We start from the raw sequence: 57,671 nt of genomic DNA on the forward strand, positions 1-57,671 counted from the left end.
ATTTGTTTTTGGGTTAATCTGGACTATCTCTTTAAGCTTACGCTGTTCCCAAAAGGAAGCATAAAAGTTGTTAAAATTTTAAATTCATTTTTTGTGTTTTATGAGTTACGTTTGGGAACAGCGTAAGTTAGGCGACATTGCCACGTTTATTAATGGCAGGACGTATAAACAAAAGGAATTGTTAGATTCCGGAAAATATCCAGTTCTTCGGGTTGGTAATTTTAATACGAACAATAAATGGTACTATTCCAATCTTGATCTGCCAGCTAAAAACTATGCTGATAAAGGTGATCTACTTTATACATGGGCTACTGCATTTGGACCACATATCTGGGAAGGGCCACGTGTTGTTTTTCATTACCATATATGGAAAGTTGAGTTATCAGCAGTACTAACAAAAGGTTTCACCTTTCAACTCTTACAAGCTGAACAATCCAGAATGACTGATAGTTTGAATGGGTCCACTATGGTTCATATTACTAAGGAAACCATGGAAGGTAAGATAGTTTCGATTCCAACCTTAAATGAGCAGCAAGATATCTCTAATATTTTAAATGCGCTAGATAACCTTATCGTTCATCATCAACAATAGCAAAATTAAAGTGGAAAAATTTATTTACTGTGTTTTTAGGAATAGCTTATAGTTAATTTTGAAAAACTAGATTATAACTACGAATTTAATACAGTCCATGTGATAAAGTGTATATTAAAATAAGAAGATAGGGTTGAAAAAAATATGACTAGTATAGATTACCATCAATTAAAAATGGGTAATCATGGATTACCTTCTTGGGACGGTTTAGTAGCCCCTACTATAGAAATTGGTATGCAGAGAGAGCATTGGAACGGTAAACTTTTGAAGAAAGTAGTTGCTGACTCACTAAATTTACCCAGTGAATTAAGAAATTTAACATATGAAAAATATCCAGATGACGAAATTATCACTAATCGTTTAAGTTGGGCTCTTTCAAAGGGTGCAAGTGCGGGTATTTTTGTAAGGCCTCGGCGAGGAATGTATCAGGTTACCGAATTAGGCAAGGAGCTTTTTAATAGATATGGTTATGACTTAAATGCTAAAATCATTCAAGCCCAACCACAATATATTGCTCATCAAGTGGAAATCAAGAAAAGAAAAGAAGAGAAAGGGTCAAGTGCTGGATCTACATTTGATAATTCAGCTCCAGAGTCAGAAGAAATACATGTTAATAGTAAAATTACACTGGTAGTAAAGGAAATTGCCAAACAAATTGAAAACTACAATAGTCAGATAGCTGACGATTTATTAAACAGAATTCGTGAGGCTGAACCTCAATTCTTTGAACATTTAGTGGTGGATTTATTGGTTAAAATGGGTTACCAAGGTGTCAATGGTAATGCTATTGTGACGCCGCAGAGTCATGATGGCGGAATTGATGGTGTTATTAATCAAGATCCACTAGGAACAAGTACAGTTTATTTACAGGCGAAAAGGTATCAAGCAAACAATATCGTGCAACGTCCCAGTATTGAACAGTTCTATGGGGCTCTAAATCGGCTTCATGCTGACCGTGGCGTATTTATTACAACGTCCAGTTTTTCCCAACAAGCTATTCAAACTGCTAAGAGTTTTTCAATTGTTCTGATTGATGGTTTAAAGTTAACAAATCTGATGCTGAAATATCGGGTAGGTGTGGAAGCGAAGCATCAGTTTAATTTGTTTAGCATAGATGAAGATTATTTTGATTATGATGAACTGTAGAGGAGTCATTGACTGAGGTGGCTTTTGGCATACTTAATGAGTAATTGCTCATTCTCTTTAGAAAGTTCGAATGGGAAACACTTGTTGTTAAATGTGATCCACAAAAACAATCTGCTGATTTACGGCAAAAAGGTTATGTAAACTAAATCAAGGATACAGAGCGCACAATTTCTAAATCAGGAATTTAGCGCTCTTTTTAGTATCAACCACCACTACTAAGCGTTCCGCCGACATTTTGACCAACCGCTTTTATCATCAAAATCCCATAAAATTTTAATTTAATCATTGACACGCCCAACATACTGTTTGATAATGACCACTAAAAGTTACAGTTTATCACTGTATAAACGAGGGAAGAGAATATCCTTGGCCGTTCTGTGGATGAACGGGCGAGGATTTTAATTAAATCTTGGGTAGGAGTAGAGACAGCATGACAAAAATTTTAGCTTACTGCGTGCGTGAAGATGAGCAGCCATTTATTGATCAGTGGTCTAAAGAACACGGGGTGCAAGTTGACAGCACGCCAAAAGAATTGCATGACGATACGGTGGAGATGGCCAAGGGCTACGATGGCATCGATTTTAAGCAACGGACAGTGGTGACGCAGAGCCCTGAGTTCTACAAGAAGTTATCGAGTTACGGGATCATTCAGATGTGTGCGCGTTCGGCCGGTATCGATACGGTGAACTTGAAGTGGGCTCAGGAAAACAACATCCGCGTGACTAACGTACCGTCTTATTCGCCAGAGGCCGTGGCTGAATTGGCGTTGACCCAGGCGTTGCAGCTGATTCGCCGGATTCCGCAATTTAATGATCGGCTGAGTCACAATAACTACGTGGTGTTAGGTTTGCGTGCCAGTGAACTGACTGAGTTGACGGTGGGTATCATCGGCGTTGGCCGGATTGGCGGCACGCTGGCACGGATCTTCCACGCGCTGGGCGCCACGGTGATCGGCAATGACTTACGGGCTCCGCGAGAAGACATGCGCGGGATCATGACTTACGTCAGCAAGGAAGAACTTTATCGACGCGCCGACATTATTTCTATGCACGTGTGGGGCGGCGATGACAACTATCATTTGATTGAAACCAGCGCCTTTGCCCAAATGAAACCGACCGCGTACTTCATCAACGATTCCCGCGGTCCGGTAGTGGACACGCAGGCGCTGATAAACGCGCTGAATAACCAGCAGATTGCCGGTGCCGCGCTTGATGTGGTTGAAGACGAAACCCAGATCTTCAATCAGAAGTTTGAGGGCCCGACGCCGGTTGACCATTATAACCAGCTCAAGCAGATGACCAACGTGCTGCTGACACCGCACATCGCGTTTTTTACCGATCATGCGGTGAAGAACATGGTGATGCAGTCGCTGGATGACACGCTGACGATTATTAGCGGCGGCCGAAGTGAGCATGAGTTTTAAAACAACATTTGTGACATTTCTCTTCAGATCAGGAAAAAACAGTCTACCGTAACTTAAATTAACGAAGAAACGCCCACAGCGATATTGCTGTGGGTGTTTTTGTGCTGCAATGGTGACGTTAACAATCGAAGCAGTTAGGCTAGGGCCGAGGAACACGAAAAATTATTTACAAAAACTCATGGTTATTCTATTATAAGACATGTGTCGGCAGTGTGAGACGCACGACTAATAGTTGTTGATCGATGGACAATCTTGATTGGAGAAGATGTTATGAAAATTGGGAAATTAATGACGATTACGTTTTCAGCTGCTTTGTTTACTTTATTAACACCGATATCTGGTAACGCTAAAACTAAGGTTCGGTCGTACGAAAATATTAGCAATGCAACTTATACAGTGACTAATAAAAATGCTAATGTGTATTCGTCTGCTAAACTAACACATAAAAAAGGAAAACTTGGTACATATGGTTCAAAAGTGACGGGCTACTATGCCGCGCACGTTTCAAAAAATGGCAAGGCCAGTATCTATTATAAGTTTAAGGTTGGTAAGAGTACCGGTTGGGTCTGGCATGGTTACTTGAAGAAGGTAAAACCGGCGGAAAAGTTTAATGAAGCAGCAACTGATGCACGGCTATTAACGCTGATCAATCAGCACCGAACTGCGGGTGGTTTAGCGCCAGTGACGTTAGATCCTAACCTGTTTCAAAAAGTAACGATGGTTCGAGCTAACCAAATTACCAAGCATTTTAGTCACACGGATGATGCTGGTAATTTTATTGCATCTGATATGGCGGATGCTGCCGGGTTCAATGCTGGATATTTTAACGAAAATCTTGCATACGATTATTGGCGAGGTTCTAATCAAGCTACAGCAGATGACATCTTTCATATGTACTTCTATGACGATGCCGATTCTGACTGGGGCCACCGGGATAATATCATGAGTGCTCAATCGACTATGGTTGCGGTAGCGTCAGTCTATCACGATGGTGACGTTTATAATGTCATGAATTTTTATAGTCCTTTAAATTAATCGGCTTATTATAAGAAAGCCTGACAAACTTAGCCTAAACAATTATATTGAAAACGAGTTGGTGGTCCGTTACTTTCGTGAAGCAGTTTAAAAAGGAGAAATTAGGATTGTGACGATAATCCTAATTTCTCCTTTTATAATAAACTATTTCTTGTTTAATTCCTTCAGATCTTTCAACGCGATCTGCTTATAAACTTCATCCATGACTAAGAACTGACTCAGCTCAACGTATTCGTTCATCTTGTGAGCGTTCTCCCAGTCACCGGCACCCAAGACCACGATTGGAAATTGGTTTTCGGCCTTGCGGTATTCTGAAGCATCGGTGGCACCGTGGATCACTTTTAACTCAACTTCGCGGTTGAGTTCCTTACTTGATTCAGTCTGTGCCAGTTGAACCAGTGGGTCTTCCTTATCGGTAACGACCGGATCAAAGGACATGTCAACGTTGAAGGACAGGTCGGCACCGGGTGCGGAGCTGAGGCCGCGGGTGATCATGTTCAAACGCTTGATGACTGCGCCGTTCCCAAATTCAGGTGTGGCCCGAATGTTACCTTGTAATTCAGCGTGGCCCGGAATCGTGTTGACTTGGTCGCCACTGTTGAAAATGGTGATGCTGTGAACCAGTGGGCCGACTTCCTTGCTGGGTTTAACATCAGCAAAAAGATCAGCTTCGGCATTCACAAACTTGACCAAGTTAGTCAGGGCGTTGACACCTTGTTCAGGGATCGAACTGTGAACAGGTGTCCCTTCAGAAGTAACGGTGTAATTCAGTGAGCCGTTGTGAGCGTAAACCACGTCGCCGCTAGTCGGTTCACCGATGATCATGCCGTCAACGTCGTCAACTTCGCCCTGTTCCGTTAACTGTTTAGAACCAGCGGCACCGTATTCTTCACCGACCGTTGCTAATAAGCGGATGCGACCGGGAATCTTAGTTTTGCTGTCAGCTAAGTCGATCATGGCAATGACCATGGCAGCAAGACTGCCCTTCATGTCGGCACTGCCACGGCCGTAAAGGCGGTCACCGTGGATTTCAGCTGACAATGGACCGTGAGCCCAGTCATCTAAGTTACCGAAACCGACAGTATCCAAGTGGCCGGCAAAGGCAAAGACAGGCGTTGCGCCTGGTTCGCCAAGTTCGGCAATCAAGTTGTTGCGTCCGGCAGACGTTTCAACTTGCTTAACTGTGATGCCGTGATCCGTAAGTAACTTTTCTAAGTAATCTGCGACCTTTTTTTCATGGTCGTTAGCCGAATCAATTTGCACCAAGTGCGTTAGGATGTCAATTTTATTTTGTTTATCCATGGTGACCTCCACTTTCATTTTTGAACTTATACTTTTATTATAGGCTTTTTTACTTCACTTGTCCCCTTATACACTCAGTTAAGCGCACGTAAAAGTGCCTTGAAAAGCCTTGATGGCGGGGATTAAATTAATTTGCACGGATTCCGATGTCACGGGTCAGTAACCAGCCATTTTTAAAATTTTTTAGCTGAAAACTAAAACGGCGTTACTCAAATTTACTGGGTAACGCCGTGATTGAATGCTTGATTATTTTTGTGATGCGCCGGTAGTGGTATCAATGTTTCCCGGCATCTTGGGTTTCACCGACGCGCTGGTAGTGGTATCAGCTGGGGCAGCGGCCTTATCGGGCTTGGATGAAGCACCGGAAATCGCGTCGAACGCGCCGTTTTCAAACATGGTAATAATTTGGTCGACGTTGGCGGTGCACTCCAGGGTACCCAAGTAAGTCCCTTCAGCGTCACGCAGGGCGTAGTAGGTCGTCATGACTTTGTGGCCGTTTTGGGTACTGGGGATCGTCATGGCGTCGCGCTTGCCGGCTTTAAAACTGCTGATCAAGGATTTGATCGCGGGCAGAATTTTGGCCGGATGGATCTCTGCCAATGTTTTACCGATCTGGTCTTTAGAGCGGACGTGATTCCGGTTGGGCTGATCCGAGTACCAGCCGAAGCGGTCGTTGGCATCGACTAAGTCTAATTCAAACGGAATCGTTTTAAAGATTTGCTGAAGCTCAGTTAGCGTTAAGGTACCGCTGGGAAAAGTGACGTGTGCGTCCTTCATAAATGGCTCATCATCTGACATAAGATCATCCTCCAATATTCGTTGAATACTTCTATTATAGTACAGTCCGGTGGTTCTTTAGAAAATAAGGGCAGAAAATGGGAAATAGGCCTTGCCAAAGTAGAACGTACGTTTGTATAATAGACACAAACATATGTTCGAGGTGAGCGTGATGAATTACCAAAATGAACCCCATGGGGTCTTCTTTTTAATCGATAATAAGTCGTTTTACGCCAGCGTCGAAGCGGTCGCGCGGGGGTGGAACCCGTTAAAAGTGAGCTTGGTTGTGATGAGTGAAGCTGACAACACCAATGGTGGACTGGTCTTGGCGACTTCTCCAGAAGCTAAGAAGCAGTATCACCTGCAGGCAAACGTTTCCCGTGCCCGGGAAGTGCCGCAGGATCCGCAACTGGTGGTGGTACCGCCACGGATGAATTTATATATTAAACGGAACTTGCAGATCAACGATATTTTTCGACGGTTCGTGGCAAATGAAGATTTACTGCCATATTCCATTGATGAATCGATTTTGGATTTGACCCATTCCTGGCGGTTATTTGGTCAAACGCCGCGGGAGGTGGCTGTCAGGATTCAGAAAACCGTTCGGCGGGAGCTGGGACTGTATACCACGGTGGGTATCGGCGACAACCCGCTTCAAGCTAAGCTGGCCCTTGACCTTTACGCCAAGCATGATGCTGATTTGATCGGTGAGATTCACTATGAAACGGTGCCGCAAAAAATTTGGACGGTTGATAAACTGACGGCTATTTGGGGCATCGCTGACCGGACGGCGGCCCATTTAAACCGGTTGGGGATCCACAATATGTACGAATTAGCCCACGTGGATCCGTACCAGCTGAACGGTGAAATGGGGCTGATCGGCCAGCAGCTGTTTGCCATGGCTTGGGGGATCGACCGGGCGCAGCTCAATCAGCGCCGGGGGCCGAAACACGCTAGCCTGGGAAACTCTCAGGTACTGCCGAGAGACTACGTTCAGCAAAAGGAAATCGAAACGGTCATTAAAGAAGTCGGCGAGCAGGTGGCCTCCCGCTTGCGCCACCACCATCAGCAGGCGGCGTGTGTTTCGCTGGGAATCGGCTTTTCTTACGCGGCCAGCGCCGAAGACGGCCGCGGCGGCTTTCACCAGGAGATGCGGATCGCACCAACGGATCAAAATGCTGAAATCGTGGCCGCTATCATCCAACTGTTCAGGCGTAATTGGCAAGGGCAGACTGTCCGCAACATCGCGGTTTATACCAGTCGGCTATGCGCGGCAACGGGGCTGCAGTTAAACTTTTTCGAACCGGCGAAAACCCAGTTGAAGCGGGTGAAAGCCGACCACGTGGTCGACGCGATCCGCGACCGGTTTGGCTTTACGCGGTTAGTTTACGCCAGCAGTTTACAAAGGGGCGGCACAGCAATTAACCGGGCTTCCTTAGTTGGCGGTCATAATGGAGGCAACGCTTATGAATAATGATTTGAAACTGATCACGGAACGTTTGGATGCTGGGTTTAAACGATTACCGCAAACGCGGTATCAGGTGCAAATTACCGATGATCCCTACGATAAAACGTATAATTTCTTTCTTAACTACCAGCACCGCGGGCGGCGATTAAAGTCGCAGCCGCTGCACGCCGTCAGTCAGTACCAGTTAACGTATTTGGAACAGCTGATCAAGGGTTTGCGGGAACACACACAGCTCAGTTTTGAATTCGTGGGTTTTACCGGTCAGCGCTGGCCGTCAAACCAGCGTCTGATTCAAGGGAGACGGTATAAAGATGAGTAAATTACGTCAGATCGATGATGACCAGCTCGTTCAGCGCTTTTTTGACCACGACTACCGGGACCGCGGCGTCATTAAGTGGCAGGGCTTTTACCTGTCGGACCATACGGCAGCCCTAAAGAAGCAGGCCAAGCAAGAAGCCAAAAAGTATCCGGCCAGGGCGCAGCAGTCACTGGAAGACATGTCCCAATCGCTGAGTGAAGCTTTTGCGAATGGGCAAACCGTCAGCATTCAGCTTAATAACCGTGATTTGAACGGCGATTTCTTACCTGATTTGGTGGGTAAAGTGATCGGCTACGAGGATGACATGGTTTATTTGGCGGGGCACGACGGGGTTGGGTTGATGGATATGAGGAATGTAGAGCGTGGATAGAGCGTGGAACAACACGGGTTGATTCCAGAATATAAGGCACCAAAGCGGGTTTCCTGTACTTGGGAAACCTGCTTTGGTGCCTTATATGGCCGGAATCAGTGTTGTGGAACGCGTTTGGGCAAGAGGGGAGTGATGCTTGGAGAGGCATTCAGCTCTCATTTCAAATAGCCCAAACGTGTTCTGGTAAGCAGATAGCTGCATGTAAGGCTGCCCACCACAAACCCCAAGCCCATGGCTTTATGTTGGGCAGCCTTACACTCCGCTATCTAATCGCTTACCTCCACACTCTACTCCAACGACTTACCACTCTTCATCTGCTTAAACGCTGCAAAAGCATCGTCGATCTGTTTGAATTCCTTATCGCTTAATTCAACGTCCAGCGCTTTGGCATTGGCAGCTACTTGTTCCGGCTTCTTGGCACCAGGGATCACCACGCTGATCAGCGGGTTCTTGATATACCATGCCAAAACCGTTTGCGCTACCGTTGCCTCGTGTGCCTCAGCGATTGGCCGAACAGCATCCACTGCGGTGAGAATCTGTCCGTAGCGCGGTTCTTGGAAATCAGCCATCTGACTGCGGATATCTTCTTTCGGGAAGCTGATATCGTGTTGATACTTACCCGTTAACAAACCACTGGCTAACGGGAAGTAAGGCACGAAGCTAATGTTATTTTCCTTTAAATAGGGCAGCATATCTGCGCCGCGGTCCTGGTGCAGCAGACTAAATTCATCTTCTACCACGTCAACGTAGCCGTCCGCGTTGGCTTCTTTGATCTGATCCAAACTGAAGTTGGAAACGCCGATGGCCCGAATTTTGCCTTGTTCCCGCAGCCGCTGCAGTGCGCCGACTGCTTCAGCCTTTGGTGTGTCGTGGTCGGGAAAATGGAGGTAGTAAATATCGATGTAGTCGGTGCCTAAACGTTTCAAACTATTATCGACCTGCTCCGTAATGAACTTCGGGTTGTTATTGATGACTTCTTCTCCCGATGAAAAATCGTGGGCACCCTTGGTAGCAATCACCAGCTGATGACGATCAAAGTCTTTAATAGCCTGTCCCACTAATTCTTCAGAATGACCTAGGCCGTAAACATAGGCGGTATCTAATAGCGTAATGCCATTTTCGATACCGGTTTTAACGATGTTCAAGCCGTCGTCATCGTTTAGATTAGGGAAGAGGTTATAGCCGCCAACCGCGTTAGTACCGAGACCTAATGGTGTGGCAGTTACTTCTGACTTACCAATTTTTACTGTTTGTGTCATTAACAAGTCCTCCTTGCAAACGTTTTATTTACGGCCTCATTATACCCGGTTTGGCCGCCAAAAATAAATGAAAAGAAAGTTAGCACTCTACTTGCACGAGTGCTAAAAAGGTGGTACTATATAATCGTTGGCGGAGATATGAGAACTATATCAGACTTGTGTTTGGTATAATCTGCGTATCCGCCTCGACTGACTAGACTAACCAACTTAATAGCAATCAGCGAGGCACCGTTGACAAGACGGTGCCTTTGCGTTGCGCTTGGGCGTCAAATCACATGGGGGTGCATGAAATATGGCAAATTATTTTAACAATGATCCATTCTTTAATAACAACATGGACGATATGTTTAACAACCTTTTTCGACAGATGGGCAACGGCGAAACCGCACGGTACGAAGTCAACGGCCACGAATTAACACCAGATGAGTTCGCACAGTACCGGGCAACTGGTAAGTTACCAGACCGTGAACACGAAATCCCGGTGAACGATGGCGGTGACCACGCCGTTAAAAAGGGCGGTATTTTGGAGAAGTTAGGCCGCAACTTGACTCAGGAAGCCCGCGATGGCTTGCTGGATCCAGTGATTGGCCGGGATAAAGAAATTCAGGAAACAGCTGAAATTTTAAGTCGTCGGATCAAGAACAACCCAATCCTAGTCGGTGACGCCGGGGTTGGTAAAACCGCGGTCGTTGAAGGCTTAGCACAGGCGATTGCTGACGGCAAAGTGCCCGAAGCCGTTCAAGGCAAGGAAATCTATTCCATTGACCTGTCTTCACTGGAAGCCGGCACGCAGCTGCGGGGTTCATTTGAAGACAATATCAAGAACCTGATTAAAGAAGTGAAGGCTGCCGGCAACGTCATCTTGTTCTTTGATGAAATTCACCAGATCTTAGGCATCGGTTCTACCGGTGGTGAAGAGAATGGTGGTAAAGGATTGGCTGACATCATTAAACCGGCACTTTCTCGTGGTGATATCACCGTTATTGGTGCTACGACGCAGGATGAATACCGGAACACCATTTTAAAGGACACGGCGCTGGCTCGTCGGTTCAACGATGTGACCATCAACGAACCGTCACCAGAAACGACTCTGGCAATTCTCAAAGGGGTCAAAGGCCTTTACGAGAAGCACCATCACGTCAGTCTGCCTGAAAATGTTTTAAAGGCTGCGGTGGATTACTCCGTTCAGTACATGCCGCAACGGATGCTGCCAGATAAGGCCATCGATTTGATCGATATGACCGCGGCGCACTTAGCTGCTGGCAACGCTGGTTCGGATAAGGCCAGTCTGCAAGAACAGCTGAAGACGGCGCAAAAGACCAAGGATGAAGCGGCAAAAGCTGAAGATTACGAAAAGGCCGCTAAAGCTAAGGAACGCGTTGAAAAACTGGAAAAGCAGATCAAGGATGCTGATGACACGAGTGAAAATAACGTCGTGGCTACACCGAATGACGTGGCTGAATCCGTTCAGCGGTTAACTGGGATTCCCGTTGCTAAGATGGGGACCAACGATATCGAACGGTTGAAGGGAATCGCTAGCCGGCTGAAGTCCAAGGTCATTGGCCAAGATGAAGCCGTTGACATGGTGGCGCGTGCCATTCGTCGTAACCGTGCCGGCTTTGACGAAGGCAACCGGCCGATCGGCAGCTTCCTGTTCGTCGGCCCTACCGGTGTTGGTAAGACGGAACTGGCTAAGCAGTTAGCCCTCGACATGTTTGGCAACAAGGACGCCATTATCCGGTTGGACATGAGTGAATACAGCGACCGGACCGCGGTTTCTAAGTTAATTGGGACCAGTGCCGGCTACGTTGGCTACGAAGACAACGGCAACACGCTGACGGAACAAGTTCGTCGTAACCCGTATTCAATCGTTTTGCTGGATGAAATCGAAAAGGCTGATCCGCAAGTTTTGACCCTGTTGCTGCAAGTCATGGATGACGGTCGTTTGACGGATGGTCAGGGTAACGTGGTCAACTTTAAGAACACGATCATCATTGCCACTTCTAACGCCGGCTTTGGTAATGAAGCGCTGACTGGCGACAAGGAAAAGGACATCAGTTTGTCTGAACGCCTGGCACCATACTTCAAGCCAGAATTTTTGAACCGGTTCAACGGGATCGTTCAGTTCAGTCATTTGACTAAGGATGACTTGAGTGAAATCGTTGATCTGATGCTGGACGATGTTAACAGAACGTTAGCTAAGAAGAACATCACTTTGACGGTATCAGACGATGCCAAGAACTGGCTGATGACGGAAGGCTACGATGAAGCCATGGGCGCACGTCCGCTTCGTCGGGTCATTGAACAGCAAATTAGAGACAAGGTCACGGACTTCTACCTGGATCACTTGGATGCTAAGCACTTACAAGCTGATTTGGTAGACGGCACGATTAAAATTAGTGAAAAGGCAGCGGTCACAGCATAATTTCTGACTGCTGATGAGACGCGAAGGGTGCTCACTTATCAGGTGAAACTGGTAAGTGAGCGCCCTTTTTTGTTTAAAAATTGATTGGATGTACAGCTTTTCGATCCAGCTAAGCCTTTTGGCGGGCATAGTACAGCGTTAAAAATAAATAAATGACCGTGAGTCCTAACAGGACTTGGAACATGGCGGCATAACTGGTGAAATCGATAATTTTTCCCAAAAGAAAAGCACCGCTTCCCATACCGAAGTCGTAGCAGTTTAAAAACAGGCCGGTGGCGGATTCCCGCTGGGTGTTGCCGGCTTTTTTTAATACCCACGATTGAACCGTTGGGAAAATGGCACCGTCTGCCGCGCCGAAAAATAAGCCGGCCAGGATCAATTGCCACTGACTGTGCAGCACGCACATGAGTACCAGGCTGATGATCAAACAGATTACGCTGGGGACTAAGACGAAAAACGGGCCGCGCTGGTCGAACAGATTGCCCACCACTGGGCGCAACGCCACACCCACGACCGCTGAGGTAAAGAAGAACCAAGCGGTACCGTGGACCTGACGGATCTCAGCGAAGAGGGCGATGTATGACAGTACCCCGCTCATGATTAAGCCCAAGCAGAAAATCAGTAGGGCCTGCGGGAGAAATCTCTGCCATAAACCGGTCACTTGGGGCTGTTTTTTAACGGCTGCTGGCTGGGGCTTAGGCGTGATAAAGATCAGGAGGCTAAACGCCACTGCCAGAATAAGGATGCAGGTGATAAAAAAGGCGTTAAAGGAGATCTTTTGAGCGATAGGCAACGCAATCAAGGGTGCCAGTGAAGCTGTCAGCATACTGCTGACCCCAAAATAACCCATCCCTTCACCAAGCCGGTCGAAGGGTAATTCGTCGGCTGCCGCGGTAGCGAAGTAGGTGGTCCCCAGACCGTGGCCAATGCCGTTGAGGAGCCGGAACAAAATCAGGACGGCAAAGGCCGTGAACAAGGGGTAGCAAACCGATGCAATTAAGTAGAGCAGGACCGCCGCGATCAGCAGCGTCTTCTTTTGAAAGTATTGCAGCAGCCGGCCGGAAAAGAGCCGAACCACCATTGCCGCGAACATGATGGTCCCCACGAACAGGCCGATCTGAGAGGCACTCATGCCCAGAGACTTCCCGTAAAGCGGCAAAACCGGGACCTGCATGTTGTAGACCATAAACAGCAGGGCGTTGCCGCCGAATAACAGGATAAAGTTTTTGGTCCAAAAAGTACGTGATGACGCCATGAGTAACCTTCTTTCCAAGCAAAAAACCAGCCAAAATTATTGCTAATCTTGTCTGGCTGATGCCGTCCGATTTTCATCTTGTCTCGTCTGATCGACGCTCCGATTTAGTAATTTAAAGGTAACGAAATCCGTCATTTTTGTCAAGCCATTAAGCGGGCTAATCGCTTGCGTATCAGGCGGTTAACCGGTATGCTGTGTTCAATGAAAACGCTTATTTAGAATGGAGGCATTCCCATGAAAGTCATCGTCATCGGCGGTATTGCCGGCGGACCGTCATTTGCTACCCGGTTCCGGCGGTTAAATGAACAAAACGAGATCATTATTTTGGAACGCGGCGAGCAGATCTCCGTGGCCAGCTGCGCGCTGCCCTATTATCTGGGCGGCGTAATTTCTGATCGAAATTCACTGATTGAACGGACACCGGCAGTCTTGAAACAGAAGAATAATATTGACGTGCGGGTCCGCCACGAAGTTACGGCCATTGACCCGCAGCACCACGTGTTAAGTGTCAAAAATTTGGCAAGCGGTGAGCAGTACAGCGAAACATACGACAAGTTAGTGTTAGCGACTGGCGCCCGGCCAGTTCTGCCGCCAATTAAAGGGATTGAAACAGCAGACAACGTGTTTACCCTCCGCAGTTTGACGGATGGCGATCGCATCAAGGACTACCTGCAAACGGCGTCACCGCAGCGGGTCACGATTCTGGGAGCCGGCGCGGCGGGCGTTGAACTGGCAGAAAACTTGCGGCATTTAGGACTGACGGTGACCCTGGTAGATCAAGCAGAGCAAGTTATGCAGCCGTATGATGCCGAAATGACGGGCTTTTTAGAAGATGAACTGGTTAAAAACGGCGTTGAGGTAAAGCTGGGTGAGACGGTTGACGCGGTCACGGATAACGGCCACCAGCTGCACTTATCCGACGGCAGTTCGTTTGCGACGGACATGCTGCTGGTCGTCACCGGTGTCAGACCCAATAATGAAGTCGCCCAAAATGCCGGGATTCAGCTTTCCGCGGATGGTCACATTGTGGTGGATGATCAGTTAGCAACGTCAGTGTCGGATATTTACGCCATTGGTGACGTGATCGAGACGACTAGCCTGATTACCGGGCTGCCGATTCCCAGCGTGCTTTCCAGCGCGGCTAACCGGCAGGGCCATTTGCTGGCGGACATTTTAAACGGCGGGTCGCTGCACTATCCCGGCTTTGTCGGGGTCAGTGTCGCTAAGATCTTCAAACTGACGGCCAGCATGGTGGGCTATTCAGAACAAACCTTAAAAGCAGCCGGCATCACGAATTATGACAGTTTGTTTATTACCCCGTTCGACCACGCGTATTTCTACCCGAATGCCAAACGGTTAAACATTAAACTGCTGTATGAGCCGGATACCGGCAAGATCCTGGGCGGCCAGTTCGTCGGCGAAAACGGGGCGGATAAACGGGCTGGCGAACTGTCGGCAGCCATTGCCGGCGGTCTTACAGTTGATGAGCTGCCTAACATCGAGCTGCCGTACTCACCGCCTTATTCAGCGCCGCGCGACCCGTTAAACATGGCTGGATACGTGGGGATCAATCAGCGTGAACAGGCTAATCAAACGGTAAGCTACGAGCAACTGTCAGCAACCGAACGTACTGATGGTATCTTCCTGGATATTCACGAAGCGGGAAAAGCTGCCAGCAGTAAAATTGATTCTGATTTGGCCATTCCGTTGACGGAACTGCGGGACCGGTTAAGCGAAATTCCAACCGGGCACACTGTCTATATCCTTTACCGCAAGGGATTGGGACCGTATAACGCCACCAGGATATTGGCGGGGAACGGTTTCGACGTTAAAATTGTGACGGAGTAGATTAAAGGGCATCAAGCTAGGTGAGTTTAGCTTGGTGCCCTTTTTGTGAGTTATAGATTATCCAGAAACTGGCGGATGCCCTGCAGCCACTGAGCGACCCAGTCGGAATGCAACGACAGGATGACTAAGAACAGTGAGAACAGCAACATCAGGATCACCATGATCAAATGCAGTTTCCGCTGGTGCATGACGATGGCGATATATTCGCGCATGACCGCGTTGGGCAGGAAGAAGCCCGCCGTTTTAGAACCGATCCCCGTGGCTTTCAGCCCTGCCGACTGCGCGACGATGGCGGCTCTGAACGTATGGTAGTTATTGGTAACGAAAATGGTTTTTGGCATTGCCACCGGTGATTCATCAATGATCTGCTTAGAAAACTGCATGTTTTCGTAGGTGGTCCTGGAGGCCGTTTCGGCGAGGGCATCGTTAGCACCGATCCCGTGAGCGATCGCGTATCGACGCATGGCTTCACCTTCTGGAAGTGTCTCGTCGCCGCCCTGGCCGCCCGAAAAGATCATTTTAGGGGCGTGACCGGTTTTTTGTAATTGACGCTGGTAGAAACGGATGCCCTTGTTGATCCGTTGGGCGAGCAGCGGGGTGACTTGGTCGCCGTTCATTAAGCCGGCGCCCAGGACAATGATGAAATCCTTATTGTGACGCGGCCAGTAGATTTGGTAGAGTATCAAAACGGTGATGTAGTTATAGAACCAGAAGACAACGTACAGAATGCAGAAAACGGGGAAAACGGTGAATAATTCAGCCCAAAATACGGGTAAATGCGAGCGAATCAGATGGATGATGAACGGCAATAAAATGATGAAGATACCCAAATAAAGGGTGAGTGAATTGGCCAGCGAATGACTTTCCCGGCGCCAGACGATGGCCGCGTTCCAGAGCAGTAAGATTGCCTGCAGGGAAAAGGCCAGGCCAATACAGAACAGAATGAAGAGAAATAAGAGTCCTACCGGGTAAATGATGGCGTTGTTATCCGTCCCCAGAATGGTCAGCGCCAGTGACAGCCAAAAACTGTAAAAAAAGAGGTTGAACCAAATGCCATTTCGTAACCAGGTGCGGTTGTATGTATAGTTAACGCCGAAAATCGCCAAGAAAATCATGGTAACCAGCCAGCCCAGTTTAACGTAGAATAAATAATTGCCTTGCACTAAAAATGCCCCCTTAATCGTCCCATTAATTATACGCTACATTTTAATAATGCACCGTTAATAACCCGCTCATTTGGCTTTACGAGACGGGAATAGACTGGATTATGGTGTTATTTGCGTTATCATAGTTAAGTCATCATTTTTAATTCGACATAGAGAGAGGATCCTTACTTTGCAAAATCAAGCCGTTCCAAGGAAGACCATGTTAGCCATTGTGGGTGCTGGTCTGCTGGCTTTTTGCGGTGTTTTAGTTGAAACATCGATGAACGTGACGTTTCCAACACTGATGAAACAGTTCAACCTGTCCATGAGTGTGGTTCAATGGCTGTCGACCGGCTACTTACTGCTGGTTTCGCTGACCATGGCCACTTCGGCGTACATTCAGCGCCGGTATAAAATTCGCAGCATCTTCATTTTTGCCGGGTTGTCATTTATTGTGGGCAGTTTTGTTTGCGGCCTTGCACCAAACTTTATGACGCTGCTCATTGGCCGTCTGATTCAAGCGGTCGCTACTGGGTACGCGATCCCGCTGCTGTTTGCCATTATTCTGCAGCAGATCCCCGTTGCCCGGTTAGGCTTATTTATGGGGATCGGCGGGATGGTCGTCGGTGTGGCACCGTCCATTGGCCCCACCTATGGCGGCATGAACACTTATTTGTTTAGCTGGCGGGAAATCTTTTGGTTTATTTTGCCCGTGGTTGTGATTGCGGTTTTACTGGGCAGCTTCACGATTACACAGAAGATCAAGACCCGTCGCGACACGTTTGATTTATTCGGCCTCATCCTGCTGGGAATTTCCTTCTTCTTGATTGCTGAAGGCTTTACCGAGGCCGGTAATTTTGGCTGGCTGAGTAGTCAGTTCTGGGGGTTCCTGATCGCTGGTCTAGTGGTTATGGCGTTATTTGTTTACCACTCCTTCCACTCCGACCGTGATTTATTGGATCTCTCGATTTTTAAATCGCCGACCTTTGTCTTGAGTATCATGGCTTATTTTTTGATCCAGTTAATGAACATCGGCATCTCGTACTTACTGCCAAATTATAGTCAGCTGGTTTTTGGTGCTAATTCACTGGCTGCCGGTGCCGCTATTCTGTTGGGCAGCCTGGTTTCCGGGATCGTGCAGCCGATAAGCGGCCGGCTGCTGGACTCACACGGCGCGGGTTATCCGATCCGCATCGGCAGTACGCTGATCGTTATTGCAATGCTGTTATTTGCCATTTTTGGCCTGCACTTAACGATTCTGCTGATCGTCTTTTTCTACTTGATCTTCGGCTTGGGCTTCGGCTTTAGTTTTGGTAACGTGATGACTAATGGGATCAAGCAAGTGGATGACAGCTTGCAGCAGGACGCAAACGCTGCGTTTAATACCAGTCAGCAGTATGCCGGTTCAATTGGGACGGCCATTATGGCGGCCATTTTGACCAGCAGCCAGCACAGTGATTCGCATTTGTCACAAGCGGTGCTGTCAGCCCGTGGTGGCCATCATGATTTTATCCTGTTAGCGGTGCTCGCCATGACGGCGTTTGTGCTGATACTGATCAACTTTCAGAAACAGGCTAAAAACGCGAAGGCGTAATTTAAAATTTCAATGAAACAAATGGGGAAGTTGCCGTAAAGCTGCGGTGGCTTCCTTTTAGTTTGTCACAAGTTACAGTATTCTTAAGACTTGTTGAAATAATCGTTTATCATATCGTCAGCATTAGGTGATTGCACGAGGAACTGGTAAAATAGAGACAACTTATAGGTAGCAGTGAAATGGAGGAATAAACATGATTGCAGGGATTATTGCGGCAGTAGTTGTCGTCTTATTAGTTATCGTTTATATTAGCGCGTACAACGGCTTGATTAAGGGCCGGACTTACGTGCAGGAATCATGGAGTCAAATTGACGTTCAATTGAAGCGTCGTAACGATTTGATTCCTAATTTGATTGAAACGGTGAAGGGGTACAGTCATTACGAACAAAGCACCTTGGAAAAAGTGGTTGGCTTAAGAAGTCAGTTAATTAATGGCCCAGCTGATGACCATCAAAAAACAATGGCAGTTTCAGATCAGTTAAGTAATTCATTAAAGAGTATTTTTGCGGTTTCTGAAGCTTATCCTGATTTGAAGGCTGATAAAGAATACGTCAAATTAATGGAAGAACTAACCAACACTGAAAATAAAATTGCTTATTCACGTCAACTGTATAACTCAAGCGTGGCTAGTTTTAACATGAAGATTCAGTCCTTCCCAAGCAACATTGTGGCTTCGATTCACCACTTCAAGATCAGCGAGTACTTACAGGTTCCTGAAGAGGAAAAAGCAACACCAAAAGTTTCTTTTGATAAGTAAGCGGGGATGACAATCGATGTTATACGACCAAATTGCACGGAATAAACGGCGCACGATTTACGTTTTGATTGGTTTCGTCATTTTAGTGCTGGCCATTGGGGCAGCAATCGGGTACGTCTTCTTCGACAGTTACGTTGGTGGTTTAATCTTGGCACTGGTATTTGCGGGTGTCTATGGGGCGATCATGATCGGTAATTCAACCAACATTGTGATGTCGATGAACCACGGCCACGAAATTACTAAAGAAGAGCAGGCCCCGGAGCTGTGGCACATTGTCGAAGATATGGCGCTGGTGGCTCGGGTACCGATGCCGCGGGTGTTCATTATTGATGATCCCAGTCCCAACGCGTTTGCAACGGGAAATAACCCGCAGCACGCGGCGGTGGCTGCTACGTCTGGCATTTTAGAACGACTGAACCGTGAGGAACTGGAAGGCGTCATGGGACACGAAATGACCCACGTGCGCAATTACGACATCCGGCTGCAGACGATTGCGCTGGCGTTAGCTGCAGCGATTACCGGAATGGTTAACTTAGCCGGAAATTTTTTCTGGTGGGGCGGCGGTAGTCGGCGAAGTAGCAACGATAATGATAACGGCGGTGTTCTGCAGATCGTGATGCTGGTGTTGTCGATCGTCCTGGTGATTTTAGGGCCGATAGCGGCTACGATGGCACAGATGGCGTTATCAAGAAACCGGGAATACTTGGCGGATGCCGGCAGCGTGGAGCTGACGCGGAATCCGCAGGGGTTAATTTCCGCACTGCAAAAGATCTCAACCTCGGAACCGATGAAAGAGGCGGATCCAAGTAGCGCAGCGCTGTATATTTCGGATCCGATGAAAAAGAAAAAATCGTTGACCCATCTGTTTGATACTCATCCGCCTTTGGAAGAGAGGGTGGAGAGGTTGGAAAAGATGTAGAGCGCAAAAGGGCTCGGGTAGGTTCCAGAATATAAGCGAATAAGGCAGAGTTCCCTGGGCTTGGGGACTCTGCCTTATTCGCTTATATGGCCGGAACCTGAGCCCCTTTGCGCGTTTCAGCTAGGTAAAAGCTATAGAGGCTTCCCCTGATTTTGGGGGAAGTCCTATTTTATTCGCTTATATGGCAGGAATCAGAGCCTTTTCGCACGTTAAGGCTATGTAAAAGCTATAGGAGCTTCCCCTGAACTTTGGGGAGACCCTTCCGTATTTGCTTACATGGCAGGAACCTGAGCCCTTTTGCGCGTTTCAGCTATGTAAAAGCTATAGGGCTTCCCCTGGTTTGTGGGGGGAGGCCCTATCTTATTCGCTTACATGGCAGGAATCAGAGCTTTTTCGCACGTTAAGGCTATGTAAAAAGATAAAGGGTCTCTGACCTGTTCCCCAAAGTTGAAACAACTTCCCAATTTCCATTCGCCAGCTTCCTAATAAAATGGTAAGATAATAACAATCCAATTAATAAACAATTAAAATTAGAGGTGTTTAACATGACAAGAAAAATTGGTGTAATTGGAATGGGAAACGTTGGCGCAACTGCAGCCCACTATATTGTGGCCAACGGTTTCGCGGATGACTTAGTTTTAATCGATACTCGGGAAGACAAGGTAAAAGCCGATGCGTTGGATTTTGAAGACGCAATGCCGAATTTACCAGTACATACTAATATTACAGTGAACGACTATTCAGCTTTAGAGGACGTGGACGTGATCATTTCCGCAGTCGGCAACATCAAGTTGCAGGATAACCCAAATGACAACCGCTTTGCTGAACTGCCGTTTACTAGGGAAGCCGCTAAGAAAGTGGGTGCTCAGATCAAGGCTTCCGGCTTTCACGGTAAAATGGTGGTGATCACTAATCCAGTGGATGTGATCACATCAATCTATCAGCAAGTAACGGGATTACCTAAGAACCACGTTGTTGGTACGGGAACTTTACTGGACTCGGCGCGAATGAAACGGGCCGTGGCCGCCGAACTCAACATCGATTCGCGGTCAGTCGTTGGCTATAATTTGGGTGAGCACGGGAACTCCCAATTTACAGCATGGTCAACGGTCAGAGTCCTCGGAAAGCCGATTACTGAAATTGCCAAGGAAAGAAACCTTGATCTGGATAAATTAGACCATGATGCAAAAGTTGGCGGTCACGTGGTGTTCCGTGGCAAAAAGTATACGAACTACGGGGTTGCTACGGCAGCGGTTCACTTAGCTAACACGATTTTAAGCGGTGCTGAGACCGAAATGCCGGTTTCTAACTACCGTGAAGAATACGGGACTTATCTGTCGTATCCAGCAATCGTTGGTCGTGACGGTGTCCAAGAACAGCTGCAGCTGGAATTAACGGAAGAAGAGCTTAAAAAACTGCAGGTTTCGGCTGATTATATCAAGACGAAGTTCGCGGAAAGTACGAAATAGGATTTAATGAAGCAAAAGCGGCTGACCCAGTACTGGGCCAACCGCTTTTTGAATTGGCTGAGAACAATTAAATAATATCAGTAGAGATATAGCAGGAAAACTGATATACTAAATCACTTATGACTTAAAACGACGTGGAGGGGTAAAGATGTCAGGGAAAGTAAAACGCGCTATTTTAATTTTAATTTTAAGTGAATTTTTGGTCTGTCTGGGGATTGGCCTGGTTATTCCAGTCATGCCTTTTTTGCGGAACCAGCTTCACTTATCCGCCTTTGACATGGGCGTCATGACGGCACTGTTTTCTTTCGCGCAGTTTATCGCTTCACCAATTATCGGGAAGATTTCTGATCGGGTGGGGCGTAAGCCGATCATTGCGATCGGATTAGCCCTCTACGCGGTTTCAGAAATTCTATTTGCGGTAACTAATCTATTGGGGATGTTTGATTTTGCGCGGGTAATCGGGGGTATTTCAGCTGCCATGGTGTCACCCACTGGGATGGCACTGGCTGCTGACATCACGACTAAACGGCAACGCGCTAAAGTCATCGGCTGGCTGTCAGCTGCCTTTAGCGGCGGCTTGATACTGGGGCCCGGCATCGGCGGCATCCTGGCTGGTATCAGCTACAAGACCCCGTTTTGGTTCGCTGGCGCATTAGGCGCAATCAGTACGATTGCCCTACTGATTTTACTGCCAAAGGATTCTGATATTGAAAAGCCGGCTCAAATTACCGGCCAGAAGGCTAATAACATCATGAACGGTGACTGGCATGATTTACTGATCAAACCAGTTGTCCTACTGTTTATTCTCATTTTAGTGTCGTCATTTGGTCTGCAGGGCTTCGAAAGTATTTACAGTTTGTTTGTAAACGAAGTCTTCCATTTCAGCATTGCAAATATTGCGCTGGTACTGACTTTAAACGGGTTGATTTCACTATTCTTCCAAGTGATGCTCTTCGACCGGCTGGTAGTCCGCTTTAGGGAAACCCGGCTGATCAGGATCTGCTTTTTCTTTGCCCTGATTGGCACCGTGTGGATTATCTTTGCTCATAGCAAGATTGAAGTGGTCATTGCAACGCTGATCGTCTTCACGGCTTTCGACCTGCTGCGGCCGGCCATTACCACATTGCTGACGAAGTTAAGCGCAAAGAATCAAGGCTTGATCAACGGTCTGAACATGTCTTTAACGAGTGTTGGTAACGTGATCGGTCCGTTGATGTCCGGCGCCTTACTGGATATGAATACCCACTATCCGTACGTCGTAGTAGCTGAGTTCCTAGCCGTCTCGTATTTACTAGCGTTTGCTGTTAAAATTAAACCACATCATCTTGCGTAATGGAGGCTCAATGTGAAGAAAGCGGAATTAGCGAGTCAGTTTGTGAGCCAGCATCTGCAGCAGTTTCAATGCCCGGTTTGCGGCGGCGGGATTGCAGCAGTGGCCGATCAAACGGTACAGTGTGAAAATGAACATAGTTTTGATATTTCTAAAAAGGGCACGTTGTTTATGATCAACGCGCCCGTTAAAACGGAGTATACGGATGAGATGCTGCGCTACCGTCAGCAGATGCTTACCGCGGGATTTTTCGAACCGATGCTCCAAGCGGTGTCGGACCGGATCAAACACGGCGGCTTAGTACTGGATGCCGGCTGCGGCGAGGGGACCACTACGAAGTGGCTGGCTCAGCAGAATCAAAATGATGCTTACGTTGGCTTGGACATCTCCAAGCCGGCGATCAACATTGCCGGTTCAGGTACGGTCAGTGCGCCGCAGCCCTTATTTATGGTCGGGGATTTGGCGCAGTTACCGTTTGGTGATCAGCAGCTGACGACCATTGTCAATATCCTATCGCCGGCTAATTATCAGGAATTTGACCGGGTACTGCAGCCCGGCGGCAAGCTGATCAAGGTGATTCCTAATAGTCAGTATTTAAAGGAACTGCGGGCACTTATTTACCCGGCAGGCGAGCACGCTACCTATGATAATTCACCGGTTAAAGACCACTTTATTGCCCACTATGGCCAAGTTGATTTCACGCCGGTTCATTATCAGTTTGACCTCACGCCGGTGCTGTTTAAAGCGCTCTTTGAAATGACGCCGTTAACGTGGCGGGCAGCTGATCGTAAAGCCGCCATTTTAGAGCGGGGATTAACGCATATTACCGCTGATTTTGAAATAGGTGTCGTTACTAATCAATAGGCATCGACAGGCGTCAAAGATTAATAAACGTTAATCTTTGACGCTTTTTTTACACTCTTTTTAAAACTTGTAACGCTAATTGTAAAAACTTTCTGAGAAACGTTGTTTGTTAATGGTATTTTGGACAATTAGTTGCTATACTAAGGGCAAACTTGGGAAAGTTAGACATTATGCTATGACGAAGATTAACTAATGTGCTGAACTTTTCATTGCAGCATCCGTAAAGGGTGGGTGTTGCGGGGTTATTTGAATGCCTTTGGAGGGGGATTATTAGAATGTTAAAGCAAGATATGCAAAAAAAACACGCACGAGTACTCCAAGATAGTGCTCAAGTAAAAGAACATTATAAGATGTATAAGGTTGGGAAAATATGGCTCTTTGCCGGTCTATTCACGGTTTCGATGGGTGCTGGCCTGGCATTTGGTCATCCAGACGCTTCTGCCGATGTGGCAGCGACGACTGAACCAGCGACAAATCAGGTAGCCGCGCAACAAAATAGTTCACAAGCAAAAGAAGCTGTAATCGGGGATAACGCACAGACAGCTAGTTCTAATAGCAGTAACACGCAGGCAGCTACAGGATCGACTGCAACTACACCTGAAAAAAGTCATAATGAAAGCGCTGTTTCGGCAAGTACACAAACATCTGCAGATAATAGCGCACAAGCAAAATCAAGTGCAGCAAGCACAACTGAAGTACAAGCACCAGCGGATAATACCGCGCAAACTAAAGCAAATGTGAATGACACACAAACAGTTGCAAATAGTGATAATCAGGCCAGCTCGAAACAAGTCCAAACGACTAATTTAGGCGATGTGACTGATCAAAGTACGATTAAACAGGCTAAAACTGCCGCAGCTGCAACCTATGCTAAAACAGGAACACCACAGCAGATTACCGCATTATCTGGGATTGAAGAAGATCCTGCGACAACAGCTGATCCGGTACAAGCTGTTAGTGCAATGGTGGAAAATACCACTAAGACGTATGACAATAAAACTAATACACCGGCAACCGTTAACGTTAAATTATCCAGTAATTTAACTGCTCCTACCGGTTGGTTTGTGACAGGCAATCCAGACGAGTATCAGATCGTAATTAATAGTGGTGACCTGGATTTAAGTCAGGTTAATCAAAACGCAGGTACTTATAATATTTCGTTGAGTGCCGATGGTTTAATTCGACTAAATGCGGTCAAAGCTAATCAAGATAAGAATTTGGTTGTGACGACCGCGGATGTCACTGCTGGTAAATTAACAATCAGTAAGGCACCAGTTGCTGCCGGTGCGGTAACCATCATAGATACTTCAAAACTCTATGATAATGATGCGGCCACGGATCCCACTAGTTATAAAGTCAAACTCGCTAGTGGCTTAGTTGCCCCTACTGGCTGGACTGCTAACAGCGATGGTACCTACAACGTCACTGTAGCTTCCGGTGATTTGACTGCTAACATTGGTAGTCAAAAAGTCGGCACATACAAAGTCGCTCTTACAGCAGCAGGACTACAAAAAATAAACGCAGCTAATCCAAATTATGATATTACAGCTGACAAGATTTCAGCTGGCAATTTTAGAATTGCAGATAACACAAAGTTAATTGTTGGTGTCGCTAGAATTTCGACTACAAATCCCACTTTACCTTCAACGCTGACCGTATCTGTTTCTAAGCAAGAAAAGGTACCAGATGACTGGACTATAAATTATAACAATGAAGGTTCAGATAGCATTGTTTACAATGTGCCATTATACAATTTTGATTTTAGTCAAGTTGATACGGGTACAGTAGGACCACATTCAATCAGTTTAACAGACAGCTCTTTAGACACTTTAAATGATCTAAATCAATCGACACCAAATCTGAAAATCTTAAGAACTAATGTACAAGCAGGTGAAGTCCTTGTGACAGCGGATACGGCCAATGCGGCAAAACGTGGTTTATCAACCTTTGGTGCTGGTGGTGCTGCTAATCTGAGCGGAAAAGTTTTGAATGATGGTTCTGGAGTCGATCTGGATCTGACCTTTTTTAGGGGCACACCTGCAACGTTTAATAACTTCACTGATATTGTGATCATTCCAGCTGGTCTGGCTGTTGCTAAAAAGGTTACCTCTACGGTTAATGGCAAAACGGTGACCACCTATACCAAGTCGACTGATCCGACACAAGATATTATCGATCAAGTGAGTGCGGCTATGACTAGTAATGGTGTACCATTCTCAAACTTTACAGTTAAACAGTTAAATAATTATAAGGGTCGTCAGGCATTTGCACTGACATGGGGTACCGTAGATACAAGTGTGAAAAACGATACTGCTTATCCACTTAGCGTTGTGGTAGATCCGGATGTGACGGATGTTACCGCGGGTAAGTGGGGTGACTGGGCTGATGAAAATGATGCCGCCATACTATATGCAACCGACGATAATCAATTTACTCAGGGCAAGTATGTCTTAACCAGTGATGGTTCTTATCCTAATATTCCAGATGTTGCTAATGGATTAGGACTAACAAACGCCAACACACTTGAAGCACCTGGCTATCAAAACCCAATGTGGATTGGTCAATATACAATCAAGCATGTTGATATTGAGGACACTTATAACTTAACCAACGAGGCTGGCCAAACAATTGCGACAGCTGTTACCACTCAGGGTAAGGTTGGTGACACGTATGATCCGTTATTAGTTGTACCAGCTAAATTCACTGCAGCTGATGGCACGCAATATGTTCTGGATCAGTCAAGTATTCCAGCAAGTCAGACATTTAAAGCTACTACTGCAAAATTGGCAGCCGATGCGACTGTTGCACCCGGAATAACTTACACAGCCAAATATAAGCAAGTTGTTGATACAACCGCAACGGCTAATCAAGCTAAAGTCAGCAATCAAACCATCGCCTGGGGTAATCTAGCACCAGCTAGCTATAGAGTTACTTTACCAAGTGGCTTAAAAGCTCCAACTGGCTGGATAAAGACTACCGGTAACACTTATGATATTACTGTAAGTGTCAGTGGTGATCTTGATACTTCATCAATTGATACTGCAGCTGGAACTTATAACATTAAGTTGTCGAAGGAAGGGTTAACTAGGTTAGCTGCGGCAAACCCCGATTACTTGTTCGATAATCAAATCGCCGGAACAGGCACGCTCACCATTGCCGTAGCTCCCGTTAAAGTTACGGTTACAGATACTGCTGGCAATACTTTAAAAACCGTACCAACAATTCAAATTGGCTCGGATACGACAACTAATGGTGATGATGTCACTGTTCCTGGTATTCCAGTTTCACAACTAAACCACATTACCTTTAATTTTGCTGATGATGCAACTAACATTTCACATATCAAAACTATCACTATTAGTGCTGACAAAACCAATAATCAAGCCCTTGGTCATGGCACATTTTATGATGGCCGGCCTGACCAGGATGTTGCTTATACGGCAGAGCAATCCGGTGCCGCAACTCCAGGGGAAGCAGTTGCGAAATTAATTAAGTCTTATAATTACAGTCCAATAATTAGTTTTGATGGAACCACTCCGCAAATCACCAAGGAATTTACTCGGAATTTGAAAACTTTACAAGGCATGACCAGTATCGATGTCGTCTATAACCAAAAGGCATCTGCTACGGTTACTTATGTTGATGATGATAAGGGTGGTAGCGTAGTTCCAAATACGGGCACCACGTTGAATGGCTTTGGTGGTGATGTGATTTCTTACACCGTCACTATTCCAGCGAATTACGTACTAGCAGATGATACTGCTAAGAATCCAACCAACGTTACGCTAACCACTGATGATACGGATAATCTTACCATTCATTTAAAGCACAAGATTGTCAGTGGCACTAAGACAACTAACCGGGTAATCAATTATGTTATTGATAATCCGAGTGCCGAATCTGTACCACAAACGCCAGCGACTGTCACTCAGCAGATTACGTGGAACACGCTAACTGACAAGGTGACAGGCGAGACGGTGTCAACCGCTAAAAAAAATGTTCCGGCAGTCGCTATTCAGCCAATTATAGGCTATACAGCTACAGTTAATGGCCAAACGGCAACCGAAGTTCCAGCATTCTTTGCAGGAGCTGCGAATGCCAATGATTTAAAGAATATGAGTGTAACTGTCACCTACACGCCAAATACTGTGACGGCTAATGTTCAAGTACCAAGTAATAAAGGCAATCAAACCGTTACGGGTGTATCAGGTACGGTTGATAACCACGTTCAAGTGACTGTTCCTGATTTACCAGGTTATTCGAAGGATAAGACTACTGTGCCAGCTACCGTTAATCCAGATGGCACAATTACAGTAGATAATCCACTAACCAGCGGTAAAGTCACTTACACCCCAGGCCCACAAAGTATCAACGTTACCTTCGTGGATCAAGATAAGAATTTATTAGGCACGGTCGAATTGACCGGTGTTTCTGACGGTACCGTTGATTACACTTCGGCGTACCAGAAACAGCAAGGCGTCCTCAACCAAGGCTATACCTTGAAGGATGGGAACAATAACGGCTTAGCAAATGCACCTAAGAATTTCGACCACGATGATAAGAGTACGCCAAACTACGTTGTGGTTCTGTCAAAGATCAATCAGGTGAATGTGACGGTCAACTTGGTTCCAAGTAATGACAAGGGTAAGCCAATTTCAAACACTACACCGACGAAGGTTACCGGTTTGCCTGGCACTACCGTCACAGCTCCGAACGTTCCGGGTTATACGACTTCAACACCAACCCTAACGATTCCAGAAACTCGTGACGATACTGTTAAAGTGACCTACACACCGGACCCTCAAAAGATCAACGTTCATTTTGTGGATGATAAGGGTGCTGATTTAGGGACAACAACTTTAACCGGTGTTTCCGATGGCGATGTAGACTACAAACCAGCTTTCACTGCTCAGCAAGCTTTGCTGAACCAGGGTTACACCTTGAAGAAGGGGAACAATAACGGTTTGGATAGTGCTACTAAGACTTATGACCGTGATGATAAAGCTACCCCAACTTACGAAGTTGTTTTGACAAAGATTAATAACGTTAAAGCGTCATTTACAATCACACCGGTATTGCCAAATGGCGACCCAGTACCAAACAGCACGGCGACGACCGCCCATGATTATCCTGGTACTAAAGTGAATGTTCCAGATATTCTAGGCTATACGCCAAAAACTGATACGGTTACCATTCCAGATGATCGGACACCAGGAACCAACGTTACTTACACCCCGAACACCGTTACGACTAATGTTGATATTCCAAGTAATAAGGGTCCACAAACCGTCACCAATGTGACTGGCAAGACCGGTGATCATCTGACGATAACCGTTCCAACTATTCCAGGCTATACGCCGGATAAGACGACCGTACCAGCAACAGTCAATCCAGATGGTACGATTACCGTAGATGGGCCAAGTGCTAAAAAAGGTGACAAGGGTTACGTGACCTACACAGCTAATGACCAAATCATCATTGTTAACTTTACGGATGATAAGACTGGTAAGGTGATCGGCACGGCGGTACTCAAAGGCAAGACTGACGGCAACGTTGATCGCGGCCCAGCTATTGCCGAAGAACAAAATCTCATGAATATGGGTAAATACACACCAAAGACTGGCTTAAGAAATGAACTAACTGGTCTCCCAGCAACCTTCACGAGTCAATCACAAACCTTTACCGTTCAATTAACCAAGATCAATGACGTTAAAGTGACGGTTAACTTGGTTCCAAAAGATGCGGATGGCAATCCAATTCCAAATACCACACCAACAACGGTTCATAACTATCCTGGTACAAACGTTACGGTGCCAGAAATTCCAGGTTACACACCAACAAATACGCAACTTACCATTCCGCCAAAGAACGGTGACGTTCCCGTAGTTTACACAGCGAACACGCAAAGTGTGAAAGTTAAATATGTAGACGATAATAACAACGGTACTACTGTTGGCACAGCAACGACTCTTACCGGTGTTACGGATGGCAGTGCTACTTGGAATACCAATAATAAACCAGCTGGCTATGACTTAGCTAATGGTCAAGCGGCTTCAGGGTCATATACCTTTGCTGCATCTAATAATCAGGATGTAGTGATTCATTTAACGCATCACATCAGTACGGAAACCATTACTGCAACCCGTACGATTACCTTTAAGGGTAATACAGACGTTGATGAATCGAAATTACCAAGTACAATTGTTCAAAAAGTTAACTGGACGATCAGTACCGATGAAGTAACGGGTGATGTTACCTTCACACCTGATGGCAACAGTAATTACCAAGCAGTGCCGCTTCACTCAATTCCAAGCGATAATCCTGAGATTACTTACGTCCCTGAATTTACGTACGTGACAGCATGGAACCCAGTTAAGTTTACGGCTACCAAGGACGAGTTAAACACGTTAGGAAATCCTGATTTAGGTAAAGATACAACCTTCTTAAATGCGGATGAAACTTACTATTACAATGCGATTGGTGTTGGTGATCCGGCTCAATCAATGCAACGGAACGTTAAATACGTTGATGATGACAATAACGGGGCTGCGGTAGGAACCGGTCAGACAATTAGTGGTCCGGTCGGCAATACCATTAACTGGACGGCGATTGTGCCAGCCAATTATCAATTGGCTCCTAATCAAGCAGGGTCTGGCAGCATCAAGTTGGATACTAACAGTACGGATGTGATTATTCACCTGGTTCATCAAACAACAACTGCGCATGTTACTAGCAGTCGGGTGATCGATTTCAAGGCTAATGACAGAGAAATTGTTGATGAAAGTAAATTACCGCAAACGGTAACGCAGACTATCAATTGGACAATAGTGACGGATAAGGTTACTGGCGCGGTTACCCTTACCCCGGACAAGGATAGCTATCCAGGAATGACATTGAATCCAATCGTAGTCACTGATGAAATTACCTATCAGTCTGAATTTATGCAAGTTTCTCCGATTCCTGTTAGTTCCTTTACAGTAACGCCGGATATGGAAGATTCTTCTGCTGTGAATAAATTACTGGCGGCTATTGCCAATAACGATTTCAGTTTTTTAAACAGCAAGGAAACTTACTACTACAACGCTTACGGTATTCCTGCAACGGGGGCTCAAGGACACTTTAAAGACCAAGTTCCTGATGCGCCATCCGCAAACCAGTACACGATCAACTTCGTTACGCCAAATGGCGATGTTATCGGTCACATGCCATTCGTGGGCAATCCTGGCAATAAGGTTAACGTTTCGACAAATATTCCGAAGGGCTATGTGCTAACGCCAGGTAACGATGGCGTTGTGACTGTTCCGGATAAACAGGATCCTAAGACCCCGATTATCTTTAACGTCACAACACCTGCCGGCGAGGATGCAGATGGTGTCCAGGTTTGGACCAAGGATCAAGTTCCTGATGCGCCATATGCTAACCAGTACACGGTCAACTTTGTTACGCCAAACGGTGATGTTATCGGTCATATATCATTCGTTGGTAATTCTGGTAATCACGTTGACATTACGCCAAGTATTCCGAAGGGTTACGTGCCAACACCAGGAAAAGATGGCAACATCACGATTACTGATACTAATGAGCCGGGTAAACCGATTACCTTTAACGTCACAACACCAGCTGGTCAAGATGCCGATGGTGTCCAGGTTTGGACCAAGGACCAAGTTCCCGATGCACCGTACGCTAACCAGTACACGGTCAACTTCGTTACACCAAATGGTGATGTAGTTGGTACGGCTACGCTGGTCGGTAATCCTGGGAACAAGTTTGTGATTACTGGCAACGTGCCAAACGGTTATACGTTAGTCGATGGTGCAGATGGGGTCGTTGAGATTTCTAACGATCAAAATCCTGCTCAACCGATCAGCATTGGGGTAGTCCCTAATGATTCTTCAGACAACGGTGGCACAACGGATGTTCCTGGCGGCAGTTCAACCGGCGAAGATACCAACGTACCTACTGATAATCCTGAGACAACGATTATTGGTGATGTCCCTAACAACACGGTGGCAATTGGTAAAACGGACAATAATACCGTGACTGGCGGGAAGGCTGATAACAGTAAGGTCGTTACTGATAAGGGTAACGGCACTGCTCAGGCAACTGGTTATGAAGCCAATAGCGGTACGTCAACTGGGCTTGTACAGCAAAGCAGTAACGCTGAAGCTGCTCAAGCAAGTGCTAATGGTGCAAACGCCAATACTGCAAGTTCAAATATCGCCAAGAGTAAGGCAGCAGCTTTACCGCAAACCAATGAACAGCAAAGTGCCAGCGCTTGGGCAATGATTGGTCTTGGCCTCATGAGTATGCTGAGTCTGTTAGGTATTACTAAGAAGAAACGCGAAGATGAGAAGTAATTAGACTAATGGACAGTCTATTGATTCCATGAAAATAGTGTCGATGAGAAAATTCATCGGCACTATTTTTTTGTGAAAAAGCTGGTAATGATAGAGCAAAAATTTTTAAAATATGTATTATAGAAAACTAAGATAATGAGAAAAAGCAATGTAAAAAATGTGAACCATATGAAATTTGTGTTGTATTCAGTTACCGGAAATTGTTATACTATAGGCGAATTATGTGGAATTATTTATTAAAATTCGTAATTAGTTTTCACTAATAGAGCTGATTTCTCATTTCAATATTTGATGTCAAAAATGTTGAAAGTAATTAGGTTTTTAATTATGGGGGGGCAATAATATGTCGAAAAAAGTGATGACAAGACAGCACAATCGCGTATTGCGGGATTGTACGCAAGTTAAGGAACACTATAAGATGTACAAGGTTGGAAAACTATGGATTTTTGCAGGCCTTTTTACAGTTTCATTTGGCGCGGGCATTTTCTTTGGAGAGAGTCAAGATGCACAAGCGGAAGTTACAACGGCTGAACCGACAGCAAGCGAGACTAATTCTGGACAATCATTAACTCAGCAGAAGAGCGTTGCTATTAGTGGTACTACAAAAACAGCTGGTACTACAGCTGCTACTCATGATGTAAAAGCTAGTCCAGAAGAGGGTAGCAATAAAGCCACTACGAATAATTCACAAACTAGTGACCAAGTTGCTGAGCCGGTTAAACCTAGTGAGACGACAACTGGCAAGCAAGTCTCAACTAACCTCGCAACAAATAGTAAAGGTACTTCACAAACCACGGCTCAAACACCACGGTTTAAGACGGCCGTAGATCCAACTGAGACTCAGGGTCAAATTGTCGTTAATACCACTGATGCTAAGGGTAATGCTTCTACTGACCCAACTAAGACCGGTGGGGCCACTCAAGTTGATTTAACTGGTCAAGACGTCCAAGGTCATTTTACAACTGGTGGTTCTAATAGTATTTTGCACCCTACAAATCCGGTAATGCCTACTGTATCTAACGGCGATACTTATCAGCTAACCAACCCAGCTGATGATAATTATGTTGAAAGTGGCATTGTGGTTGCCAATAGCGCGGTTGATTTTAGCAGTAATTTTAGTTTAAAGACGACCGTCAGTGCTGATTGGGATCCGACTATGCTTCATCCTAACAATCCTGCACCACAGCTCGGTGGCGATGGTATGTCTGTTTCCTTCCAGCCAGTTTCTACTACTGAAGCTTTGACAGCAAAAGGTGCTGCTGGCAGTAATCTAGGGTTAGTTCAAAACCCGGCTAATAGCACCGTTTACTCAGATGCTAATACCGGGACAATTAGTTATAATGTTTCTACCGATGCTGGAAGTAAAGCTCCGGTGAATGGCAAGACAAACGAATGGCAAATTTATCAATCAACGTCAGATACGGGAACGCCAACCAGTGAGGTTTATGATACCGGTAAGGGAGTTCCTGGTTATGCGAGAACTTCCGGTAGCATTAGTTACGTTTTTGATGTCAATTATGATGCGGCAACTAAAAAGTTAACCACCAATGTTGAAGATACCGATGGTAATATTCTAAAGAGCTTTACTACCGACATTAACGATGCCCGCACTAAGCAAAACTACATTTTGGGCATTACTGGTTCAACTGCGGCTTCTAAAGCACATTACGTTGCTGCTATTAACGACTACAAATATACCCCAGCAGATGCTAAGTTGGACATTACTAGCAATACTACCGTGGCTCAACCAAACATTGTGGGCACGCCAGGTCAAACCATTGCCTTTTATAACGGCAACGATCCTAAACCAACGGTAGACGGCAATAATACACCAGTTTCCGTTGCTTACGCAGTCCCAGAAGTTCCAGGCTATACATTTACCACGCCGCAGTTTATTACTTTAACAGCTGGTGGTACTAATTCGATTAAATTAAACTATCAAGTTGCTACAGCCAGTGCAATGGTCAGCTTTAAGAACTCAACGACTGGTCAAGCATTACCAGCTACTGACAATCTGACAATGAATGGTAACGTTGGAGCCGCGCCAACTACTGGTACTGCGATTACAATTCCGGCTGGTTATAAATTAGATACTACTAAAACGTTACCGGCTTCAATTACTAAAGCTAGCGATAGTTCTTTAACTTACACCGGTAAATTAACGGCTGATGACACTGACAATGCCGTGATTCCCGTCGTTATTGCTTACAGTGCCGCAGTTACCAAGACTGTAACCGAATCGATTGGTTATGAGGATAGCAATGGTATTGAAGTTGCGCCAGGATTTAAAGCAGCTAATCCAATCACCTTCGTAACGGTTACTAATCCAGTTGATCAAAGTACTGTGGTTTATTATACGACTGATAAGGTGCCCGCTACTTTAATCGTTAATAATGATGGTACCATTACTGGTTTCACTAAGGGTGACAGTGCCAGTTTTAAAGCAGTTCCTGATCCAACAGTTGACGGCTATTACGTTGCCACAACCAATGACCCGGCTAATGATTTAAGTCAGACAACCGCGCAGACCGTTACCCCTAATAGTGACAACGTCATGATTACCGTGATCTATAAAGTTGCTACGCAGACGATGAAAGTTGAATTGATTTATCCTAATGGTAATGTTGCTAATACTTGGACGACCACTGGGCTTTCTAATAAGACAATCACCTATGATAATGCGGCTATTTTAAAGTTAGTGCCTAAAAATTACACAATTCAATTTGATCCTAATAAGCAAACTATTGAAGAATTAACGGATGGCTTTGCTAAGGACTTTGATACAGATGCTAAGACTACCCAAGTTGAAAAGATTTATTTGGCTGACGCACTAGGGGCTGATAGTAAAACGACCACGAGAACCATTCACTATGTTGATGGGAACGGCAATACTATCAAACCAGATTCAGTTCAAGACCTTACTTGGACCGCACCAAAAGATCTCGTAACTAACAAAGATGTTGATATTTTTAATCCAATTGGTTACTATCCAGCTCAAACTGCCCCAACTATTTCCGGTTACACTTATAAGTCCGGTATGGTAGCTGACGAAAATCCAATGCCTACAGATACTCCTGATAATGCTAAGGATGTTACCTTAACTTATACGGCTGATCCTCAATCAATCAATATTCAATTCGTTGATAATGATGGCAACAAGCTGGGTGACCCAACGCCTTTGACCGGGGTCACGAACGGCAACATTGACTTGAAGCCCGCGATCACGGCTGAACAAGCCTTAATCAATACTGGTTATACACCAGCCAAAGGCAATAATAACGGTTTAGTCAGCGTTCCAAAGACCTTTACTGATTATGGTAAAACACCAACTTATACCGTAGTTTTGAATAAGGTTGAAAATGCAGAAGCTAACTTAACGATGACTCCAGTAGATAAAGACGGTAATCCAATTCCAAATACCACGCCAACTACAGTTAGTGGCAAACCAGGTACTGATGTGGATGTACCCAATGTTCCCGGTTACACACCGCAGGGCTCAACTACTAAGATTAATACCCCAGTACCGGATGGAACTACTGTCGGCACTGACGGTCACGCTAATCCACCAGCACAACGTGGTACTAGCACGAATATCACTTATACTGCTAACCCGCAATCCATCAAGGTTCAATTTGTTGATGAAAACAATACTGATTTAGGTGACGTTACTTTAACCGGTGTTACTAATGGTAAGGTTGATTTGAAGGACGCCTTTACCAAACAACAAGCAATTCTAAATCAAGGCTTTACCTTAAAACCTGGTAACAGCAATGGTTTGGCTAATGTTACCAAGACCTTTACGACCATTGGCAAGACACCACTTTACGTTGTGGTATTAAGTCACATCCGTGGAGTTGAGCTTAATAAAGTTCCAACGGATAATGTTCCTAGTGCTAAGCAATACACGATTAATTTCGTTACCCCCGACGGTTCAGTCGTTAAAAAGACCGGTTTTGCTGGAAATGACGGTAATATTTACAACTTCAAGACCGATATTCCAACCGGCTATGTTCTAACCCCCGGCAAGACGGATACCAACATTACCGTGCCTAAGGGTTACGATCCCAAGACCCCGTTCGTAGTTAACATTACTACCCCGGCTGGACAACCCAATGACGGCATTCAAACTTGGTTTAAGACGGCGCTACCAACCGACACCCCATCCGCTAACACGTATCCAATTGATTTTGTTACTCCGGGTGGTGACGTGGTCGGTCATACCACGGTTACCGGTAATCCTGGCAACAACTTCAATGTAACACCGAATATTCCAAAGGGTTACGTACCAACGCCTGGCAACGACCAAATTATTGTTACTGTGCCACCAAAGCAAGACCCGAAGACGCCGATTAACGTAACAGTCACAACTCCCGCTGGTCAAGATACTGACGGCGTTCAGGTTTGGACGAAAGGTGAGGTCCCAACCGGTAACGTGCCTAGTGCCAACCAGTACACGATTAACATTGTTACAACAAGCGGTACCGTAGTTGGTACGAAGACTGTGGTAGGTAACCCCGGCAACATATTTGATGTCACTGACAAAGTGCCAAACGGATATGTTTTAGTCAATAATGATGGGCACGTTACAATTCCTAATGGTCAAGATCCTCAAAAACCAATTACGGTTTTGGTAGCGGAACCCGATAATGTTGGGCCAGCAACGGATGTTCCCGATGGTGGTTCAACCGACGAAGATACTGGTGAGCCAACCAATCAGCTTACTGACGAGCCTTCTGATAATAGCCAAAAGACAGATACTGATAACAATACAGTCACCAGCGGTAATCACTCTGGTAACAATACGACTGATGACAATACGGTTAGTCGAATTAGCGGTGCTTCAACTGGACTAACTCGTCAAAGCAGTCGTGGAGAAGCTGGTCAAGCACAGCAGACAGCAAGTATTAATAGTGCAAACTCAAATGTTGCTAGTTCAAATACCGCTAAAAGCAAGGCAGCAACGTTGCCGCAAACCAACGAACAAAGTGCCAGCGTTTGGACAATGATTGGCCTCAGCCTCATGAGTATGTTGAGCATGTTAGGTATTACTAAGAAGAAGCGTGAAGACGAGAAGTAATGAGTGTTTCACGTCAAGCTTTAGCGTTAACGAAAATAGTGTTGATGAGTTGATCATCAGCACTATTTTTGTTTCCAATGGACAATCTAAAAAGGAGTCATCCAATATCGGATCACTCCCTTTTTAAGTAGATAGCGTGTTGATCTAATGATGAGTCACGTAGATATAAAGTGTCGTCTTCGAATAGCCCAGGTCAAAATCAATGCCATTGGAACGAATGGTACTGGTCGTTGTTTGACTGCTATTTTGCTTGTTAGCTTTATTTTCAAAGCCCTTTAACACGGTTTTGGTATTGGCACCGACACTGCCCGTTAAGACGGCTAATTCGGTCATGAAAGTTCTGGCAGCTTTTTTGGACTTTAGTGATGAAGTGGGGACCATCAAGGTAGCCCCGATAAGCTGCCCATCATCAACGTTCCCGCGAACGGTCGCGGTCGAAGTCTTTTTCAAGTTGTAAACGCCGGTCCGTGCCTTGGCGGTAATCGTGTCATCGGCAACTTGTTTCTTGGCCTTGGCTAAAGCCGGAACCAAAGCTGCCTGCGCCTGTTTCAGCTTAGCACCTTGGGTCCGCAGTTTCGTACCCTGTTCGGCTAATGAAGCTAAAGTCGCCTGTGCGGAGGTGTCGCCAGCTTTTAACTTAGCTTGAGCTGCCTTGGAATCAGCCTTTAACTTAGCTGCTTTTTGCTGTATTTGAGCGCCCTGCTTTTGCAATTGCATGGCCGTTGCCTGATCCTTCTTAGAGAGGGCGGTGCCCAGCCAAGCTTGGTTGTAGGCTGCGGTGAACTTACTATAGCTCATGATTGCCGGGCTTCTTTTGATCACCGTTGAAGCGTTGCGACCGCCAGCAGTGAGCTTGACGGTTTGCTGGTATGGCTTAGCCGGCAAGGTAATGGCGTAACCGCCATCGTTTACTGGCTGGGTCTTCTGAGCACCATTATTAATGCGGTACCGCACTGCCTTTTGGTTACTGTGGCCCTTAATAACGGCAGTCATGCCGCTGGGGGCATAACTTTTATGGGCAACGGATAACGATACCTTGCCGCAGCCTGCTAGCACCATGCTGAGAAGGGCGGCAGATACGATCAAACTGATTTTTTTCATCTTTACGTCCTCCTAACTGTATGAGATGCCTTCGGTAAATTGACTGTTATACAGATCCGCGTAGAAGCCGCCCTTCTTGAGCAGGCCTTCGTGGGTGCCCGTTTCAACGATTGAACCGTGATTCATCACAATGATGTTATCAGCGTTTTGAATCGTGGACAGTCGGTGAGCTACAACGAAACTCGTCCGGCCCTTAAGCAGCCGGCTCATGGCGTGCTGGATCTGGACTTCGGTCCGGGTATCGACGGAACTGGTGGCTTCATCCAAAATGAGGATTTCCGGATCAGCAACAAAGGCTCTGGCAATGGTGACTAACTGCCGCTGTCCTTGAGAGATGTTAGAAGCATCTTCGTTTAAGATCGTGTCGTAACCGTTCGGCAACTTACGGACGAATTCGTCCACGTGAGCTGCTTTGGCGGCGTTGATAACTTGTTCATTGGTGGCGTCTTCGCGACCGTACTTAATGTTATCGAAAATACTGCCGGTGAAGAGCCAAGTATCCTGCAGTACCATGGCAAAGTGTGAACGCAAATCTTCACGATCCATGTTTCGGGTATCCTTGCCATTTAACAGGATGGCACCGCCCTTAACGTCGTAAAAGCGTTCCAACAGGTTAATGATGGTCGTTTTACCAGCACCAGTCGGTCCAACAATGGCGACTTGCTGTCCTGGCTTGACGGTCAGGCTGTAGTCTTTCATCAGCAAGTCTTCGTTGTCATAGCCAAATTGAACGTGATCCATTTCCAATAAATTGTCGGTTTGCTTAACTGGTGTGTCAGTTGAAGTATCCTTCATTTCTTCTTGATCCAGAACGTTGAAGACCCGTTCTGCTGAAGCAATGGTGGATTGGATGGTGTTCATCAAGTTAGCCAGTTGTGAAATTGGCTGTGAGAATTGATTGGTATATTGCAGGAAGGCCTGGACGTTCCCAAGGGTAATGTTACCGTTAGCAACTGAAATCCCACCGATAATGGCAACAAACACGTAGCCAATGTTGTTTAAGAACATCATCAAAGGCATGATCACACCAGAAATAAATTGGGCTTTCCAAGCGGACTGGTAGTAGACGGTGTTTTGCTTTTCAAAGGAAGCAATGGTGTCTTTTTCCTTGTTAAAACTCTTCAAAACTTGCTGGCCAGAGTAGTTTTCCTCGACTTGGTCGTTCATCAGGCCCAGACTCTTTTGCTGGCTGGCAAAGAACTTCTGCGACTTGGGTGCCACAATGCCGACAATGACCAAGCTTAGCGGAATGGTGATCAGCGCGATCAGCGTTAATTTCCAGCTAATGGTCAGCATCATCCAAAGGGTCCCAATGAAAGTCACCGTTGATGTGACCGCTTGCGTCAGGCTTTGTTGCAGGGTGTTGGCGATGTTATCCATATCGTTGACCGCCCGGCTCATGATATCTCCGTTGCTATGGGTGTCATAGTAGTGAATCGGGACGACCCGCATCTTTTCCTTCATCCTTCGCCGGAGTTTATAGACCGTCCTTTGAGAAATTAAAGTCATGATCCATTGCTGCAGGAAGCTGAAAACGGCTGAAGCGAGGTACATCAGCCCCACAATGATAATAATGTGAATAATTTTGTCGTAGTTAATGGGGAGGTGAGTGAGGTTGAAGCCGGCCTTTTGCTGGGACTGCCCCTTCATGACACCCTTAAAGATCTCCGTAGTGGCTTGCCCTAAAATTTTAGGGGTCCGAATCTGAAAGATGACACTGGTAATCGCAAAGATCAGGACTAAGATCAGGCCAAAGATCCGGTCGGCCATGTAGCTCATTAACCGGCGAGTCGTTCCCCAAAAGTTCTTCGGCTTTTCAACGAGACCTCCTGGACCATGATGACCGCCACCGCCAACGTGCGTCGGACGGGTAGGTCGTTTTGATTTAGAATCAGCCATTATTCAGCGTCCCCCTCTCTGATTTGTGACTTGATGATTTCTTGGTAAACTTCATTTGTCTGACGAAGTTCGTCGTGGGTACCCTTACCGACTAACTGACCGTTATCGAGAACGAGGATCAAATCGGCATCGGCCACAGTCGCAATTCGTTGCGCGACGATGACGGTGATGCTCTTTTGAATATGTTCATCCTGACGTAACTCGGCTCGCAGATCAGCATCGGTCTTAAAGTCCAGCGCTGAAAAGGAGTCATCAAAGACGTAGATGGCAGCTTGCTTGACTAGAGCACGGGCAATGGCTAATCGTTGTCGTTGACCGCCGGAGAAGTTACCGCCGCCTTGTTCAACGTACATGTCAAGGCCATCGGGATCTTCTTCAACGAATTGACGGGCACGGGCAATTTCCAAGGCGTGCCAGATTTCATCGTCGGTAGCATCCAGTTTTCCGTACGTCATGTTTTCACGTAGGGTACCGGTAAATAAGGTGGCTTTTTGCGGTACTAATGAAACGGCATCCCGAAGTTTTTCCGGTGCAATCTCGGTGGTGTCGAGACCATCGATTTTAATTTGCCCTTTTTCAATGTCGTAAAAACGCGGAATTAAATTAATTAACGTCGTTTTTCCGGAGCCGGTACCGCCAATAATAGCCACCGTTTGGCCACTCTTGGCGCTAAAATCAATGTCAGTCAAGGCAGGCTTTTCAGCGTTCAGATAACGGTAAGAAACGTGGTCAAACGTTAAGGTATGCTGTGCTTCAACTGGGAGGTCCTTAGGCTTGTCTGCAACCTTCATTGTGGACTTCAAGTCAAAGACCTGTTGAATTCGTTTAGCAGAAGCCTGGGCACGCGGAACAAAAATCAGTACCATTGACAGCATCATAAAGCTCATTAAAATTTGCATGGCATAAGTCATGAAGGCAATTAAATTACCAACTTGCATGGCTTGATTACCAATTAAGCGAGCACCAAACAGGATAATGGCGACGTTTGTCCCGCTCATGATCAAGGTCATAACGGGAAAGGCCAGTGCCAGCAGGGTGTTGACGTTAATGGCGTTTTGCGTGTAGTCAACGTTGGCATCTTCGAAACGGTCCTGTTCAAACTGGTCTTGTCGAAAGGCCCGAATGACCCGCACACCCGTTAAACCTTCACGGAAGATACGGTTGATCCGGTCGGTTTTCGTTTGCATCGCTTGAAACATGGGCATGGCAAACTTTAGCATGATCCCCATAAAAATAGCTAATAATGGCAGTGAAACTAAGAAAACCAAGGTTAAGGTGTGGTTTTTACTATAGGCTAAAAAGCTGGCACCAACTAACATGATGGGAGCCATGATCATCATTCTTAACATCATGATAGCCACGTTTTGAATTTGAACCACGTCGTTAGTGGTCCGGGTAATTAATGATGAAGTTTCAATTTGATCGTATTCATCGGTAGAAAAGTTCATGACTTTTCGGTAAATGTCACTGCGCAGGTTTTGCCCGAGCTTTTGTGAGGTTGTCGAAGCCAAAAAAACGTTACAGACAGCGGCCACAATGCTAAGCAATGAGAACCCGACCATCTTCATACCGACTTTCCAAATGTAACTGATATTGCCTGTTGCAACCCCGTTGTTAACGATATCTGAGGTTAAACTTGGCAGGTTCAGGTTAGCGATAACCTGAATGGTCATGAATATAATCGCACCGAAAACGGCAAGATAGGAGACACGACCCTTGGCAATTTTGAGCATTGCATAATCTCCTTTCGTATGTGCAAAACAAGTACGTGCAACGAATAATTGTACACCAATTTGACCCAAAATCACGCAAAAAAGTTTGCTTTTGGGGAGATGTTAGCTGGCTGTCATTTTAAGTTGCAATTAGGAACGTATGTTCGTATAATGGGAGTAACTTAAACGCGGGGGTGGCCGATAATGTCAGATGAAAATAACGTGGTGATTCATTTGCCTCAATCCGTTGATATCAACGAGTTTGCTCATATTTTAGAAACGGCTTTTGAGGCGCACGGCATTGAATCCTATCAGGTGAGTTATCAGGTGCACCAAAAGTAGCTAAAGTACCATATCGCATATTTAATTTTAACCTTAAATAAAGCTTAAAGCGGGTATCCTATTGGGATATCCGCTTTAAGCTTTATTGATGTTAGAAGCGTTTTTATTATCGTTGATCAGCTGGCATTTCGTAAATTGCGCGTGGGCCGCCAATCAGTTTTGGTCGTGATGTTAGAAAAGTGGTGTGGGCAGAACCGATTTCCTTAACGGAGGTTTTAACCGGGATCTGAACCCAACGGACGTGCATACCGATTTGCGTGTCGCCAATATCCATGCCGCCATCGGCCACGATCCGTTCAACTTCAACGGGATCTTTGAAAGCCTTGTAAGCAGCTACTTGACCAGCACCGCCGGCGTGAAGCTGGGGTACCACGGAGACAATTTCATAGCCGCGGCGAACAGCAACTTCCCGTTCCAGTAAAAGCGCCCGGTTAATGTGCTGACAGCCTTGAACAGCTAAGTCGACATGGTGATCTTTTAGAATTGGCAGTAACGTGTTGATCACCGTATCGCCAACCTCTTGACTCGAATTTTGTCCCATCCATGAACCTAATACCTCGCTGGAACTAAAACCAAGAACAAACAAGCCGTTTTCTGGCAAGGTTGCTTGATCAAAGTATTCATTAAGAGCAGTTGTCAATGAGGTCTTAATATCTTCTGAAGTCATGATCGTTTCATACTCCTTTCATTCGTATGTAAAGTACTTATTTATCATACCCTCATAGGAAGTGAATTACAATTAGCAGGCCTCAGAAATGACTAATCAGGTCGGGGTAGTCAAAAAGTAAATTCGGGCATTTTGCCGGTCGCTGGGCTTCAATGTATGGTACATTATTGTTATGAATAATTTATTCTTAATAATAAGATAATTCTTGGGGGGATCATGAAATGGCAGAGGAACTTAAGTACTGTCCGAATTGCGGTGCCGAAGTGGCCGCAACGGATGAATTTTGCGGTAAGTGCGGCTTTGATCTGAAAGCTTTTCGGGCAAAACAAACACAGCCTAAAACAGCATCGGTTCAGCCTGCGGAAGCCTCAGAAAATTCTGCACGACTGACGGCAGCTGCTAAAACCAAACGGACGACGGGACGAAAGCATCGGCGACGGTGGCCGTGGATTTTGGGCGGGTTCGTTTTCTTACTGGTGGTTTGTTTTATTGGCGGTTCTTGGTATTACAGTAAGAGCAACCAGGCGAACCGGCTGGCAACCGCGGTCACTTCAACGGATGACGATGATATTGCGGCAGCCGTGTTAGACGATGACGGTCAGAAGGTCGACGATGATGCCGTTAAACCCCTGCAGAATCTCTATGAAAGTGATGCCGATGCCAGGGATTCGATCAAGTTAGCAGTTAAGACGATGGACAGCAGTCAGGCACCGTTTGAAATGGTTAAGGACGGGCATTATTTCCTATTTACCCGCTATGCGCTGCGAGCTAAGGACTTTCATTTGACCATCAAAACCAACGTCAAGGATGCCACTGTGACGGGGACTGGGGATTCGCTGTCGGCCAAGCCGGTCAGCGGCGGCTACACGGTGGATAATCTCTTCCCAGGACGCTATAATCTGCAGATTGCGGGGAACGTTTCCGGCAGCAGTCAAAGCGTCACCAAGTTACTGCCTTCCATAGACGTTTATAAACAGTTGGATAATACGGTCAGTTTGAAGGCTAAGGCACCCCAGACGACCGCTGCACCGGCACCTGTAACACCAAATAAGAGCAGTGATCAGTCCAGTGACAGCAGTAATGACAGCGATGGTTCAACGGACTATTCCTACGATACCTCACTGCGAAACGACAACACGGATGACGACATTTTAATCGGTGATTGGCGCAGTAACGTTGGGACCTGGGAGTTTAGTGATGATGGGACTTACGAAGGCGAGGATACCAATGATAATGACTTAAGCGGGAACTGGGAAGTCGTTTACCACAAGGGAAATTATTGGAACATCAAGTATGACCATGATGATGGTAAAACCGATGTTGAACCGTATCGTTACGAACACGGTCAGCTCGTCCAGTGTCAGTTAAAGATTCATTGGCACGCAGATGACTAAGCGAAGGCGTTATTGAAAAATTTCATTAGACAACTAGGGTGCTGAAGCAATTGCCTCGGCACCTTTTTGTCATCGTTTGTGATTTTACTTGTGAATTAATTCCTTAGCTTATATAATCGAGTCAGAAAACACGTTAGCGGTGAAGACAGGGGGTGGGGAAGTTGCTTGATTTATTGAATGCACAAACATTACAAGTCGCAGACGGTTCAAATTTGAATTGGCAAAAGGCCATTACGATGGCTGCTCAACCGTTGGTGAATATGAAAATCATCGAACCGGCTTACGTTGAGTCGATGATTAGCATTGTTAACGAAAAGGGGCCCTATATGAACATCGGTCCCCAGATTGTTTTAGCCCATGCGCGGCCTGATAATTCAGTTCATGGTATTGGCCTGTCACTTTTAAAAACGAATGCTGCTGTGCCCTTTGTTGATGCCGAACATCCAGTCAAGCTATGGTTTGTTTTAACCGCCACGGATAGTCAAAGCCACCTCAGCGTGATCCAGCAATTGATGGGGCTCTTAACTGATAAAAACGCTGTTGAAAGGATGTTAGCAGCGGTTTCAGTTGATGAGCTGTTAACGATTTTGCAAGACCTTGAAGCGTAATTTTGGGTAGAACGATGTTGTTAGTTGTCGATACATTAGGAGGAAAAATAATGAAGATTCTTGCAGTTTGTCAAAGCGGTTTAGGGACTAGTTTTATGGTGCAAATGAATATCCAAGCCATTTTAAAAGCAGAAAACGTAGATACCAGTGATATTCAAGTTGATCACTCTGATGTTGGCAGCGCTACCCCCGACGCTGCTGATTACTTCTTTGTGGAATCCACGTTGGCTGGGACAGTCAGCAGCCTACCGAAAGACCGGGTCGTGCCCTTAAAGTCCTTGATCGATAAGGAAGAAACTAAGCAACACGTGAATGAAATTCTCGATAAGGAAGGCATTGCCTACACGGCTGAGTAATCTGCCTATTTTAATGGAAGGAATCGTACTATGAAAGCTATCTTAAATTTATTTGTCAGTATTGCTTCTCAACCGGCTATTTTGGTTGCACTGATTGCGATGCTCGGCCTTTTTCTTCAACGAAAGAAAGCAACTGAAGTTATTCAGGGAACCATTAAAACGTTTGCCGGTTTCTTAGTCCTGACAGGTGGTGCCGGTATTTTAAGCAATTCACTGCTGCCGTTTGCCAAAATGTTTAAATTTGCTTTGCACGTACAAGGGGTCGTTCCGAGTAATGAAGCAGTGGTAGCGATGGCGCTGGTCAAGTATGGCAGTACCACCGCTTTGATTATGCTCGTGGGTATGGCTGTAAACGTTCTGTTGGCGAGGCTGACGGCGTTTAAGTACATTTTTCTAACGGGTCAGGCCATGCTTTATATGTCCTGTATGACGGCCGTTATTTTAGTGAGTGCGCGTTTGGGGACTGGCTTAACCACCATTCTTTTGGGCGGTGTTTTTGAAGGGACTTTACTAACGGTCACGCCAGCACTAACGCAACCGTTTATGCGGCGGATCACTGGCGGTGATGAAGTGGCCATGGGGCACACGGGTAACATTGGGTACGCCACGGCTGGTTTAATGGGTAAGTGGTTCGGTAATCCCCAAAAGAGTACGGAAGATCTGACAATTCCAAAGAGCCTCGGGTTTCTACGCGACTCGACCGTTTCAATCACTTTATTGATGGGTGTTGTTTACATTGCGTTAGCCATTATTGCCGGTCCTGGATTTGTCGAAAGAAATTTGAGTAACGGCGCCAACTACATTATCTATGCGCTAGTTCAAGCGGGGACGTTTGCCGCCGGCTTCGTCGTTGTTTTACAAGGGGTTCGGATGATCTTAGCTGAAATCGTGCCGGCTTTTCAAGGGATCGCTCAGAAGCTGGTTCCCGATTCGAAACCTGCTTTGGATGTCCCTATTATTTTCCCATATGCACCTAACGCTGTGTTACTAGGCTTTTTTGTGAGTTTCATTGTTGGGACGATTTCGATGTTTGTGATGATTGCACTTGGAACGACCGTGATCATTCCGGGGGTTGTGGGCCACTTCTTCTGCGGTGCTGCTGCCGGGATCTATGGTAATTCAACCGGTGGTCGTCGCGGGGCCGTTATTGGCGCTGCGGTCAATAGCTTGCTGGTCAGCTGGCTGCCGCTGTTCATACTGCCAGTTCTTGGTACACTGAAGTTGTCAGCGTCTACTTTTGCCGACACTGATTACTTAATTCCGGGAATTTTGTTAGGTAACCTGGGCAGTTTTGGCCAGGCTGGAATCATTACCGGGATCCTCGTGTTCGTCATCTGCGTTTTAATTGCCAGCCACGTTGTGACCGTTAGAAAGCGTTTAAAGCAAAACGCGGATGGTAACGGCAATTAAATGACGATTACAATGTAAAAACTGTACTGAAGAATAGGTCTAATCGGTGATTTTGAGGAATAGAGGTAGCTAATTTGTCGATAAAAATTAAGGGAATTGCAGCTAGTGATGGTATTGGTATTGCGAAGGCATATCTGTTGGTCACACCTGATTTAAGCTTTAGAAGGGTGACGATTACTGATCCGGATGCTGAAATTGACCGTTTGCATCAGGCACTTGATACCTCGGTTGATGATTTAAAGGTGATTAAGGCCCGGGCAGAAGGCCAATTAGATCCAGAAGTCCTGGCGATTTTTGATGTGCATATTGAACTGTTGACCGATCCGGAAATGATCAAGCAAATCGAACAGCTGATCAAAACGCAAAAAATGAATGCTGAACAGGGGCTAAAAGACGTTACGGACCGATTTATCAATACCTTAGAAGCGATGAAGGAAAACCGGTACATGCAGGAACGGGCAGCCGATGTGAGGGACATCACCAAGCGGGTATTGAGCCACTTGTTAGGTAAAAAGCTGCCGGACTTAGCGGGCGTCAACAAACCGGTGATCTTAGTTGCCCATGAAGTGACGCCTTCCGATACCTCTCAAATGAACAAGAAGTATATCAAAGGCATCGTGACCGACCTGGGCGGCCGAACTAGTCATTCAGCCATTATGTCCCGGACGCTTGAAATCCCTGCCGTAGTCGGGACTGGTGATGCGACTCAAAAGATTAAGCACGATGACACGCTTATTTTAGACGGATTAAGCGGTGTGGCGATTAGCAACCCCACTGAAACGGAAGTGCAGGATTACCAGCAGCAAGCTCAGCATTTTGAACAGTTACGCCAGGAATGGGCAAAACTGGTTAGCGCACCGTCCGTGTCGGCAGATGGTAAGAAGTTTGAGATTGCTTCGAATATTGGGACGCCGACAGATCTGGCGGATGTGTCTAAAGCGGGTGCCGATGCGGTGGGACTGTTCCGCTCCGAATTTCTGTACATGGACAGCAGCAGCCTGCCGACTGAAGAAGAACAGTATAAAGCGTACAAACGCGTCGTGAAGGTCATGAACGGGAAACCAGTGGTCATCCGAACGATGGATATTGGTGGCGATAAGTCCCTAAGTTACCTTCATCTGCCTAAAGAGTTAAACCCGTTTTTGGGTTACCGGGCCATTCGCATTTCGTTGCAACGGCAAGCCGTTTTTCGCACACAATTGCGGGCGCTGATCCGCGCGTCCAAGTTTGGCCAGTTACGCATCATGTTTCCCATGATTGCAACGCTGGAAGAATTTAGACAGTGCAAGGCGATTTTTATAGACGAAAAGAAAAAGCTGCAGGTTGATGACCCGGGGATCGGTGATGATATCAAACTGGGCATTATGGTTGAAGTCCCAGCTGCCGCGATCTTTGCTGAAGCCTTTGCCAAAGAAGTTGATTTCTTCAGTATTGGGACTAACGATTTAATTCAGTATACGTTTGCGGCTGACCGCGGCAATGAATGTGTTTCCTATCTCTACCAGCCTTACAATCCAGGGCTGCTGAAGCTGATCAAGCACGTCATTGACGCTGCCCATCAGGAAGGCAAGACGGCTGCCATGTGCGGTGAAATGGCCGGCGACGCGGTAGCGTTACCGTTATTGATGGGGATGGGCCTGGACGAATACTCAATGAGTTCCAGTTCGGTTCTGAGAACCCGCAGTACGATGAAATCGCTGGATACCACTAAGTGTGCCGAACTGGTTGAACACGTTTTAAATACGGCTTTAACCAATGATGATACGCAAAAGATGGTTAAGGAATTTCTTGGTAAGAGTGTGTGACAAGGCTCGGTAGATTCCAGAATTTAACCTAAATAGTGCCTGTTCCGGCGAACTTTGTCGGGACAGGCACTATTTAGGTTAAATGGCCGGAATCTGAGCTTGGGAGCACGATTAGGCTATGTCGACACATTGAGCTAAAGAAAACGGTTAGCTAATTTCAATCAAGAACTAATTGAAATACTTATCAATATAAATTGATATCACAACCACTTCCTTGACTGAGTTACCGTGTCTTCTCTTGAATTCGTTGGACTTCATTAAACTGGTGCATCATCCAATCTTTATAGTTCGTATTGGCTGGCTGCGATTCAGTGACCCGGACAATGGGAACGCCGCTGCTTTTGGCAAGGGTCAGCAAATTAGTTGTCATTTTGCTGATTTCTTGGGTATTGACCACGAAAAACGCAATCTTATGGTGACGGATATCTGCCTGCATCTGTTTGATATCTTTGGGTGAGGGATCGGTATCATTTTGAACGGCTTGCGCGTAATGATTGTTGTTTTGGCGATAGCCCATCTCAGTTAACGAATAATCAAAGACTGGTTCGCTGACGTTGACCCGGTCGTGATGACTATTTTGACGAAGCTGAGTAATTTTTTGATCTAATGGCTTTAATGACTGAATGTAGCGCTTGGCATTGCGCTTAAAGTAAGCCTTATTTGCGGGCTGGCGCTTAGCAAACTGGTTGGCGAGTTCATTGGCTAATTTAGGCATTGTTTTCATGCTGTACCAGATATGCTCGTTGTCACCGTTACGTTTGTGCATAATGCCTTGAGCGACCTCGATCTTGGTGGTGCCAGTATTGTCTGCCGATAGCCGGTTCATCCAGGTATCGTAGCCAAGACCGTTATAAATGAGTACATCAGCATTACTGACTTGCTTGGCTGTTTTTGTCGTTGGTTCGTATTCGTGGGGTTCCATGCTGGGCTTATCAATGATCGAGGTGACTGTGCCTTTGTTCCCAAGCACGGCTTTAGCAGTTTCGCCATAGAAGTCCAGTGACGCGACAACGTTGATTTTGCGAGAATGGTGTGGTGCGGTTGTTTTTGACGTACAGCCCACTAGCAGAAGCGCGATGGACGCCAGTGCGAGCAAAGTGCTGAGTGGTCGAAAGTAGCGCTTTAACATAATAAACAGGCAGCCTCCTAAAGTTAAATGATAATAGTTACTATTAATATAGAATACCACAACGCAACCAGAGATGGTATGAAACTCTGAAATAGGTGTCGGTAAAAGTCGCTCATACACGGGTAGACGTAGGATTACTTTCTATTAAAGGCGGTACTGCGAATCAGTCGACCGACGTTTTCTGCTAGACGGGACAGATTTTGAGGGCCATCAGCAATGGCTTGATCCAGCGTGGTGACACCTGGCACAATGGGAAAAATCGCGTCAATTGCATCTTCATCATAAAGACTGTCGATTCCCTTGCCAACGTTACCGGCCAAAACGATGACCGGTGCGTTGGGCGCGACCGACTTAGTTGCCTGAGCAACACCATAGGGCGTCTTGCCAAATTTAGTTTGAAAGTCAATGCCGCCTTCTCCGGTAAAGACGAAGTCAGCTCCTTTTGCCCGTTGCTTTAAGTGGGAGTATTCAACGACAATATCAATGCCCCTTTGCATTTGCGAGTGAGTGAAAGCCAGCAGGCCGGCACCCAGTCCGCCCGCGGCGCCAGCGCCAGCACGGTTAGCTAAATCCAGGTGCAAGTCGCGCTTGATCACGTCGGCGTAATGCTGCAGATTAGCGTCTAAGGTTTCGACCATTTCGGGAGTCGCGCCTTTTTGGGGGCCGAAGACGGCGGATGCACCGTTGGGGCCTACCAGTGGATTAGTGACATCGGAAGCAATCATGACCTTGGTATTGGCTACGGCGGGATCGATCTGTGAGGTATCGATCCGGTCTAATTGACCAAGCTGACCGCCGCCAAAACCTAATTCATGGTCCTTTTCATCGATTAATTTGACGCCTAACGCCTGTGCCATACCGGCGCCGCCATCGTTAGTGGCACTGCCGCCGATGCCTAAGATGATCGTTTCGACGCCCTGAGACATGGCGTCAAGCATCAGTTCGCCAGTGCCGTAGGTCGTGGTGACCAGCGGGTCGTGCGTCTGGTCGTTCACGAACTGGATGCCGCTGGCGGAAGCCATCTCGATCACAGCTGTTTGCTGGTTACCCAGAAGGCCGTACTGGGCCTGAACGGGCGTGCTTAACGGCCCCGTTACCCGTTTGGTCACCAGGCGGCCGTCAGTGGCGTCCACTAGTGATTGAACGGTACCTTCACCGCCATCGGCCATGGGCACGGTTTCGTAAACAGCTTCTGGGAAAATTTTCTTAAGCCCGGTATGCATGGCTTCTGCCGCTTCTTTGGCAGTCATGCCGCCCTTGAAAGAATCGGGTGCGATTACAAATTTCATTTTCATTCCTCCTAAAAGGGGTACGTGTAACCAACTATTATAGGCGTCCCTGCTTGAGCTGTTAAGACCATGAAAAAATAAACCCGCCTGCTTATCAGTCATGACTGATAAGCAGGCGGGTTTATAATGAGCCATTATGAAACTGATTAACCTAGAATCTTTAGACCAGTAGCTTTGATATCCGCCGCGAAGCCTTTGACGGTATTCATGGTGATATCGTCACCAGTTTGACCAGCCTTAGCAACTAATTTATCAATAATGGTCGGCGGCACGGTGATGATGTCAACCCCGTACTGTTCGGCTTGCATAATGCTGTAAACTTCACGGGTACTTGCCCACAGCAGTTCAACGTCGTTACGGGTGTTAGTTAATTCGACGCTCTCTTTAACAAACGGTATTGGATCAAGGCCGGCGTCAGCAACGCGCCCAACGAAGATCGACACGATACTTGGCGTGCCCGGTACGATGGCATCGATGCTTTCCTTAACTTGGCCAACGGTGGCAATTGCGGTGACGTTAACTTGCACACCTTCAGCTGTCAGGTCGTGGATCAAATCGGTTGTGGGTTCGCCCGCTGTGGTCCGAATGGGAATCTTAACGTAAACGTGGGGACCAAGGTCAGACAGCAGCTTTGCTTCTTTGAGCATGGTGTCGTAATCGTTACTGAAGACTTCAAACGAAATGGCTTCGTCAGGGAAAGTCGCAACGGCCTCTTTAGCGAAGGTGAGGTAATCGGTCACGCCAGCTTTTTTTAATAAGCTTGGATTGGTTGTAAATCCGGTCACGAAGTCGTTTTGATTAATGGCCTTCATGTCTTCCAGATCAGCACCGTCGGAATAAATTTTAGTTTTAAAGGTTAAATTCGTCATGTTATATTCTCCTCAAAGTTAAGCTTTGGCAGGTTTTTTACTGCACGTTTTTAAATAAGTGGCCGCTACGTTATCAGCGGTAAAGCCGAATTGCTTCATGATGGCATTCGGTTGACCAGATTCGCCGTAGTGGTTATCGATGCCAATTGTTTTACCTTGCAGGCCAACGTAGTGTTCCCAACCGTAAGAAGTGCCCATTTCAATGGCAACTCGGCGGGTTACATTGCTTGGCAGTACTTGTTCACGGTATGCTTCAGGCTGCGCGTCAAACAGTTCAAATGACGGCAGTGAGACGACTGATACGTCATGACCAGCCTCACGTAGCTGCTCCTGCGCGGCAAGCGCTAATTGAACTTCCGACCCGGTGGCAATTAAAATGCCTTCCGGTGTCGCGTTTTTGGCAGGTGAAAGAACGTATCCGCCGCGGCGCACGCCCTGATCAGCTAACTGATCGGTTTCTGGCAGGGTCGGCAAGTTTTGCCGGGTGAGGACCAGCATCGTTGGTGTTTGAGAAGCAGCCAGCGCAATTTTCCAGGCCGCAATTGCCTCGTTGATATCTGCTGGCCGGATCACGTTGACGTTTGGCATTGCATGAAAACTCATTAACTGTTCGATGGGTTCGTGGGTCGGCCCGTCTTCACCAACGGCAATTGAATCATGAGTGAAGACGAAAGTAGCCGGAATCTTTTGAATGGCCGCTAGCCGAATGGCTGGCCGCATGTAGTCTGAGAAGACAAAGAAGGTACTAGCGTACGCGTGAATACCGCCGTGTAATGTCATGCCGTTAACGGCTGCGGCTTCCGCAAATTCACGGACGCCGAACCAGACATTTTTACCTAACGGATCATTAGGTTCATAAGCCTCAGCGGTCTTGACGTTAGTTTTGTTTGAGGAGAACAAATCAGCACTGCCGCCCCAGAAACTAGGTAACTGCTCGGAAATAGCGGTGATGATTCGCTGACTGGTATTACGACCTGATTCCGATTCGCCAACGTGGCTTGCAGGAACCTTCAAATCTAGTGAAACGGGTTTAAAACTCTTTAACAGTTGAGCGGCCAGTTTCGGGTATTGGTCTAAATAGCGGTCAAATTGTTTCTGCCATTCTTCTTCTTCGGCGATGCCTCTTTGTTTAACGTTAGCGTCGAAGTTTTGGCGAACATCATCAGGAATGTCAAATGGCGTGTATTCCCAGCCGAGCTTTTGCCGGGTGGCGGCCATGTTATCGCCAAGCGGTTTGCCGTGGACGCCGTTAGTACCAGCATTTGGCGCACCAAAGCCGATCACGGTCTTCACGTCGATCAAAGTCGGCTGATCAGTGTTTTGCTTGGCAGCGTCGATTGCCGCACTGATTTCTGCCGGATCATTGCCATTGGCAACGTGCAGAACTTGCCAGTGATAAGCTTCAAAGCGTTTCGGTGTATCATCGGTGAACGCCATGTCGGTTGGCCCATCAAGAGAAACACTATTATCGTCATATAAAACAATGAGCTTACCCAGCTTGAGGTGTCCGGCAAGGCTAGCAGCTTCGTGGGAAATACCTTCCATTAAATCACCGTCACCAGCAATGGCGTAGGTATAGTGATCCATAATTTTAAAGCCGGGCTTGTTGTACTGAGCAGCCAGGTGGGTTTCAGCCATGGCCATACCAACAGCCATGCCTAAGCCTTGGCCGAGGGGACCAGTGGTGGCTTCAACGCCGTCAGTCACACCATACTCGGGGTGGCCCGGTGTTTTACTATTGAGTTGACGAAATTGTTTTAAGTCGTCGATCGTCAGGTTAAAGCCTGAAAGGTGTAATAAACTGTACAGCAGAGATGAACCGTGACCGGCGGATAGAATGAACCGGTCGCGATTGATCCAGTGCTGGTCAGTCGGGTTAATATTTAAATGTTTAGTCCATAGGGTATACGCCATTGGTGCGACACCAAGGGGTAATCCAGGATGGCCAGAATTGGCCTTTTCAATCATATCAACACTCAGAAAACGCAAGGCATTGATTGATCTTTGGTCTAGGTTATTATTTTGCAAGTTAATCACGCTCCTATGCCTAAGAAATATAAGATACCTGTCGGGATATGTCAACTTAGAAGTACTGAATGGTATAGTTGAAATATCTAACAATTTCACTGGGATTTTCATCAAAACCAATTTAATTGAAAGCCCGTTAAAACAGGCCTCTTTCATTATTCAAATCAATGATTATGGTGTTTATGAAAATCTCAGGGCATTAAGCGAAAATTAGAAATAGTTTTCATTGACGCGTTAATTCAAGGAAATAGGTTGAATTAATTTGATTGGGAAGTCTAATAAGCTTATTTTTCATGAAAGCAAGTTACATTGGGAAAGTCAGACTGAAATCTGGGAAGATTGTCTGCTGCTTTCATGAAAATTTCAGCTTATCAGTAATTATTAAAAGAACATTAAAGAAATTATTTGAAAAGTTTAATTAGTAGTACCATGAGTTGTCGGATTAAAAAAGGAATTTTGCCTTTTTTTGGCGGGTACATGGAAAAACATGCTATACTCAGTGCATATTAACTAGGGGCGCAAATTGCTGAGACGGTCGTTGAGCCGAACCCTTTGAACCTGTGAGCCAACCCTCGCGAAGGAAAGTTAACGTGTATTTTTGCGATCAAACTGCCGACCGGGGTTTCTCTGGCCGGCTTTTTTAATTCGGCAATTTTCGTCGCTTCAAGGAGGAAAATACTTTGACAACTTTTACTGATCAGATCCACCAAGCAGCTGCGCCATTTTGGCAGAAAAGTTTTGAACACCCCTTTATTCATGAATTACAGGCGGGCACTCTGCCAAAAGACGTGTTTCGTTACTATCTCATTCAGGACCGTTATTACTTGAGTGAATTTGGTAAATTACACGAATTGATTGCTGAGCAGGTTGACGATGCCCACGGCAAACAATTTTTACTCGACGGCGCACAAGGGTTAAAGGACGGTGAAATTGCTGTTCGTGAGGGCTTCTTTGAACAGTTGGGAATCACACCGGACGAAGTTGCCAGTACGCCGATTGCCCCCACGGCCTATAACTACGTTAACCACATGTATGCGGAACTTTATCGGGGGACGCCTCAGCAGGCCATTGCTGGGTTGCTGCCATGCTATTGGCTTTACAACCAGATCGGCCAGCACTTAGTTGCGCAGGGATCACCGGTAAAGCTGTATCAGCGCTGGATCGAAACTTACGACAGTGATGACTACACCGATAGTGTGGATCAAATGATTACGCTGACGAATCAGTCTGCTGATCAAGCTGATGCTGCGCTTAAAGGTAAAATGAAAACCGCGTTTGTTCGCAGCAGTGCCTATGAACTAGCCTTTTGGCAAATGGCGTTGGATCAGCAAAAGTGGCAAGTAACCGCTTAAATTTTCTCATCTTCCTTTAATCTGGTATAATGCTAAGCAAACATAAGGGAAGATGACTACATATGAAGATTCGAGAAATTAAACCAGCAGATGATGGGCAAATGGCGAAAATTCTGCGGGTGTCTTTAGAACAGCTGCATTTGAACTTGCCGGGGACGGCTTACTTTGATCCATTCGTTGATCATTTAAGCGAATGGTATCAGCAGACGGCTGCTGCTAAGTACTTCGTGGCAGTGACAGCCGCTGACCAAATTGTTGGCGGCTGCGGGGTAGGACCAATTGCACCGGAACAGGGCATTGGTGAGTTGCAGAAACTCTACGTTGATCCGAATTATCGGCGTCACGGGGTGGCAACCAAACTGCTGCCAGTGTGTTTTTCATACGCGAAAGCCCACTATCAGTCCCTTTATTTGGAAACCTTTGCTTCGATGACGGCGGCTAATCAGCTGTATGATCGGGTTGGCTTTAAACAGTTGACCCAGCCACTTTCACAATCTGAACACGGTGCCTGTGACACGTGGTATTTAAAGCCGCTTTAATCGTGAAAAAAGGTTAAAAATTTGCCAGGAGTTGGAAGATTTCGTGCAGTCCGTTTCATTTTCCGTTATTATGGGAAGTATGAAAACTATCAGAAGCGGGGTAATCGAATGATCAAGATGGTAGCGGTTGATATGGATGGTACTTTTTTAAATGATAAGCGCCAGTACGATAAGGCAATGTTTTTGTCGCTTTTTAAGCAGATGAAAACCCGCCATATCCGTTTTGTTGCTGCCAGCGGTTCGCAGTATCAGCGGTTACGGCACGAATTTGCAGAGGTGGCTGATCAGATGGACTACATTTCACAAAACGGTGCGATCGTTCATAGTGGCAACCAGCTTCAGCATATCGAAGCCATCAGCGACGAAGAGGTTCACAATGTGATTCAGTTGTTGCGGCAAACGTTTAAACCTGGGTTGATCAATCAAGAAGTTGTTTCCGGACTGCATGGCACTTACGTTAACCGCGATATGGATCCGGAAGTGCTCAAAATTGTGAAGTATTATTATCGGCCCGTGATCAGCGTTGATAATTTAGCCACCATTGCGGCCAAAAAGGTAAAGGATCAATTTACTAAGCTCGCGATTAGTTTCACGCCCGGAATTAACTTCGACCGGGCCTCAGCCAAACTGGCGAAGGTTTTACCGGATAAGTTGACCAATGAGACCTCCGGCTTTAACACGGATTTGGTGGGATCAGCCAACGCAACGAAGCGTTCCGGTATCCGAATTTTACAGGATCACTACCAAATTGCCGATGATGAACTGATGACTTTTGGGGATAACGAAAATGATTTAAGTATGCTGACCATGACCCCAAACAGTTTTGCCATGAAAAATGCGGGGGATAAAATCCGTCAGGCAGCCAGCCATGTTACGCAACTCGATAATAACCATAATGGTGTTTTGGAAACTTTGAAGATGGCTTTATAGTACTATAGTACAAATAATAAAAGCAGTTTGCTCACCCGTCATTTTGACTAGTGAGCAAACTGCTTTTTTGAATGCTATTCAAAAGAAATAGCCATTGGAATGGCACCTACTAAAGATTCGTGAACGGTGCATTTCTTAACCACTTCGTTTAAGAAAGCTTGGTGATCTGCCGGCGTCAGATTGGTTTCTGCAGTGACTTTAATATCAATGTGAGTTACTTTGGAACTGCCGTCGTCAAGGGAAGTTGTTTCACCAGAAACGTCGACTTTAAACTTCTTAACGGTTAAGTTTTCCCGCGAATTTTCAATTTCACGTGCCGTCACGCTCATACAGCTGCCCACAGCGCCGAGCAGGTATTGGACGGGATTAGGGGCGGCATCAGTGCCCTTGGCCACTAACGGCTCGTCAGCTAGGTAGGTGTGCCCGCCAGTTTGATTCATGACTTGATCACCAGCTGGTCTTAAGGTTGAATGTACGATATATTTTCCCATTTAAAAGGACCTCCCGATATTATTTGACCTCATTGTAGCACAGGCGTAACGCCAAGCGCTGCTGGCAAGACTTTGGCTATACCTGGCCATTAGAAAACGGGCTCCCCTAAGCAGGAAAGCCCGTTTTTGATTATTCTGTATTTAATGAAGTTTAGCCAACCACACGTACTTGGATCGATTGACGGCCAAACTGCATTGCTTCTGAGTTAGTCATAGAAATATCTAACTGGTTCGGATTGCTGTAAGCAAACGTACCAGTATCGTTCACAACCCGGTTTTCGGTATGACCGTCTTGGAACTTGATTTCAAGTTGAGTACCTTTAGGGTAACGGCTTAAAGCAGCAGCAACACCAGTGCCAGTAGGAATTGAAGTTCCTTGGCCACCGGCAGCGACTTCTGGATCGTAAGCCGTCGCAACCATGGTTGTCCAGCCGCTAGTAGCGGTTTTAGTTGTTGTTTGTTTAGACTTATTGGTCTTGGTGCTGCTGTTTGAAGAACTTTCCGTTAACGGCTTAATTCTAGGACTCTTATCTGCCTTTGCACCGGCAGGAATCGTTAACTTTTGGTTTGGTAAAATAACAGCCTTAGCAGAACTGAGGGAGTTAGCATTGATAACTGCCTTAGTAGTAGTATCGTTGTTCTTTGCAATGCTCCAAAGGCTATCGCCTGATTTAACAGTATATTCTTTAGCGGAAGCAGAGATAGTAGCAAAACCGAGTCCGATTAAAGTGCCGAACATGACTAAACTACGTGAAACTAATGATTTTGGTAACATAAAATGTATAACCAACCTTTCGATATTATGCCTTAGGGCATAGGAATTAAATTAATGTGACTATAAGATAAACATTATTTATCTCCGCCACGAGTAATACTATAACATGCTAAATCAGGTTTTCAGTAACAGACTCACTACATTAAATTCGGAATTAGTCATCTTTTTGAAATTTTGTCATATTCATGTAATGATTTGAAATATGAAAGCGCCACGTAACAGAACTATTACGATAAATTAATAA

The 57,671-nt window shown here is 46.1% G+C and carries 41 protein-coding genes and 1 riboswitch; of the genes, 26 read left to right on the forward strand and 15 right to left on the reverse strand.

All coding sequences use genetic code 11. The annotated features are described in order from the left end of the window. The first annotated feature begins 100 nt into the window (after positions 1 to 100). The 4 genes from CES81_RS02730 (at position 101) to CES81_RS02745 (ending at position 4,196) form a co-directional block, all read left to right on the forward strand. Complete coding sequence (locus CES81_RS02730) at positions 101 to 592, forward strand: restriction endonuclease subunit S (protein WP_089120575.1); 492 nt, start codon at positions 101 to 103, stop codon at positions 590 to 592. Between the two features lie 144 nt (positions 593 to 736). Beyond that, on the forward strand, positions 737 to 1,738 hold the full coding sequence (locus tag CES81_RS02735) for a restriction endonuclease (RefSeq protein WP_089120576.1): 1,002 nt from the start codon (positions 737 to 739) through the stop codon (positions 1,736 to 1,738). Between the two features lie 430 nt (positions 1,739 to 2,168). Further along, complete coding sequence (locus CES81_RS02740; protein ID WP_089120577.1) at positions 2,169 to 3,161, forward strand: D-2-hydroxyacid dehydrogenase; 993 nt, start codon at positions 2,169 to 2,171, stop codon at positions 3,159 to 3,161. 270 nt (positions 3,162 to 3,431) lie between these two features. Beyond that, entirely contained in the window at positions 3,432 to 4,196 is a 765-nt protein-coding gene (locus tag CES81_RS02745) for a CAP domain-containing protein (protein WP_089120578.1), read from the forward strand. Positions 4,197 to 4,340: 144 nt separating this feature from the next. Here the strand turns inward: CES81_RS02745 and CES81_RS02750 are convergent, their stop codons facing one another. Both CES81_RS02750 and CES81_RS02755 read right to left on the reverse strand, forming a co-directional pair. Next, complete coding sequence (locus CES81_RS02750; RefSeq protein WP_089120579.1) at positions 4,341 to 5,498, reverse strand: ArgE/DapE family deacylase; 1,158 nt, start codon at positions 5,496 to 5,498, stop codon at positions 4,341 to 4,343. 246 nt (positions 5,499 to 5,744) lie between these two features. Continuing rightward, a complete protein-coding gene (locus tag CES81_RS02755; RefSeq protein ID WP_089120580.1) occupies positions 5,745 to 6,296 on the reverse strand; it encodes a PAS domain-containing protein in 552 nt (183 codons plus the stop codon). Between the two features lie 151 nt (positions 6,297 to 6,447). Between CES81_RS02755 and CES81_RS02760 the strand changes: the two genes are divergently transcribed. The 3 genes from CES81_RS02760 to CES81_RS02770 are packed head-to-tail and all read left to right on the forward strand — an operon-like array spanning position 6,448 to position 8,432. After that, the gene (locus CES81_RS02760; protein ID WP_089120581.1) at positions 6,448 to 7,749 is read left to right on the forward strand and encodes a Y-family DNA polymerase; all 1,302 of its coding nucleotides are present in this window, start codon (positions 6,448 to 6,450) and stop codon (positions 7,747 to 7,749) included. Continuing rightward, positions 7,742 to 8,062 carry an acetyl-CoA carboxylase gene (locus CES81_RS02765; RefSeq protein WP_180949701.1) on the forward strand — a complete coding sequence of 107 codons (321 nt, stop codon included), beginning with the start codon at positions 7,742 to 7,744 and terminating at the stop codon, positions 8,060 to 8,062. The genes CES81_RS02760 and CES81_RS02765 overlap by 8 nt, the downstream gene beginning before the upstream one ends. Beyond that, positions 8,055 to 8,432 carry a hypothetical protein gene (locus tag CES81_RS02770; RefSeq protein ID WP_089120583.1) on the forward strand — a complete coding sequence of 126 codons (378 nt, stop codon included), beginning with the start codon at positions 8,055 to 8,057 and terminating at the stop codon, positions 8,430 to 8,432. The genes CES81_RS02765 and CES81_RS02770 overlap by 8 nt, the downstream gene beginning before the upstream one ends. 287 nt (positions 8,433 to 8,719) lie before the next feature. Here the strand turns inward: CES81_RS02770 and CES81_RS02775 are convergent, their stop codons facing one another. Next, the gene (locus tag CES81_RS02775; protein ID WP_089120584.1) at positions 8,720 to 9,691 is read right to left on the reverse strand and encodes an aldo/keto reductase; all 972 of its coding nucleotides are present in this window, start codon (positions 9,689 to 9,691) and stop codon (positions 8,720 to 8,722) included. 292 nt (positions 9,692 to 9,983) lie between these two features. On the opposite strand from CES81_RS02775, the gene CES81_RS02780 reads away from it, so the two are divergent. After that, positions 9,984 to 12,116 (forward strand): AAA family ATPase, encoded by a 2,133-nt coding sequence (locus tag CES81_RS02780; RefSeq protein WP_089120585.1) that lies wholly within the window; start codon positions 9,984 to 9,986, stop codon positions 12,114 to 12,116. A 109-nt stretch (positions 12,117 to 12,225) separates the two neighbouring features. Here CES81_RS02780 and CES81_RS02785 read toward each other — a convergent pair whose 3' ends face one another. Beyond that, positions 12,226 to 13,371, reverse strand: a complete 1,146-nt coding sequence (locus CES81_RS02785) for an MFS transporter (protein ID WP_089120586.1) — start codon at positions 13,369 to 13,371, stop codon at positions 12,226 to 12,228. Positions 13,372 to 13,605: 234 nt separating this feature from the next. Between CES81_RS02785 and CES81_RS02790 the strand changes: the two genes are divergently transcribed. Then, positions 13,606 to 15,219, forward strand: a complete 1,614-nt coding sequence (locus CES81_RS02790) for an FAD-dependent oxidoreductase (RefSeq protein WP_089120587.1) — start codon at positions 13,606 to 13,608, stop codon at positions 15,217 to 15,219. Positions 15,220 to 15,269: 50 nt separating this feature from the next. Here the strand turns inward: CES81_RS02790 and CES81_RS02795 are convergent, their stop codons facing one another. Continuing rightward, a complete protein-coding gene (locus CES81_RS02795) occupies positions 15,270 to 16,382 on the reverse strand; it encodes a YdcF family protein (protein ID WP_225356331.1) in 1,113 nt (370 codons plus the stop codon). A 172-nt stretch (positions 16,383 to 16,554) separates the two neighbouring features. Between CES81_RS02795 and CES81_RS02800 the strand changes: the two genes are divergently transcribed. The 8 genes from CES81_RS02800 to CES81_RS02835 all read left to right on the forward strand — a co-directional run bounded on the left by CES81_RS02800 (position 16,555) and on the right by CES81_RS02835 (position 36,731). Then, positions 16,555 to 17,958: a DHA2 family efflux MFS transporter permease subunit gene (locus CES81_RS02800; protein WP_089120588.1), complete on the forward strand. Its 1,404-nt coding sequence runs from the start codon at positions 16,555 to 16,557 to the stop codon at positions 17,956 to 17,958. A gap of 193 nt (positions 17,959 to 18,151) precedes the next feature. After that, positions 18,152 to 18,715 (forward strand): LemA family protein, encoded by a 564-nt coding sequence (locus CES81_RS02805; protein WP_089088647.1) that lies wholly within the window; start codon positions 18,152 to 18,154, stop codon positions 18,713 to 18,715. 16 nt (positions 18,716 to 18,731) lie between these two features. After that, complete coding sequence (gene htpX / locus CES81_RS02810; RefSeq protein ID WP_089120589.1) at positions 18,732 to 19,634, forward strand: zinc metalloprotease HtpX; 903 nt, start codon at positions 18,732 to 18,734, stop codon at positions 19,632 to 19,634. A gap of 545 nt (positions 19,635 to 20,179) precedes the next feature. After that, positions 20,180 to 21,103 carry an L-lactate dehydrogenase gene (locus CES81_RS02815; protein ID WP_089120590.1) on the forward strand — a complete coding sequence of 308 codons (924 nt, stop codon included), beginning with the start codon at positions 20,180 to 20,182 and terminating at the stop codon, positions 21,101 to 21,103. Between the two features lie 148 nt (positions 21,104 to 21,251). Continuing rightward, positions 21,252 to 22,436, forward strand: coding sequence for an MFS transporter (locus CES81_RS02820; protein WP_089120591.1), 1,185 nt, complete (start codon positions 21,252 to 21,254; stop codon positions 22,434 to 22,436). 12 nt (positions 22,437 to 22,448) lie between these two features. Continuing rightward, on the forward strand, positions 22,449 to 23,297 hold the full coding sequence (locus CES81_RS02825) for a methyltransferase domain-containing protein (RefSeq protein WP_089120592.1): 849 nt from the start codon (positions 22,449 to 22,451) through the stop codon (positions 23,295 to 23,297). A gap of 275 nt (positions 23,298 to 23,572) precedes the next feature. After that, positions 23,573 to 31,654, forward strand: a complete 8,082-nt coding sequence (locus tag CES81_RS02830; RefSeq protein ID WP_089120593.1) for an MBG domain-containing protein — start codon at positions 23,573 to 23,575, stop codon at positions 31,652 to 31,654. A 343-nt stretch (positions 31,655 to 31,997) separates the two neighbouring features. After that, entirely contained in the window at positions 31,998 to 36,731 is a 4,734-nt protein-coding gene (locus CES81_RS02835; RefSeq protein WP_089120594.1) for a mucin-binding protein, read from the forward strand. Between the two features lie 144 nt (positions 36,732 to 36,875). On the opposite strand, the gene CES81_RS02840 is transcribed toward CES81_RS02835, so the two are convergent. Genes CES81_RS02840 through CES81_RS02850 form a run of 3 tightly spaced genes read right to left on the reverse strand, consistent with a single transcriptional unit; the run spans position 36,876 to position 41,464 of the window. Beyond that, the gene (locus CES81_RS02840) at positions 36,876 to 37,832 is read right to left on the reverse strand and encodes an HlyD family secretion protein (RefSeq protein ID WP_089120595.1); all 957 of its coding nucleotides are present in this window, start codon (positions 37,830 to 37,832) and stop codon (positions 36,876 to 36,878) included. Positions 37,833 to 37,844: 12 nt separating this feature from the next. Next, positions 37,845 to 39,731 carry an ABC transporter ATP-binding protein gene (locus tag CES81_RS02845; RefSeq protein ID WP_089120596.1) on the reverse strand — a complete coding sequence of 629 codons (1,887 nt, stop codon included), beginning with the start codon at positions 39,729 to 39,731 and terminating at the stop codon, positions 37,845 to 37,847. Beyond that, complete coding sequence (locus tag CES81_RS02850) at positions 39,731 to 41,464, reverse strand: ABC transporter ATP-binding protein (protein WP_089120597.1); 1,734 nt, start codon at positions 41,462 to 41,464, stop codon at positions 39,731 to 39,733. Before CES81_RS02850 ends, CES81_RS02845 begins: the two co-directional genes overlap by 1 nt. A 183-nt stretch (positions 41,465 to 41,647) precedes the next feature. On the opposite strand from CES81_RS02850, the gene CES81_RS13450 reads away from it, so the two are divergent. After that, positions 41,648 to 41,785, forward strand: a complete 138-nt coding sequence (locus tag CES81_RS13450; RefSeq protein WP_179211643.1) for a hypothetical protein — start codon at positions 41,648 to 41,650, stop codon at positions 41,783 to 41,785. A 106-nt stretch (positions 41,786 to 41,891) separates the two neighbouring features. On the opposite strand, the gene CES81_RS02855 is transcribed toward CES81_RS13450, so the two are convergent. Then, positions 41,892 to 42,452, reverse strand: coding sequence for a TIGR01440 family protein (locus CES81_RS02855; protein ID WP_089088637.1), 561 nt, complete (start codon positions 42,450 to 42,452; stop codon positions 41,892 to 41,894). A 221-nt stretch (positions 42,453 to 42,673) separates the two neighbouring features. Between CES81_RS02855 and CES81_RS02860 the strand changes: the two genes are divergently transcribed. The 5 genes from CES81_RS02860 (at position 42,674) to ptsP (ending at position 48,025) form a co-directional block, all read left to right on the forward strand. Next, the gene (locus tag CES81_RS02860) at positions 42,674 to 43,846 is read left to right on the forward strand and encodes a zinc-ribbon domain-containing protein (RefSeq protein ID WP_089120598.1); all 1,173 of its coding nucleotides are present in this window, start codon (positions 42,674 to 42,676) and stop codon (positions 43,844 to 43,846) included. A gap of 161 nt (positions 43,847 to 44,007) precedes the next feature. Beyond that, positions 44,008 to 44,454 carry a PTS sugar transporter subunit IIA gene (locus tag CES81_RS02865; RefSeq protein WP_225356332.1) on the forward strand — a complete coding sequence of 149 codons (447 nt, stop codon included), beginning with the start codon at positions 44,008 to 44,010 and terminating at the stop codon, positions 44,452 to 44,454. A 50-nt stretch (positions 44,455 to 44,504) separates the two neighbouring features. Further along, positions 44,505 to 44,810, forward strand: coding sequence for a PTS sugar transporter subunit IIB (locus CES81_RS02870; protein WP_089120599.1), 306 nt, complete (start codon positions 44,505 to 44,507; stop codon positions 44,808 to 44,810). 30 nt (positions 44,811 to 44,840) lie between these two features. Next, entirely contained in the window at positions 44,841 to 46,220 is a 1,380-nt protein-coding gene (ulaA, locus tag CES81_RS02875; RefSeq protein WP_089120600.1) for a PTS ascorbate transporter subunit IIC, read from the forward strand. Between the two features lie 74 nt (positions 46,221 to 46,294). Further along, positions 46,295 to 48,025 (forward strand): phosphoenolpyruvate--protein phosphotransferase, encoded by a 1,731-nt coding sequence (ptsP, locus tag CES81_RS02880; protein ID WP_089120601.1) that lies wholly within the window; start codon positions 46,295 to 46,297, stop codon positions 48,023 to 48,025. Positions 48,026 to 48,248: 223 nt separating this feature from the next. Here ptsP and CES81_RS02885 read toward each other — a convergent pair whose 3' ends face one another. The 4 genes from CES81_RS02885 to tkt form a co-directional block, all read right to left on the reverse strand. After that, the gene (locus tag CES81_RS02885) at positions 48,249 to 49,154 is read right to left on the reverse strand and encodes a metal ABC transporter solute-binding protein, Zn/Mn family (protein WP_089120602.1); all 906 of its coding nucleotides are present in this window, start codon (positions 49,152 to 49,154) and stop codon (positions 48,249 to 48,251) included. A 134-nt stretch (positions 49,155 to 49,288) separates the two neighbouring features. Further along, positions 49,289 to 50,443, reverse strand: a complete 1,155-nt coding sequence (locus CES81_RS02890; RefSeq protein ID WP_089120603.1) for a glycerate kinase family protein — start codon at positions 50,441 to 50,443, stop codon at positions 49,289 to 49,291. A gap of 146 nt (positions 50,444 to 50,589) precedes the next feature. Next, entirely contained in the window at positions 50,590 to 51,312 is a 723-nt protein-coding gene (locus CES81_RS02895) for a transaldolase (RefSeq protein WP_089120604.1), read from the reverse strand. Between the two features lie 18 nt (positions 51,313 to 51,330). Next, positions 51,331 to 53,340, reverse strand: a complete 2,010-nt coding sequence (gene tkt, locus CES81_RS02900; RefSeq protein WP_225356333.1) for a transketolase — start codon at positions 53,338 to 53,340, stop codon at positions 51,331 to 51,333. Positions 53,341 to 53,842: 502 nt separating this feature from the next. Beyond that, positions 53,843 to 53,940, forward strand: a riboswitch (TPP riboswitch). An 80-nt stretch (positions 53,941 to 54,020) separates the two neighbouring features. On the opposite strand from tkt, the gene tenA reads away from it, so the two are divergent. From tenA to CES81_RS02915, 3 genes are all read left to right on the forward strand, one after another. After that, entirely contained in the window at positions 54,021 to 54,692 is a 672-nt protein-coding gene (gene tenA / locus CES81_RS02905) for a thiaminase II (protein WP_089120605.1), read from the forward strand. A gap of 62 nt (positions 54,693 to 54,754) precedes the next feature. Next, positions 54,755 to 55,231 (forward strand): GNAT family N-acetyltransferase, encoded by a 477-nt coding sequence (locus tag CES81_RS02910; protein ID WP_089088628.1) that lies wholly within the window; start codon positions 54,755 to 54,757, stop codon positions 55,229 to 55,231. Between the two features lie 108 nt (positions 55,232 to 55,339). Beyond that, a complete protein-coding gene (locus tag CES81_RS02915; protein ID WP_145993317.1) occupies positions 55,340 to 56,161 on the forward strand; it encodes an HAD-IIB family hydrolase in 822 nt (273 codons plus the stop codon). A gap of 74 nt (positions 56,162 to 56,235) precedes the next feature. Here CES81_RS02915 and CES81_RS02920 read toward each other — a convergent pair whose 3' ends face one another. Together CES81_RS02920 and CES81_RS02925 are read right to left on the reverse strand one after the other, a co-directional pair. Then, a complete protein-coding gene (locus CES81_RS02920; RefSeq protein ID WP_089120607.1) occupies positions 56,236 to 56,652 on the reverse strand; it encodes an OsmC family protein in 417 nt (138 codons plus the stop codon). A 151-nt stretch (positions 56,653 to 56,803) separates the two neighbouring features. Continuing rightward, the gene (locus CES81_RS02925) at positions 56,804 to 57,427 is read right to left on the reverse strand and encodes a LysM peptidoglycan-binding domain-containing protein (RefSeq protein WP_089120608.1); all 624 of its coding nucleotides are present in this window, start codon (positions 57,425 to 57,427) and stop codon (positions 56,804 to 56,806) included. Between the last annotated feature and the right edge of the window lie 244 nt (positions 57,428 to 57,671).

This window comes from Secundilactobacillus pentosiphilus (genome assembly GCF_002217985.1).
Lineage (GTDB): Bacteria > Bacillota > Bacilli > Lactobacillales > Lactobacillaceae > Secundilactobacillus > Secundilactobacillus pentosiphilus.

Bases quoted from the DNA above. Each gene is read 5' to 3' on its own strand.
- CES81_RS02730 (WP_089120575.1), top strand. From the start codon at position 101: ATGAGTTACGTTTGGGAACAGCGTAAGTTAGGCGACATTGCCACGTTT.
- CES81_RS02735 (WP_089120576.1), top strand. From the start codon at position 737: ATGACTAGTATAGATTACCATCAATTAAAAATGGGTAATCATGGATTA.
- CES81_RS02740 (WP_089120577.1), top strand. From the start codon at position 2,169: ATGACAAAAATTTTAGCTTACTGCGTGCGTGAAGATGAGCAGCCATTT.
- CES81_RS02745 (WP_089120578.1), top strand. From the start codon at position 3,432: ATGAAAATTGGGAAATTAATGACGATTACGTTTTCAGCTGCTTTGTTT.
- CES81_RS02750 (WP_089120579.1), bottom strand. From the start codon at position 5,498: ATGGATAAACAAAATAAAATTGACATCCTAACGCACTTGGTGCAAATT.
- CES81_RS02755 (WP_089120580.1), bottom strand. From the start codon at position 6,296: ATGTCAGATGATGAGCCATTTATGAAGGACGCACACGTCACTTTTCCC.
- CES81_RS02760 (WP_089120581.1), top strand. From the start codon at position 6,448: ATGAATTACCAAAATGAACCCCATGGGGTCTTCTTTTTAATCGATAAT.
- CES81_RS02765 (WP_180949701.1), top strand. From the start codon at position 7,742: ATGAATAATGATTTGAAACTGATCACGGAACGTTTGGATGCTGGGTTT.
- CES81_RS02770 (WP_089120583.1), top strand. From the start codon at position 8,055: ATGAGTAAATTACGTCAGATCGATGATGACCAGCTCGTTCAGCGCTTT.
- CES81_RS02775 (WP_089120584.1), bottom strand. From the start codon at position 9,691: ATGACACAAACAGTAAAAATTGGTAAGTCAGAAGTAACTGCCACACCA.
- CES81_RS02780 (WP_089120585.1), top strand. From the start codon at position 9,984: ATGGCAAATTATTTTAACAATGATCCATTCTTTAATAACAACATGGAC.
- CES81_RS02785 (WP_089120586.1), bottom strand. From the start codon at position 13,371: ATGGCGTCATCACGTACTTTTTGGACCAAAAACTTTATCCTGTTATTC.
- CES81_RS02790 (WP_089120587.1), top strand. From the start codon at position 13,606: ATGAAAGTCATCGTCATCGGCGGTATTGCCGGCGGACCGTCATTTGCT.
- CES81_RS02805 (WP_089088647.1), top strand. From the start codon at position 18,152: ATGATTGCAGGGATTATTGCGGCAGTAGTTGTCGTCTTATTAGTTATC.
- htpX (WP_089120589.1), top strand. From the start codon at position 18,732: ATGTTATACGACCAAATTGCACGGAATAAACGGCGCACGATTTACGTT.
- CES81_RS02815 (WP_089120590.1), top strand. From the start codon at position 20,180: ATGACAAGAAAAATTGGTGTAATTGGAATGGGAAACGTTGGCGCAACT.
- CES81_RS02820 (WP_089120591.1), top strand. From the start codon at position 21,252: ATGTCAGGGAAAGTAAAACGCGCTATTTTAATTTTAATTTTAAGTGAA.
- CES81_RS02830 (WP_089120593.1), top strand. From the start codon at position 23,573: ATGTTAAAGCAAGATATGCAAAAAAAACACGCACGAGTACTCCAAGAT.
- CES81_RS02835 (WP_089120594.1), top strand. From the start codon at position 31,998: ATGTCGAAAAAAGTGATGACAAGACAGCACAATCGCGTATTGCGGGAT.
- CES81_RS02840 (WP_089120595.1), bottom strand. From the start codon at position 37,832: ATGAAAAAAATCAGTTTGATCGTATCTGCCGCCCTTCTCAGCATGGTG.
- CES81_RS02845 (WP_089120596.1), bottom strand. From the start codon at position 39,731: ATGGCTGATTCTAAATCAAAACGACCTACCCGTCCGACGCACGTTGGC.
- CES81_RS02850 (WP_089120597.1), bottom strand. From the start codon at position 41,464: ATGCTCAAAATTGCCAAGGGTCGTGTCTCCTATCTTGCCGTTTTCGGT.
- CES81_RS13450 (WP_179211643.1), top strand. From the start codon at position 41,648: ATGTCAGATGAAAATAACGTGGTGATTCATTTGCCTCAATCCGTTGAT.
- CES81_RS02855 (WP_089088637.1), bottom strand. From the start codon at position 42,452: ATGACTTCAGAAGATATTAAGACCTCATTGACAACTGCTCTTAATGAA.
- CES81_RS02860 (WP_089120598.1), top strand. From the start codon at position 42,674: ATGGCAGAGGAACTTAAGTACTGTCCGAATTGCGGTGCCGAAGTGGCC.
- CES81_RS02870 (WP_089120599.1), top strand. From the start codon at position 44,505: ATGAAGATTCTTGCAGTTTGTCAAAGCGGTTTAGGGACTAGTTTTATG.
- ulaA (WP_089120600.1), top strand. From the start codon at position 44,841: ATGAAAGCTATCTTAAATTTATTTGTCAGTATTGCTTCTCAACCGGCT.
- CES81_RS02885 (WP_089120602.1), bottom strand. From the start codon at position 49,154: ATGTTAAAGCGCTACTTTCGACCACTCAGCACTTTGCTCGCACTGGCG.
- CES81_RS02890 (WP_089120603.1), bottom strand. From the start codon at position 50,443: ATGAAATTTGTAATCGCACCCGATTCTTTCAAGGGCGGCATGACTGCC.
- CES81_RS02895 (WP_089120604.1), bottom strand. From the start codon at position 51,312: ATGACGAATTTAACCTTTAAAACTAAAATTTATTCCGACGGTGCTGAT.
- CES81_RS02910 (WP_089088628.1), top strand. From the start codon at position 54,755: ATGAAGATTCGAGAAATTAAACCAGCAGATGATGGGCAAATGGCGAAA.
- CES81_RS02915 (WP_145993317.1), top strand. From the start codon at position 55,340: ATGATCAAGATGGTAGCGGTTGATATGGATGGTACTTTTTTAAATGAT.
- CES81_RS02920 (WP_089120607.1), bottom strand. From the start codon at position 56,652: ATGGGAAAATATATCGTACATTCAACCTTAAGACCAGCTGGTGATCAA.
- CES81_RS02925 (WP_089120608.1), bottom strand. From the start codon at position 57,427: ATGTTACCAAAATCATTAGTTTCACGTAGTTTAGTCATGTTCGGCACT.